The 50719-nt window shown below is 34.9% G+C and carries 34 protein-coding genes and 1 other annotated feature; of the genes, 20 read left to right on the top strand and 14 right to left on the bottom strand.

What is annotated here, in order from left to right; all coding sequences use genetic code 11:
* The 8 genes from ACX5JI_RS13775 to ACX5JI_RS13740 all read left to right on the top strand — a co-directional run.
* Window positions 1-2212, top strand: a 2212-nt coding sequence (locus ACX5JI_RS13775; protein ID WP_459501590.1) for a condensation domain-containing protein, incomplete at its 5' end; no start/stop codon positions are given.
* A gap of 27 nt (window positions 2213-2239) precedes the next feature.
* Window positions 2240-11254, top strand: coding sequence for a non-ribosomal peptide synthetase (locus tag ACX5JI_RS13770; protein WP_459501589.1), 9015 nt, complete (start codon window positions 2240-2242; stop codon window positions 11252-11254).
* A gap of 64 nt (window positions 11255-11318) precedes the next feature.
* Entirely contained in the window at window positions 11319-18848 is a 7530-nt protein-coding gene (locus ACX5JI_RS13765) for a non-ribosomal peptide synthetase (protein WP_459501588.1), read from the top strand.
* A 446-nt stretch (window positions 18849-19294) separates the two neighbouring features.
* On the top strand, window positions 19295-19645 hold the full coding sequence (locus ACX5JI_RS13760; protein ID WP_459501587.1) for a lmo0954 family membrane protein: 351 nt from the start codon (window positions 19295-19297) through the stop codon (window positions 19643-19645).
* 44 nt (window positions 19646-19689) lie between these two features.
* Window positions 19690-20340, top strand: a complete 651-nt coding sequence (locus ACX5JI_RS13755; protein ID WP_459501586.1) for a PspA/IM30 family protein — start codon at window positions 19690-19692, stop codon at window positions 20338-20340.
* 109 nt (window positions 20341-20449) lie between these two features.
* Entirely contained in the window at window positions 20450-21190 is a 741-nt protein-coding gene (gene liaF, locus ACX5JI_RS13750; protein WP_459501585.1) for a cell wall-active antibiotics response protein LiaF, read from the top strand.
* Window positions 21190-22251, top strand: a complete 1062-nt coding sequence (locus ACX5JI_RS13745; protein ID WP_459501584.1) for a sensor histidine kinase — start codon at window positions 21190-21192, stop codon at window positions 22249-22251. The genes liaF and ACX5JI_RS13745 overlap by 1 nt, the downstream gene beginning before the upstream one ends.
* Window positions 22244-22876, top strand: coding sequence for a response regulator (locus tag ACX5JI_RS13740; protein WP_459501583.1), 633 nt, complete (start codon window positions 22244-22246; stop codon window positions 22874-22876). Before ACX5JI_RS13745 ends, ACX5JI_RS13740 begins: the two co-directional genes overlap by 8 nt.
* Window positions 22877-22978: 102 nt before the next feature.
* Here ACX5JI_RS13740 and brnQ3 read toward each other — a convergent pair whose 3' ends face one another.
* Entirely contained in the window at window positions 22979-24334 is a 1356-nt protein-coding gene (gene brnQ3 / locus ACX5JI_RS13735; protein ID WP_459501582.1) for a branched-chain amino acid transport system II carrier protein BrnQ3, read from the bottom strand.
* A 57-nt stretch (window positions 24335-24391) separates the two neighbouring features.
* Window positions 24392-24649, bottom strand: a binding site (T-box leader).
* A gap of 43 nt (window positions 24650-24692) precedes the next feature.
* On the bottom strand, window positions 24693-26228 hold the full coding sequence (locus ACX5JI_RS13730) for a bifunctional metallophosphatase/5'-nucleotidase (protein WP_459501581.1): 1536 nt from the start codon (window positions 26226-26228) through the stop codon (window positions 24693-24695).
* A gap of 222 nt (window positions 26229-26450) precedes the next feature.
* Here ACX5JI_RS13730 and ACX5JI_RS13725 point away from each other — a divergent pair, with 222 nt between their 5' ends.
* On the top strand, window positions 26451-26660 hold the full coding sequence (locus ACX5JI_RS13725; RefSeq protein ID WP_459501580.1) for a hypothetical protein: 210 nt from the start codon (window positions 26451-26453) through the stop codon (window positions 26658-26660).
* A gap of 38 nt (window positions 26661-26698) precedes the next feature.
* Here the strand turns inward: ACX5JI_RS13725 and ACX5JI_RS13720 are convergent, their stop codons facing one another.
* Entirely contained in the window at window positions 26699-27472 is a 774-nt protein-coding gene (locus ACX5JI_RS13720; RefSeq protein WP_459501579.1) for a class I SAM-dependent methyltransferase, read from the bottom strand.
* A 112-nt stretch (window positions 27473-27584) separates the two neighbouring features.
* Between ACX5JI_RS13720 and ACX5JI_RS13715 the strand changes: the two genes are divergently transcribed.
* On the top strand, window positions 27585-28436 hold the full coding sequence (locus ACX5JI_RS13715) for a YhfM domain-containing protein (RefSeq protein WP_459501578.1): 852 nt from the start codon (window positions 27585-27587) through the stop codon (window positions 28434-28436).
* Between the two features lie 53 nt (window positions 28437-28489).
* Here the strand turns inward: ACX5JI_RS13715 and ACX5JI_RS13710 are convergent, their stop codons facing one another.
* Window positions 28490-28684, bottom strand: a complete 195-nt coding sequence (locus ACX5JI_RS13710) for a hypothetical protein (protein WP_459501577.1) — start codon at window positions 28682-28684, stop codon at window positions 28490-28492.
* A 187-nt stretch (window positions 28685-28871) separates the two neighbouring features.
* Here ACX5JI_RS13710 and ACX5JI_RS13705 point away from each other — a divergent pair, with 187 nt between their 5' ends.
* From ACX5JI_RS13705 to hmpA, 3 genes are all read left to right on the top strand, one after another.
* Window positions 28872-29969 carry a site-2 protease family protein gene (locus ACX5JI_RS13705; RefSeq protein ID WP_459501576.1) on the top strand — a complete coding sequence of 366 codons (1098 nt, stop codon included), beginning with the start codon at window positions 28872-28874 and terminating at the stop codon, window positions 29967-29969.
* Window positions 29970-30251: 282 nt separating this feature from the next.
* Window positions 30252-30773: a hypothetical protein gene (locus ACX5JI_RS13700; RefSeq protein ID WP_459501575.1), complete on the top strand. Its 522-nt coding sequence runs from the start codon at window positions 30252-30254 to the stop codon at window positions 30771-30773.
* Window positions 30774-31057: 284 nt separating this feature from the next.
* Window positions 31058-32266: an NO-inducible flavohemoprotein gene (gene hmpA, locus ACX5JI_RS13695; RefSeq protein ID WP_459501574.1), complete on the top strand. Its 1209-nt coding sequence runs from the start codon at window positions 31058-31060 to the stop codon at window positions 32264-32266.
* A gap of 40 nt (window positions 32267-32306) precedes the next feature.
* On the opposite strand, the gene ACX5JI_RS13690 is transcribed toward hmpA, so the two are convergent.
* Window positions 32307-32798 carry a Crp/Fnr family transcriptional regulator gene (locus ACX5JI_RS13690; protein ID WP_459501573.1) on the bottom strand — a complete coding sequence of 164 codons (492 nt, stop codon included), beginning with the start codon at window positions 32796-32798 and terminating at the stop codon, window positions 32307-32309.
* 368 nt (window positions 32799-33166) lie between these two features.
* Between ACX5JI_RS13690 and ACX5JI_RS13685 the strand changes: the two genes are divergently transcribed.
* Entirely contained in the window at window positions 33167-33391 is a 225-nt protein-coding gene (locus tag ACX5JI_RS13685) for a hypothetical protein (protein ID WP_459501572.1), read from the top strand.
* 292 nt (window positions 33392-33683) lie between these two features.
* On the opposite strand, the gene ACX5JI_RS13680 is transcribed toward ACX5JI_RS13685, so the two are convergent.
* The 3 genes from ACX5JI_RS13680 to ACX5JI_RS13670 all read right to left on the bottom strand — a co-directional run bounded on the left by ACX5JI_RS13680 (window position 33684) and on the right by ACX5JI_RS13670 (window position 36232).
* A complete protein-coding gene (locus tag ACX5JI_RS13680; RefSeq protein WP_459501571.1) occupies window positions 33684-34484 on the bottom strand; it encodes a sulfite exporter TauE/SafE family protein in 801 nt (266 codons plus the stop codon).
* A gap of 117 nt (window positions 34485-34601) precedes the next feature.
* Window positions 34602-35600, bottom strand: coding sequence for an inorganic phosphate transporter (locus tag ACX5JI_RS13675; RefSeq protein ID WP_459501570.1), 999 nt, complete (start codon window positions 35598-35600; stop codon window positions 34602-34604).
* 11 nt (window positions 35601-35611) lie between these two features.
* The gene (locus ACX5JI_RS13670; RefSeq protein WP_042982778.1) at window positions 35612-36232 is read right to left on the bottom strand and encodes a DUF47 domain-containing protein; all 621 of its coding nucleotides are present in this window, start codon (window positions 36230-36232) and stop codon (window positions 35612-35614) included.
* 313 nt (window positions 36233-36545) lie between these two features.
* On the opposite strand from ACX5JI_RS13670, the gene ACX5JI_RS13665 reads away from it, so the two are divergent.
* Entirely contained in the window at window positions 36546-38564 is a 2019-nt protein-coding gene (locus ACX5JI_RS13665; RefSeq protein ID WP_459501569.1) for a transglycosylase domain-containing protein, read from the top strand.
* A gap of 68 nt (window positions 38565-38632) precedes the next feature.
* On the opposite strand, the gene ACX5JI_RS13660 is transcribed toward ACX5JI_RS13665, so the two are convergent.
* Complete coding sequence (locus ACX5JI_RS13660) at window positions 38633-39070, bottom strand: hypothetical protein (protein ID WP_459501568.1); 438 nt, start codon at window positions 39068-39070, stop codon at window positions 38633-38635.
* 433 nt (window positions 39071-39503) lie between these two features.
* Here ACX5JI_RS13660 and ACX5JI_RS13655 point away from each other — a divergent pair, with 433 nt between their 5' ends.
* A complete protein-coding gene (locus ACX5JI_RS13655) occupies window positions 39504-40349 on the top strand; it encodes a DUF72 domain-containing protein (RefSeq protein ID WP_459501567.1) in 846 nt (281 codons plus the stop codon).
* Between the two features lie 321 nt (window positions 40350-40670).
* Here ACX5JI_RS13655 and ACX5JI_RS13650 read toward each other — a convergent pair whose 3' ends face one another.
* From ACX5JI_RS13650 to deoD, 4 genes are all read right to left on the bottom strand, one after another.
* On the bottom strand, window positions 40671-40865 hold the full coding sequence (locus tag ACX5JI_RS13650; protein WP_459501566.1) for a DUF3924 family protein: 195 nt from the start codon (window positions 40863-40865) through the stop codon (window positions 40671-40673).
* A 128-nt stretch (window positions 40866-40993) separates the two neighbouring features.
* Entirely contained in the window at window positions 40994-41524 is a 531-nt protein-coding gene (locus ACX5JI_RS13645) for a tyrosine-type recombinase/integrase (protein WP_459501565.1), read from the bottom strand.
* 107 nt (window positions 41525-41631) lie between these two features.
* Window positions 41632-43446 carry a sensor histidine kinase gene (locus ACX5JI_RS13640; RefSeq protein WP_459501564.1) on the bottom strand — a complete coding sequence of 605 codons (1815 nt, stop codon included), beginning with the start codon at window positions 43444-43446 and terminating at the stop codon, window positions 41632-41634.
* 191 nt (window positions 43447-43637) lie between these two features.
* Window positions 43638-44342 (bottom strand): purine-nucleoside phosphorylase, encoded by a 705-nt coding sequence (gene deoD, locus ACX5JI_RS13635; RefSeq protein ID WP_098339167.1) that lies wholly within the window; start codon window positions 44340-44342, stop codon window positions 43638-43640.
* Window positions 44343-44921: 579 nt separating this feature from the next.
* Here deoD and ACX5JI_RS13630 point away from each other — a divergent pair.
* Window positions 44922-45707, top strand: a complete 786-nt coding sequence (locus ACX5JI_RS13630) for a DUF8832 domain-containing protein (RefSeq protein WP_459501563.1) — start codon at window positions 44922-44924, stop codon at window positions 45705-45707.
* Between the two features lie 5 nt (window positions 45708-45712).
* On the opposite strand, the gene mprF is transcribed toward ACX5JI_RS13630, so the two are convergent.
* On the bottom strand, window positions 45713-48295 hold the full coding sequence (gene mprF, locus ACX5JI_RS13625; protein ID WP_459501562.1) for a bifunctional lysylphosphatidylglycerol flippase/synthetase MprF: 2583 nt from the start codon (window positions 48293-48295) through the stop codon (window positions 45713-45715).
* 217 nt (window positions 48296-48512) lie between these two features.
* Between mprF and ACX5JI_RS13620 the strand changes: the two genes are divergently transcribed.
* From ACX5JI_RS13620 to ACX5JI_RS13610, 3 genes are all read left to right on the top strand, one after another.
* Window positions 48513-48902 (top strand): hypothetical protein, encoded by a 390-nt coding sequence (locus ACX5JI_RS13620; RefSeq protein WP_459501561.1) that lies wholly within the window; start codon window positions 48513-48515, stop codon window positions 48900-48902.
* 23 nt (window positions 48903-48925) lie between these two features.
* Window positions 48926-49417 carry a DUF3907 family protein gene (locus ACX5JI_RS13615; RefSeq protein ID WP_459501560.1) on the top strand — a complete coding sequence of 164 codons (492 nt, stop codon included), beginning with the start codon at window positions 48926-48928 and terminating at the stop codon, window positions 49415-49417.
* 314 nt (window positions 49418-49731) lie between these two features.
* Window positions 49732-50646: a superoxide dismutase gene (locus ACX5JI_RS13610; protein ID WP_459501559.1), complete on the top strand. Its 915-nt coding sequence runs from the start codon at window positions 49732-49734 to the stop codon at window positions 50644-50646.
* Window positions 50647-50719 lie beyond the last annotated feature (73 nt).

Here is a 50719-nt window from a genome sequence, read left to right as displayed (position 1 = left end):
AAATCATAATAAAAAGATATATATTGTCAATCGTAATCACCAGCTTCAACCGATCGGAGTGCCGGGTGAGTTATGTATTGGAGGAGAAGGTTTAGCTAGAGGGTACTGGAATCGTGCAGATTTAACGGAAGAAAAATTTGTACCGAATCCATTTGTACGAGGAGAACGGATGTATAAAACAGGCGACCTAGCACGTTGGCTTCCAGATGGATCAATTGATTACATAGGAAGAATAGATGATCAAGTAAAAATTCGTGGACATCGTATTGAACCGGGGGAAGTGACACGTCGCCTCTTAGAGAATGGGGCATTGGAAGAAGTAGTAGTTCTGGCGCATACAGATGAAAAGGGACGGACGGATTTATGTGCGTATTTTGTAGCTAATCAAGAATGGTCTATTCAAGAACTGAGACAATATGTGTTAGAGGAATTACCCGAATATATGGTGCCATCTTATTTTATAGAACTAGATCACATTCCGCTTACACCAAATGGAAAAATAGATAAAAAGGCACTTCCGAAGCCAGATGGAAATATTCAAACAGGAGTGGAATATGCACCTCCAACGAACCAAATCGAAGAAGTATTGGTTGAGATTTGGCAAGAAGTGTTGAATGTGAAGCAAATCGGAATTCATGATAATTATGTTGAACTAGGTGGAGATTCAATTAATGCAATTCAAATTTCAGCTAGACTTTTTCAGCGGAATTTCAAACTAGAGGTAAATGATTTATTTAAACATCCGACCATCTCTGAACTTACTCCTTATATTCACACTGTGCACGTTGTTGTTGAGCAAGGAGATGTGGAAGGAACTGTTTCATGTACCCCTATTCAAGAATGGTTTTTTGAACAGAAATTACAGGAACCTCATCATTGGAATCAAGCAATGATGCTATATAACAAAGAAGGTTGGGAGCCGGAAGGAATTAAACAAGCCTTTAGGAAGTTGACTGAACATCATGATATTTTGCGAGCACAGTATTTACAAAATGGAGAAGAAATTATTCAGACTATCCAAGGTGTAGGAAAAGACTGTTTTACACTTCAAGGTTTCAATTTCAAGCAACATATAGATATCCAACAGCGTGTGGAAGAAGAAGCGAATAAATTACAGAGAAGTATTGATTTAGAGAAAGGACCGTTAGTACGATTAGGACTTTTTCAAACCAATAAAGGAGATTATCTTTTAATCATTGTACACCATTTAATAATAGATGGCGTATCGTGGCGTATTCTTCTTCAAGATTTTGATACAGTGTATGGGCAACTAAAACGTAAAGAGGAGATCAATCTTCCACTAAAAACACATTCTTATCAAGCTTGGAGTCAAAAGTTACAAGAGTATGCGAATAGTAAGGAACTATTGAAGGAATTATCTTATTGGAAAGAAATAGATCATACAGTTATACCGAATCTACCTAAATACATGAATGATTCGAATAGCACCTATTTTTTAAAAGATAATCATCAAATTGCTTTTTCTTTAACAGAAGAACAAACAACAAAACTGTTAACAGATGTTCATCGTGCCTATCATACGGAAGGAAATCAACTATTAATTACAGCTCTAGCACTTACCATTCGCGAATGGACAAATGAGGAACAGATTGCAGTAAGTTTGGAAGGACATGGACGTGAAGAGATAATAGAAGGTGTTAATCTATCACAAACGATAGGATGGTTTACTTCTATCTATCCTGCAGTATTTCGTTTACAATCAGATGAACTTTCTTATGCAATTAAGCTAGTAAAAGAAACCTTGCGTCAAATCCCTAATAAAGGGGTTGGATTCGGAATTCTCAACTATTTAACTGCTCCAGAGAAAAAAGAATTTACAACATTTAAGCTCCGTCCACAAATCAGCTTTAATTATTTAGGAACGTTTGACCAGAAAGACGCACAAGGGTTTGGGCAATCTTCTTTGCCATTAGGAGACTTCTTTAGTCCAAAGACGCGTATGCAACATGCTTTAGAAATTAATGGTGTGGTGATGAATGGAAAATTGCAAATTAGCTTTATTTATAATAAATACGTATATGACGTTGAGATAATAGAGAAATTGGTATCACGTTATAAACATTACTTGTTAGCAATTATGAATCATTGCTTAGAACGTGAAGAGAATGAATTGACACCTAGTGATTTTAGCGCCAAAAAATTATCAATTGAAGAGTTAGATGATATTTTTATGGAATTAGAAGAATTGTAGTAACTAGAATTATTAGGAGGAAAAGAGATGTTTGATAGAAAAAATGTGAAAGATATGTATGAGCTCTCACCGTTGCAAAAAGGGATGCTCTTTCATCATATAAAAGATGGAAGTAGTTTGGCTTATTTTGAACAAATGACTCTTTCGATAGAAGGGTCATTGAACTTGTCTTTTCTAGAGGAGAGCGTAAATGGATTAATTCAAAAATATGATATTTTACGAACTAACTTTCTTTATAAAAATACACGTGAGCCTATGCAAGTTGTATGGAAAGAGAAAAAAACAACCGTTCACTTTGAAGATATTACATTTTTAAGTGAAAATCAAAGGCATACTTATATTGAGGAGTTTAAAGAAAAAGATCGTGAGAGGGGTTTTGATCTTTCTCGCGATTGCTTAATTCGTTTCTCTCTATTCAAAACAGGCCCTAAAAGTTTTCTATTAGTTTGGAGTCATCATCATATTTTAATGGATGGTTGGTGTTTTGGAATTTTGTTTAAAGATCTTTTAGACATGTATAAAGCAAGATTGTATCATCAACCAATCAAGATAGAAACAGTAACTCCTTATAGTGATTATATTAGATGGGTAGGAGAGCAAGATAAAGAGGATGCTTCTAGATACTGGATGGAGTATCTAGAAGGATATGACGAATTAACTAGTTTTTTATATAAAGAGTGTCAAGAAAAAAATGGAGTATATAAGAAAGAGGAATTGACTTTTTCTTTAAATAAAGAGCTAACAGATCGATTGTCAAATTTAGCTAAGAAATATCAAGTAACTTTAAATAATGTTTTTCAAGCTGCATGGGGAATTTTATTGCAAAGATATAATGATACAAAGGATGTAGTATTCGGTACAGTCGTATCAGGGAGACCTTCGAATATTCGGAATGTTGAAAGTATTGTAGGTTTATTTATTAATACGATTCCAGTTAGAGTAAAAAGTACAACGGGTACTTTCAAAGATTTACTCACGGCTATGCACAACAATGCGCTGGAAAGTAAAACATTTGATTATATGTCACTATCTCAAATTCAAAAAGATACAACATTATCTTCCTTATTCGATCATATTGTTGTATTTGAAAATTATCCATTAGACCAAGATATGTTAGATAAAAGTGATGAAATTGGTTTCAAAATCTCAGATGTAACCGTTTTTGAACAGACAAACTATGATTTGAATGTTTTGGTTATTCCTAATAAAGAGTTGGAAATAACGTTTAGTTTTAATGAAAAAGTATTTGATCAGGTGTTTATAAAATCTATTTTTGAACAGTTAGAACAGATTATGAAACAAATAGTAGAGCGACCAGAAATGAAAATAGATGAAATTGAGATTGTTTCAAAAGATACGATGAATCAATTGCTTGAGTTTGGGCATAGAAAAGGAGATTATCCGCGAGATAGAACAATTCATGAACTGTTTGAGTATCAAGTAGAAAAAACACCAAATCATACAGCATTGATACTAGGGAATGATACTGTAACCTATCGGGAACTAAATCACCGTGCCAATCAACTTGCGCACTATCTTTGTAAAAAAGGAATCGATCATGGTGCGTTAGTTGGAATAGCAATGGAACGTTCAATTGACTTGTATGTAGGAATACTGGCAATTTTGAAATCTGGTGGGGCTTATGTACCATTGGATCCGAACTATCCAGAAGAGCGACTCACTTACCTACTTACAGATTCTCAAATTACTGTACTGCTCACACATGAAAAATTTGTATCAAACCTTCCGAATTATAATGGACAAGTTATCTGTGTAGAGCAGGAAAGAGAAAAAATGAAAGCAGAAAAAAACTCAAATCTTTTATTAAATGGATCTGGGGATGACCTTGCTTATGTGATGTATACATCAGGATCTACAGGAAAACCGAAAGGTGTTAGCATTGTTCACCGAGGGGTTGTTCGATTAGTAAAAGAGAATGATTATGTACAATTAGATGAAAGTAAAACGTTATTACAATTGGCTCCAACTGCTTTTGATGCTTCTACATTTGAAATTTGGGGTAGTTTGTTGAATGGTGGCTGCTTAGCTATTATGCCACCAGGAACACCGACGGTAGAACAAATCGCTGACGCATTGACCAAACATCAAGTAACGACATTATGGTTAACGGCGGGATTGTTTAAGTTAGTTGTAGCTCATCAATTGGAAGCATTAGAAGGGGTACAGCAATTGTTAGTAGGTGGAGATGTAGTCTCTGTTCCTCATGTGCAAAAAGTATTGCAATTAGGCAGTGTTCAAGTAATCAATGGGTATGGTCCAACAGAAAGTACTACATTCACTTGTTGTTATTCAGTTCCAGCAGATTGGACTGGAAAAACACTTCCGATTGGACGTCCAATTAAGAATACAGAAGTCTATATTTTAGATTCACGTTTGAAACCTGTACCGTTAGGAGTTCCAGGTGAATTATATATTGGGGGAGATGGCTTAGCGCGTGAGTACTTAAATCGTCCGGATTTAACACAAGAACGGTTTATTCCAAATCCTTTTTGCACTGATTCAAAAGAGCGTCTTTATAAAACTGGGGATCTCGTTCGCTATTTGCCGGATGGTCAAATTGAATTCATTGAACGCATGGACAATCAAGTGAAAATTCGAGGTTTCCGGATTGAATTAGGCGAAATTGAAGCAGTGTTAAGTCAACATCAGTCCGTGAAAGATGTAGTAATGAGTGTAACGAGCGAAAAACAATTGGTTGCATACATTATACCTGAACAAGATATTGAAAATCAGACAAATCAATGGCGTCAATATTTAAGTGGGAAATTACCAGAGTATATGATTCCATCGGCATTTATCGTTATGGAAGCTTTTCCACTTAATCCAAACGGAAAGATTGATCGCAAGGCCTTACCAGAACCGACAGAGCATATAAGAACTGAGACCGAATTTGTTGCACCAACGTCGCAAGTGGAAGAAATATTGGTTGAAATTTGGAAAGAAGTATTGAAATTGAAACAGGTAGGGATTCATGATAATTTCTTTGAATTAGGTGGCGACTCGATTAATGCGATACAGGTAGCGGCGCGATTAAATCGTCAAAAGTTAAAATTAGAATTAAAAGATTTATTTGAATACCCTACGATTGCTAACCTTGCTCCTTATATTGGAGTGATAGAGAGTAAAATAAGTCAAGAAATAGTGAAAGGAGAAGTTCAGCTGACTCCAATTCAGAAATGGTTCTTTAAAAAGAATTTACAGGAGCCACATCATTGGAACCAATCAATGATGCTGTTTAAAAAAGAAGGATGGGAGATTCAAAAAGTTGAACAAGTTTTTCAAACATTAATAGCACACCATGATGTATTAAGGATGGCGTTTGTTCAAGGAGAGGAGAGCATTACTCAGACGAATCATGGATTAGAAAGGAAAAACTTTGCACTACAAGTTTTTGATTTAACGAAAGAAATAGATGTGAAAGCAAGTATGGAGAAAACAGCAAATCAACTGCAACGGAGTCTCCATTTAAGTGAAGGACCGATAATGAAAGCCGGTCTATTTCAAACGATAGAGGGAGAGTATTTGTTAATACTTATCCACCATTTAGTGGTAGATGGCGTATCTTGGCGAATTTTACTAGAAGATTTTGAAACAGCGTATGAGCAAGTGATGATTCATAAAAAGATTGAATTGCCACCGAAAACGACTTCTTATCAAACTTGGGCAAAAAAATTGCAAGAGTATGCAAACAGTGAAGAATTATTTCAAGAGCTCTCTTATTGGAAGGACACGTTGGAAACCAATGTTCCGGTTCTTCCGATTGATAAGGAGGGATCAAGTACCTATTTCTTTAAGGACTACAGTGAAGTTACTTTAACCCTTGATGAGAAAGAAACAAAATCTTTGTTAACTGATGTTCACCGGACCTATCATACTGAAGTAAATGATATGTTATTGGCTGCGCTTGTACTTACTATTAAAGAATGGACAAAAGATAATAAAATCGCCTTAAATTTAGAAGGACATGGGCGAGAAGAGATTATAAACGGAATTGATTTGACACGGACGGTTGGCTGGTTTACATCGATCTATCCAGTAGTTTTTGATATGCCTACTAATGAATTGTCTAAAATAATTAAATCTGTAAAAGAAACAATGCGTTGTATTCCAAATAAGGGAATTGGATTTGGAATTCTAAAATATGTAACACAGGTAGAAAGTAAAAAACTTATGGATGTCAATCTGAAACCTGAAATTAGCTTTAACTATTTAGGAAAATTTGATGAAGAACAAGCAGAAGGATTTGTTCATTCTTCTATGCCAATGGGAGAGACAATTAGTCCGTTAACGTCAAATTCGACTAGTCTGGAAATTAATGGAGCTGTAATGGGAGGGCAATTAAAACTTGCTTTTGGTTATAACCCACATCTATATCACCCAGAGACCATTCAGAACATTGTTAATCGTTATAAGCATTACTTAAGCATGTGCATTGAACATTGTTTAATGGCAGAGGAAGCATGGACACCGAGTGATTTTAGTATGAAGCAGCTTACTTTCGAAGAATTGGATTCTGTTTTTGAAGAATGGAAGCCAAACGAGATTGCTGATATGTATTATTTAGCTCCGATGCAAAAAGGAATGTTTTTTCATCAGTTAAAAGATAAAAATAGTCCTGCGTATTTTGAACAGATAGATTTTCACATCGAAGGGTCAATAGATGCCGTTAATTTAGAAGAAAGTATTAATGGATTGCTTCAGAAGTATGATATCTTCCGGACGGTCTTTCTCTATGAAAAATTAAATCAGCCAATTCAGGTCGTATTGAAGGACAGAAAAACAACAATCCACTTTGAAGATATTTCGCACATAGAGGAAGAAGAACAGGAAAAATATCTTGAAGCATTTAAACAAAAAGATCGCGAACGTGGATTTGACTTATCAAGAGATATTCTGATTCGTTTTTCTTTAATTCAAACAGACTCGGAAAAGTATCATCTGATTTGGAGCTTCCATCATATTTTAATAGATGGATGGTGCCTTGGTTTAGTTCTGGATATATTACTAGAAATGTACCAGTCTCGTTTACAGAAAGAAGAGATATTAGTAGAAAAAGTAACACCTTATGGTAAATTTATGAAGTGGTTAGAAAAACAAAATCAGGAACGGGCTCATGAACATTGGAAGGGCTATTTACAAGATTACAATCAATTAGTAGGTATTCCACGTAAAGAACGGAAGGGGAAACACTCTGATTATGTAGAAAAATCTCTTTTCTTTAAGCTAGATCGCTATTTAACGGATCAACTGGCTAACTTAGCTAAGAAATGTCAAGTAACACAGAACACAGTTTTCCGTACCATTTGGGGTCTTTTATTACAAAGGTATAACAATACGAATGATGTAATATTTGGAGCTGTAGTATCAGGAAGACCATCGGATATTCGAGATGTTGAAAATATTGTCGGCCTATTTATAAATACGATTCCAGTTCGGATACAAAGTGAACCAGAAGAAACATTTGTAAACCTACTCAAAAAGGTACAACATACGTCTTCAGCATCCGAACAGTATACCTATCTGTCCTTAAGTGATATTCAATCCAATACTGAATTATCCAGTGGACTGTTTGATCATATTGTGGCGTTTGAAAACTATCCTTTGGATACTGGAGTGATAGAAAAGAAGAGTGAGGCACTTGGATTTACCATTAAAGATGCACATACGTTCGGACAAACAAACTTTGACTTTAATGTACTAGTTCTACCGGATGATGAGTTAACCGTGAAGCTGAGCTTTAATCAGGAAGTATACGAGGAAGACTTCGTAGAAAATATTTTTAAACATCTAGAACAAACTGTAAAACAAGTTGTGGCGCAACCTGAAACACAATTAAAAGAGATTGAAATTGTGCCAAGTGAAGAAAAACAACAATTGTTAGTTGAATTTAATGATACAAAAGTTGATTATCCACGAGACAAAGTGGTTCACGAGTTATTTGAAGAACAGGTAAAGAAAACACCAAATCATGTTGCGGTTGTATGTGGTGAAAAACAAATCACGTATCAAGAACTAAATGAGTATGCGAATCAATTAGCACGTGTATTAAGAGGAAAAGGCGTAACGAAAGAGAAAATTGTCGGCATTTTAGTACAGCCTTCTCTTGAAATGATTATCGGGGTTTTAGGCGTTCTGAAGGCAGGAGGCGGCTATCTGCCAATAGATCCTACCTATCCGCAGGAGCGAATTCAATACATGTTGACAGACAGCCAAGCTCGTTGGTTGCTCATGCAAGAAGAACTAGAAATTCCTGCCGGTTATACAGGTGAAGTAATTGTATTAGATCAAGAAGAATTGTATCAGGGAGATGGGACAAATCTCACACATATCAATCAGGAACATGACTTAGCGTATGTGATTTATACATCTGGTTCGACAGGTCGTCCAAAAGGCGTCATGGTAGAACATCAGTCATTGATCAATCTAGCTTGCTGGCATAACGAAATGTTTGAAGTAACCGAACGGGATCGGAGTACGAAATTTGCTGGATTTGGTTTTGATGCATCTGTGTGGGAAATATTCCCTTATCTTGTTGCAGGTGCATCGTTATACATGATTCAAGAAGCAATCCGTTACGATGTAGACTTGTTAAACCAGTACTTTGAAGAACAAGGCATTACTATTAGTTTCTTGCCAACTCAATTTGCCGAGCAATTTATGGAAAAAGATAATAAATCCCTTCGAATACTGTTAATTGGTGGAGATCGAGCGAAGCTTACACAAGAAAGAAGTTACCGAATTATTAATAACTATGGGCCAACAGAAAATACAGTTGTAACAACAGCATATGAAATTGAGAAACAAGTAGCGAATATTCCAATTGGTAAACCGATAGCAAATTCACAAATTTATATCGTTGATCGTTTTGGGAACCTTGCTCCAATCGGTGTCGCTGGTGAATTATGTATTGCGGGAGAAAGCTTAGCGAGGGGATATTTGAACCAGCCGGAATTAACAGCGGAAAAATTTGCTGATAATCCATTCGAACCAGGAACGAAGATGTACAAAACGGGAGACTTGGCGAAATGGCTACCGGATGGGAATATAGCATTTATGGGACGGATAGATCATCAAGTAAAAATAAGAGGTTATCGTATTGAACTTGGTGAAATTGAATCGGTATTAAGTCAACATCCATCTGTGAAAGCAGCGGTAGTAAATGTAACGGATGAAGATCAATTAGTTGCGTATATCGTACCTGAACCGGATGTAGAAGATCAGACGGAACAATGGCGTCAATATTTAAGTGGGAAATTACCAGAATATATGATCCCGGCAGCATTTATTACGATGGATGAGATTCCACTTACTTCAAATGGAAAGATAGATAAGAAAGCATTACCGAAGCCAAAAGTACAAAACGCGGTAGAGTATGAAGCATTTACAAATGAAAAGGAAGAAATTCTCACACATGTATGGCAAGAAGTGCTTCGGGTAGATCGAATTGGAATCCATGATAATTTCTTTGGATTAGGTGGAGATTCGATTAAAGCAATTCAAGTAGCTGCTCGATTACACAAATATAATTTGAAATTAGAAGTAAATGATTTGTTCCAAAATCCAACGATTTATGAAGTAGCGCCTTATCTAAAATCTAGAATGACGATTGAACAAGGGACTATAGAAGGTGAAGTGGAATTCACCCCAATTCAAAAATGGTTTATTGAACAAGAATTTGCTGAACCGCATCATTGGAATCAAGAAATGATGTTATTTAGAAAAGAAGGTTTTGAACAGGAAATAGTAGAGCGAGTGTTCAAAAAACTAGTAGAACACCATGATGTACTACGGATGACATATACATTAGAGAAAGATAACTCGCTTCAAACCAATCTTGGCTTGGAAGGGGAATACTTTGCTCTTCATCGCATTGATTTAATAGAAAAAACAGATGTCAAGGCATGTATGAAAGAAGAAGCGAACAAGTTGCAACGAGGTATTGACCTAAGTAGAGGGCCATTAGTGAAATTAGGTTTATTCCATACAATAGAAGGCGATTATTTGTTAATTATCATCCATCATTTAGTGGTAGACGGGATCTCTTGGCGAATTTTACTAGAAGATTTTGAAACAGCTTATCAACAAGCCGTTCAAAAACAAGAAATTAAATTGCCGTTAAAAACGACAGCTTTCCAATCATGGGCACAACAATTACGTCAGTATGCAAATGGTGAGGAGCTACTACGTGAATTACAGTATTGGAAAGAAATAGAGGAATCTAAAATTCCTGCTTTAACGAAGGACATGGATGGTCCGACTACTTACAGTGTTAAAGATAGTGGCATGGTTATAACTACTTTAAATGAAGAGGAAACAAAAAACTTATTAACGAATAGTCACCAAGCATATCAAACAGAAATGAATGATCTCTTACTAACAGCTCTTGCGCTGACAATAGGAGAGTGGACGAAAGAAAATCAAGTAGCTATTGATTTAGAGGGGCACGGTCGAGAAGAAATCATCGATGGGGTTGATTTATCTCGTACTGTTGGCTGGTTCACATCCATGTATCCGGTCATCTTTCATATAGAGTCTAGTGAATTATCAAATATGATTAAATCAGTTAAAGAAATGTTACGTCGAATTCCAAATAAAGGGGTAGGGTATGGTGTCCTTAAATATATAACAGAGCCTGAGAACAAAGATGATATCCAGTTCAACTTGAAACCAGAAATCAGCTTTAACTATTTGGGACAGTTTGATAAAGGACAAGGACTTGGTCAATCTACTATGCCAACTGGAGAATCAGTTAGCTCAGATACAACAAATTCTTATGCCTTACTTATAAATGGAATGGTTGTAGATGGTGAGTTAAAGCTTATCTTTTATTACAATCAACACCTTTATTGCCCTGATACTATAGAAATGTTAGCGAAGCAATATAAAGGAAATCTACTGAAAATTATTACACTTTGTTTGCAACAAGAAGAAGTCGAGCTAACACCAAGTGATTTTTCTATTGAAGAGCTGTCTTTTGAGGAATTAGATGATGTATTTGATGCTTTAAAAGAGAAATTATAAAACCAATGTGAGTTATCACATTGGTTTTCAACCAACTAAACTGTATACATTTGAGGTGATTAAGATGTTTAATAAAAGTGATATAAAAGATTTATATGAATTATCTCCCCTGCAAAAAGGGATGCTATTTCATTATTTACATGATAAGGGGAATCAGGCTTACTTTGAACAAATAGACTTTACGATTGAAGGAACTATTAATCTCTCTAGTTTAGAGGAAAGTTTTAACCAATTGATAAAAAAATATGATATCTTTCGGACTGTCTTTTTATATGAAAAAGTAAATCAACCAATTCAAGTAGTGTTAAAAGAAAGAAAAGCGAAGATTCATTTTGAAAATATTTCCTATTTAGATAGAGATAAAGATAAATATATTGAGGAGTTTAAAGAGGAGGAACGAAGAAAGGGATTTGACCTTTCAAGTGATATTCTAATTCGGCTCTCGTTAATTCAAACAGATTCCCAAAAATACCACTTGATTTGGAGTTTTCACCATATTTTGATGGATGGTTGGTGCCTTGGACTGGTTCTTGGTGATTTATTTCAAATGTACCAACGATATTTAAAGAATGAAGAAATTGTCTTAGAGAGAGTGACTCCATATAGTCAATATATCCGTTGGTTAGCAAAACAAAATAAGGTTACAGCACAAAGTTATTGGAAAGAGTATTTACAAGGCTTTAACCAGGTAACAGAAATCCCATTTAGTCAATCGAAGGAAATGACTTATGATTATGCGAAAAAAGAGCTTTCTTTGAAGATAGATAGTCATGTAACGAGTCAACTAGAAAAATTGGCTAAAAGCTATCAAGTTACACAAAATACGATTTTTCGAGCTATTTGGGGCATCCTATTACAAAGATACAACAACACGAATGATGTAGTATTTGGTACGGTTATATCTGGAAGACCTGCGGAAATTCCGAATGTAGAGAAAATTGTCGGTTTATTTATTAATACTATTCCGGTTCGTGTACAAAGTAAACCTCATGATACGTTTGTTGATTTAATTAAGAGAATACAGCAAGCAGCTTCGGAATCAGAGCGATATAATTACATGTCTTTAGCTGATATTCAAGGGAATACAGAATTAACCGGAGAATTATTTAAGCATTTAGTTGCATTTGAAAATTTCCCTTTAGATACAGAATCGGTGGATAAGAAAGGTGAAGAGCTTGGTTTTACAATTAAGGATGCTCACACCTTTGAACAAACAAATTATGACTTGAATTTGTTGGTATTACCAGGTAGTGAATGGGAGATAAGGGTAAATTTTAATCAAGAAGTTTATGATGTGAACCTTGTTGGAAATATGTTTGAAGATTTAGAAGTGATTATGAGACAAGTCATAGCTCAGCCGGAAATTCAAATAGAAGAAATAGAGGTTGTTTCAGAAAAAGCAATGAAACAATTAATGGAATTCGGTCGTAAAAAAATAGATTATCCACGAGACAAAACAATTCATGAGCTATTCGAACAGCAAGTGGAGAATACGCCAGAACATACGGCATTAGTATTAGGAAATGATTCTGTAACATATCGAGAACTTAACCAACGTGCGAATCAACTTGCACATTATCTTTGTAAAAATGGAATCAAACCTGGTGCATTAGTTGGGATAGCGATGGAACGCTCGATTGATTTATATGTAGGAATGCTGGCAATTTTGAAATCTGGAGGAGCTTATGTACCATTAGATCCTAATTATCCAAAAGAGCGGTTAGCTTACTTGTTTACAGATTCTCAAATTCCCCTGCTTTTGACGCATGAGAAATTACTATCAATGCTTCCTGATTACAGTGGACAAATCATCTGTCTAGATCAAGAAAGAGAACAAATTAGGGAAGAAGAAAAAACAAATCTTTTATTATCTGGATCTGGAGATGACCTTGCTTATGTGATGTATACATCAGGATCTACAGGTAAACCGAAAGGTGTAAGCATTGTTCACCGTGGAGTTGTTCGATTAGTAAAAGAGAATGATTATGCGCAATTAGATGAAAGTAAAACGTTATTACAATTGGCTCCAACGGCTTTCGATGCTTCTACATTTGAAATTTGGGGCAGTTTTTTAAACGGTGGTCGTTTAGCTATTATGCCACCAGGAATATCAACGATGGAACAAATTGCTAAAGAAATAGAAAGAAATCAAGTGACGACCTTATGGTTGACGGCAGGATTATTTAAATTAGTTGTAGATCATCAATTAGAGGCACTAAAAGGAGTGCATCAATTGTTAGTAGGTGGAGATGTGGTCTCTGTCCCGCATGTACAAAAAGTATTACAATTAGGCGGCGTTCAAGTGATTAATGGTTACGGTCCAACAGAAAATACAACATTCACTTGTTGCTATCCGGTTCCAGCAGATTGGAATGGAAAGGCACTTCCAATTGGACGTCCAATCAAAAACACAGAAGTATACATTTTAGATTCGCGTCTGAAACCTGTCCCTGTAGGGGTGCCTGGTGAGTTATATATTGGTGGAGATGGTTTAGCTCGAGAGTATTTAAATCGTCCGGATTTAACACAAGAACGATTTATCCCAAATCTTTTCAGTAATGATTCAAACGAACGCCTTTACAAAACAGGGGATCTTGTTCGTTATTTATCGGATGGTCATATCGAGTTTATCGAACGTATGGATAATCAAGTGAAAATTCGAGGTTTTCGTATTGAGTTAGGTGAAATTGAAGCAGTTCTCAGTCAGCATCCATCCGTGAAGGATATTGTAATGAGTGTAACGGGCGAAAAGCAATTGGTTGCATATATTGTACCGGAGCATCAAGTGATAGGACTGGAAGATCAGTGGCGCGAATATTTGAAAGGGAAATTACCAGATTATATGATTCCATCGGCATTTATTATTATGGAAGCTATTCCACTTACGCCAAATGGAAAAATAGATAAGAAAGCATTGCCAAAATTAGATGAAGGTACTCAAACTGGAATGGAATATGCACCTCCAACTAATCCAACTGAAGACGCCTTAGTTCAAATTTGGCAAGAAGTGTTACAAGTAAAACGAGTGGGGATTTATGATCACTTTTTTGAAATAGGTGGACATTCTTTAAAAGCGATGATGCTTGTGTCACGAATTTTGAAGAATTTACAAGTTCAGGTTCCGATAAAAGAAGTATTTTCACGACCTACTGTAAAAGAAATGGCAGCATATATTAAAGAAGCTGAAGGCAGTTCTTATCCAACTATTGCACCAGTAAAGAAACAGGAATATTATCCAGTATCTTCTATGCAAAAGCGATTGTACACAATTCAGTTATTAGATGGAATTCATACAACTTATAATATGCCACTCGTTTTAAAAATTGAAGGGGCGTTAGATATTGATCAATTAACAAAAGCTTTCCGATTGCTCATCCAAAGACACGAGTCTTTTCGCACAACATTTGAACTGATTGATGGAGAACTTGTTCAAAAAATTCATTCGAAGGTTCCTTTCCAAATTGAGCAATGTATTGCTGAACAGGGAGATCAAGTTAAAGATTTAGTTCAAGCGTTTATTAGACCATTTGATTTAAAAGAAGCTCCTTTATGTCGAGTTAGATTAATTACACTTGCTAAAGAACGATATATTCTATTAATAGATATGCATCATATCATTTCTGATGGAATATCTATGGGAGTTATAATTCGAGAATTGACAGAGTTATATCAAGGAAAAGTACTTCCTGCTCTACATTTACAATATAAAGATTATGCTGTTTGGCAACAAAGTTTCAAAGAAACAAAGTTTTACCAAAAGCAAGAAGAGTATTGGGTCAACGAATTAAAAGGGGATATACCTGTATTAGAGTTACCAACTGATTACCCGCGACCTCCTATACAAAAATTCGATGGGCGTCTATTTTCTTATGAATTAAGTGAAGAATTAACTAAGAAAGTGAAAGAGTTTAATTTTGATCAAGGAACAACGTTGTTCATGACCTTATTCGCTATTTATAATGTTGTTTTATATAAGTATTCAGGACAAGAGGATATCATTGTAGGATCCCCTGTCGCAGGTCGCACTCAATCTGATTTAGAATCTATTGTGGGGATGTTTGTTAATACAATTGCTATTAGGAATAATCCAAAAGAGACTCAAACTTTTCAACAATTTTTAGCTAATGTGAAAAGTAATGTACTTGCTGCATATGAACATGCGGATTATCCATTGGAGGGATTGATTGATAAGCTAGAAATTCGTCGGGATTTAAGTAGAAATCCATTGTTTGATACAATGTTTATCATGCAAAATATGGAAAAATCAGAGCTGCAATTTTCTGGACTTACAATTGAACCAGAAAAGTTTGAGTGGGAAAATACGAAGATGGATATGAGTTGGACAATTGAAGAAAGTGAAAAAATTCATATTTTATTAGAATACAGTACTCAATTATTTAAACCAGAAACAATTCAACGAATGGTGAAACATTTTGTTTCTGTATTAGAACAAATCATTAAGAACCCTAATATTTATTTAGGTGAATTAAAGTTGATAACAGAAAAAGAAAAAGAACAATTGTTAGTTGAATTTAATAATACAAAAGTAGAGTACCCACGAGACAAGGTGGTTCACGAGTTATTTGAAGAACAAGTAGAGAAAACACCAAATCATATTGCAGTTGTATATAATGAGAAGAAACTCACTTATCACGAGTTAAATGAGCGAGCGAATCAATTGGCACATGTGCTTAGAGAAAAGGGAGTAACGAAAGAAAAAATTGTCGGGATTTTAGTAAAACCTTCTTTAGAAATGCTTATTGGAGTGTTAGGCGTTTTAAAGGCGGGTGGAGGATACCTTCCAATTGATCCAACTTATCCATCAGACCGGATTCAATATATGTTGACAGATAGCCAAGCTGAATGGTTGTTAACGCAAGAAAAACTAGAAACACCTGCTAATTATACAGGTGAAACGATTCTACTAGATCAAGAGGAATTATATCAAGGGGAAGGAACGAACCTTACATATCCGACTGATCTTCATGACTTAGCATATGTTATTTATACATCGGGTTCTACTGGGAAACCGAAAGGGGTTCAATTGGAACAAGGATCATTCTTAAATATGTGTTATTGGAATATAGATTATTATCAATTAACGGAAAAAGACCATGTAACAAAGTATGCAGGTTTTGGATTCGACGCATCTGTATGGGAAATATTCCCTTCTCTTATAGCAGGAAGTACGTTGTATATTATTCCGGAAGAGATGCGCCTTGATGTTGAAAAGTTAAATGCATATTTTGAAAAGAATCAAATTACAGTTAGCTTTTTACCAACGCAAATATGTGAACAATTCTTACCTTTAGCAAATCAATCATTACGTACGTTACAAACAGCTGGTGATAAATTAACTCAATCGGTTAAGCACCCGCTAGCTCGGTATACATTAGTAAATAACTATGGTCCGACTGAAAATACAGTTGTAGCAACAGCATATAGAATTGAGGGGCAAGTAGGAAATATTCCGATTGGGAAACCGATCGCAAATTCAAAAATATACATTGTTGATCGTTTGGGGAACCTTGCTCCAATCGGTGTTGCTGGCGAATTATGTATTGCGGGAGAAAGCTTAGCAAGAGGATATTTGAACCAGCCGGAATTAACGGCAGAGAAGTTTGTTGATAATCCATTCGAACCAGGAACGAAGATGTACAAAACAGGAGATTTGGCAAAATGGTTATCGGATGGAAATATAGCATTTATGGGACGGATAGATCATCAAGTGAAAATAAGAGGTTATCGTATTGAACTTGGTGAAATCGAATCGGTATTAAGTCAACATCCATCTGTGAAAACAGCGATAGTAAATGTAACAGATGAGAAGCAATTAGTTACGTACGTTGTACCTGAACCGGATGTAGAAGATCAGACGGATCAATGGCGTCAATATTTAAGTGGGAAATTGCCAGAATATATGATTCCGATAGCATTTATTACGATGGATGAGATTCCGCTTACTTCAAATGGAAAAGTAGATCGAAAAGCGTTACTAGAACTGAAAGACTATATTCAAACTAAAGTGGATTATGTTGCACCAACATCGCAAGTAGAAGAAACAATAGCAGAAATTTGGAAAGAAATATTCAATTTAAATCGAGTGGGGATTTATGATAATTTCTTTGAATTAGGTGGAGATTCGATTAAAGGGATGCAACTCATTGCTAGGTTGTATAAGCATCGTTGGAAATTAGAACTGAAAAACTTATATGTATATCCAACCATTGCTGAAATTATTCCGTATATTGAAATGATTCATGAGAGTAAAGAAGAAATAATTGAAGGAGAAGTACCTTTTACGCCAATTCAAAAATGGATTTTTGAACATACACCTGACCAATTACCAGATATATATATTAATATTATGCTGGAAAATAAAGAAGGGTGGCATATTGAGTCAGTAAAAACGGTTTTCAAAAAATTAGCAGAACACCATGATGCTTTACGGATGGTTTATATGAAAACAGAAGAAATCGTTCAAATCAATCGTGGCTCAGCAGAAGATATTTTTTCTCTCCATGTATTTGATCTGACTAAGGAACAAAATGAATTACAACGAATTGAGCAGGAAGTTCATCAGCTAAATAAAAGAGGGGATTTAATTGAAGGCCCTCTAGTTAAATTATCTATATTCCAAGCAGCTGATCAAAATTATCTTGTGATCTCGATCCACCATTTATTGATGGATGATATGTCAGCTAACATTTTAATAGATGATTTTATTACATCCTATAAGCAAATTGTACAGAAAGAGCCAATCATTCTTCCACCAAGTACGACTTCTTATCAAACATGGAGTAAAAAGCTGCAGGAATATGCTAATAGTGAGAGTTTCTTAAAAGAATTACCTTATTGGATAGCAATGGAAAGCGGAAGTGTAAAGCAGCTTCCAAAAGATATGGAAGGACCAGATACATGCACAGTAGAAGAGTTAGATGTGATTTCGTTGATCTGGACGGAAGAAGAAACGAAGAATGGGTTCGGTATAAATAGTCAAAAGAGACAAGCAAAACCTTTTGAAGTTTTACTGACGGCTTTAGGGATGACAATTAGTGAGTGGAATAACGAGGATAAAGTATTGATCAATTTGGAACGACATGGGCGTGAAGAAATTTTAGACGGGGTAGATGTTACTCGAACTATCGGATGGTTTAATGCACATGCCCCAGTTATTCTTCCAATGCAATCAAAAGAATGGAAATCAGCGATTCACTCTGTGCAAAAAGTCTTGAATTATATGCCAAATAAAGGAGTTGGTTACGGTATTTTGAAATATTTGACTGCTCCTGAAAAGAAAGATTCAATAAGTTTTCAGCTGCGTCCAGAAGTTAGTTTTAATTACCATGGGTATGTTAACCAAGAATTAAAAGAAGGATTTACACAGTCTATTCAACAGACTGGAAGCTCTTTTAGTTCTAAAGTCCAGGTTCCTTTTTCTCTTTATATCAGTGCCATTATTTTAGATGGAAGGTTACAGGTAAGCTTTGGTTATAACAAATATTTGTATACTAGAGATACAATTCAAAAATTAACTGAGCAGTTTAAAGAGAATTTGAACCTCTATATGGTTGCTTCTTTAGAAAGAGTATAAATTGTTAAAAAGGCCAGGAGGAATTTGAATTTTTCTAATTTAGTCAGGTGAATACAACAAACTCTTGAAAAAACTACATGTATTGTAGTTTTTTCAAGAGTTATATTTTGATGAGATGTATAGTGGAATCCTTAATTATATTGAAAAAGGATTCTATATACATCTCTTTTTTTTTCCTCTATTCGCAGGGGATGAAGAATCTCCCTTGATGGAAGTTTTACTTTATTATCACCGTATTAAATAAATAAGTTTTTAGAATTTTTTTATGTATTTTTTCGTTAAATGTCAGTGTGTCTAAGTATTTTGTATGATTTACTCAATGATGCTAAAAAGTCTTAAGGAAACTCAGTCTTAAGTCTGAGTCGAAAACGGTTCTTAAGCTCGTTATGGAAAATAAAAAAAATAGGTAAGATAAGAGTATCAAATCGAAGGGAGGCAAGCACAAGATGAAACAATTTATAGCGTTTATCGCAGCCGGTATTTTGGCTTTAATTGCTCTTGGTAGTCTTGCTGGTATTGTAGGATTAGCGATTGGAGCGGGAATTGTGTATTGGAGCTATAAATCATTTGTGCGAGCACAATCATTTTTTGGAAAGTTAGCTTGGGGTATTGTTGGTTTAGTTGGCTTATCCATCGCTCTTTCCCATTCTCCAGCCTTAATCGGTATCGCAGCATTAGTTGTTTTATACTATGGATACCGTGAATGGAAAAAGGAGAAAGATGTAGTAGGTTCTTCTGAACACTCTACAGCATATAGCAACTTTGAAGATGAATGGAACAAGTTAATGAAAAACTAAGATAAAATAACGGAAATGACAAAGTGGAAGAGAGGAAGATTATAATGAAACAATCTTTATTCGGACGTGTACGTGATGCGATTTTAGCAGATTTTCATAATGTTTTAGATGAGAAAGAAAGAAAAAATCCAATCGCTATGTTAAACCAATATTTACGCGATAGTGAGCGGGAAGTAACAAAAATTGAAAAGTTAATCGAGCGTCATAAAACGTTAAAATCTAACTTTGCCCGTGAACTTGAGCAGGCTCGTTATTTCGTAAATAAGCGATCAAAGCAGGCGATCATTGCACAAGAAGCAGGCGAAATGCAATTGCATGAACGCGCATTAGAAGAAGTAGCATACTATGAAGGGCAAGTATCACGTTTAGAAGAGATGTATGCAGGTGTAGTGGAGCAAATTGATGAGTTAGAACGTCGTCTTTCTGAAATGAAAAATAAACTAAAAGAAATGAATGCAAAGCGTATGGAATTAATGGCACGCGAAAATATGGCCCATGCGAACCGTCGTATGAATACAGCTCTTCATAAAATGGATGAGAATAATCCGTTCTTACGATTTGAAGAAATTGAAGATCATATTCGTGACTTAGAACTGCGCATGAATGGAGAGTACGAACGTGATACATTTGATATGAAAATTGCAAAGCTTGAGCGTGAAAAGAAAGAAAAGAATGAAGTATCTTTAACAAAATAATTGTAGTACATTATAGAACGAGCTTATAATATAGTAGTAGAAGAAAAGGTGTTGGTCAGCAATACCTTTTTCTTCTATTTTATATGTGACAAGAAGGAGGGGAGCTGAAATGAAGAAGCAATTTTCGAAATCACAACTAGTGGGGATGCTCCTCATCATATTTGGATTTGGTCTTTTTCTTGATATGGTTCTTGGACATTTTGAACCGGGTGCTCTTATTTTTGCATTTATTATGATTATGTTTGGAAGGCATTATCGGAAAAAGAATCGTTATGTGAGAGGAAATGTGTTTTTATTTGTCGGAGGCATTATTTTTTTATTTTTCCTCTTTTCATCAGCAGCTTTCGTACTTGTAGTAGTTGCTTGTTTTGCCTTCATCGGTTATCAACTTATTCAAGGGCAGCAGAAGCTAAAAGCTGTACAGGTAGAAATTAAGGAAAAAGGGTATATAGATGAAGAAAAACAAATCTATCGTACAGAACCATATCTTAAAAATATGATGGTAGGCAATGTAAGAATGATGGATCATATTTATGAATTAGAGGATATTAATGTTCAGTACGGAGTCTGTGATGTTGAAATTGATTTAACGACAGCGATGATTCCTGAAGGGGAAACGGTCATTGTTATTCGTGGGGTTATTGGTAACATTCGTTTATATGTTCCATACGATATTGAACTATCTTTAAACCATTCTGTTATCATTGGAAGAGTTTTGCTTCCAGGGCATGAAGAAACAGGCTTTAATCGAAATGTTACGTTTAAGACAGAACAGTATAAAGAAGCTCCTCGTCGTATTAAAATTATTTCTTCGCTTGTCGTAGGCGATACGGAAGTGAGGAAAGTATAATGAAAAAGCAAAACAATATTTCATGGATGTACATTCGCTATTCTATGCTATCTTCTGTTAGTATTGCGCTTATTTGTACGATTGTATATGTATGGAAAAGTGAGCAACATGTATATGATTTGTTGTGGAAAGAATCCATTGCTTCTGTTCCAATTGGCTTGTTCATTATGAGTACAAGTCTTCTTATTGGAGGGATTGTAGGGTATGCAATTGGTTACTATATGCAGCAGCGTATCCAAGGCTTACACACTTTTTTGTTTGAAGTAGAGCGAGGAAATTTTCCAAAGGATGTTTCGTTTACTGCTGAAGATGAATTTCATGAAGTAGAGCGAAAAGTTATTGCACTTGCTAAGCGATTAGAGCAACAAGCTGGATTATTTCAAAAAGTAACGAATGAACGAGCTCATTGGAATGAAGAGATGAGACAGGAAGCGATTTCTCAAGAAAGACATCGACTAGCAAGGGAATTGCATGATTCAGTGAGTCAACAGCTGTTTGCTATGTCGATGATGATGTCAGCAATTAATGAACAGATAGACCAAATTCCAGAAACAACAACAAAACAATTGCAGCTTGTCGAAAATATGGTCGTCAATGCACAATCAGAAATGAGGGCACTGCTTCTTCATTTACGTCCTGTACAACTTGAAGGTAAAAAATTAACAGAGGGTATAGAAGAACTATTAACAGAGCTTTCTAGAAAACAACATATGAAAATTGAATGGTTAATTGAGCCTATCCAATTAAAAAAAGGTGTGGAAGATCATTTGTTTCGTATTGTGCAAGAAGCATTGTCTAACACGCTACGACATGCAAAAGCAAAGAAAACAGAAGTTCGTCTTCGTCAAATTGATCAATATGCAATTTTAAAAATCATTGATGATGGTATTGGGTTCGAAGTAGGTATCAATAAAGCGGGATCATATGGTCTAAGGTCTATTCAAGAGCGTGTTCATGAAATTGGTGGAACATTAAAGGTGTTAAGTTTTCCAAATAAAGGTACGCAAATTGAAGTGAAAGTACCAATTATGATAGAGAGAGAGGGGGAGGAGCATGATTAAAGTGTTGCTTGTTGATGATCATGAAATGGTGCGGATGGGTGTATCAGCATATTTATCAACTCAGCCGGATATTGAAGTAGTTGGGGAAGCTGAAAATGGAAGAAGAGGTTCAGAATTAGCATTGGCGTTAAAACCAGATATTATTTTAATGGACCTTGTTATGGATGAAATGGATGGTGTTGAGGCGACACGTGCAATTATTCAAGAGTGGCCTGAAGCAAAGATAGTTGTCGTGACGAGCTTTTTAGATGATGAAAAACTATATCCTGTCATTGAAGCAGGTGCAACGAGTTATTTATTAAAAACATCAAGAGCGAGCGATATCGCGGATGCGGTACGAGCGACTTATGATGGAGAAACAGTACTTGAGCCGAAAGTGACTGGGAAAATGATGACTCGTATGCGTCAAAAGAAAAAACAGCCACTTCATGAAGATTTAACAGAACGAGAGTTTGAAATCTTATTATTAATTGCAGAAGGAAAAAGCAATCAAGAAATTGCAGATGAGCTATTTATTGCATTAAAAACTGTAAAGACACATGTGAGTAATATATTAAATAAATTGAATGTAAGTGATCGTACACAGGCGGTTATTTATGCATTTAGACATCAATTAACCAAATAGGAGAAAGCCTTCTATATTGTGCTATTTATGAAGAGAAAAATTCACAAAAAGCAAAGAAGTCACTTACTAAATCTAAAAAACTCCCATCAAGGGAGTTTTTTATTAGGATACTTTAGATTGAGAAGGAGTTTTCATTAGTGACACTGGTTTTGCACCTTTTAACTTTGAGATGACAAGTCCAATGACTGCGCCAGTTAGTGCGGGTAAGGCCCAACCAATTCCTTCGTTATATAATGGAATCGATTTAAAGTAAGAAGTAATGAATGTTACCGGCATATCTCCTTGTTTTAATCCATCAAACACGCTTATTATCGCTGCCCCGATTAAAGCGCCCACATAAACAGAACGATAACCACCGAAGTATTTATGAAGTAGTGATAATAGTACGAGTACGATAGCGATTGGATATACAACTAGTAGAATAGGAACAGAGATAGCGATGATCTTTGTTAAGCCTAGGTTTGCAATTAGTAGTCCTAATCCACAAATAATACGGGCCGAAGTTTTGTATGAAAATTTCGTTAATAATGTCGAAAAATACTGGCTACATGCTGCAACAAGTCCAACGCATGTAGTTAAACAAGCAAGTGTAACAATAGCTGCTAATAAGACAAGTCCAGATGAGCCAAATAATTGTTGAACGATCACGGTCAATAATTGACCACCATTTTCAGCATATCCAAGTGAAACGCTAGTTACACCTAGCCAGCCAAGTGCGCCATATACAAGTACTAGTCCCGTAGCTGCGATAAATCCTGCTTTTGTTGTTGCAATTGCAACGGTCTTACGATCTTCCACACCTTTTGAACGGATTGCATTTACAACGATAATTCCAAATGCAAGGGCGGAGATCGTATCCATTGTTAAATACCCTTCCATAAATCCTTTGAAAATTGGGGAAACTTGATACTCTTGCATTGCTGGGCCTGATTGTCCAAGGGGTGTAAAAATGCTTTTTGCGAATAATATGAAAATAGAAAACAATAAAATAGGTGTTAGCACATTTCCAATTCGGTCTACTAATTTAGAAGGGTTTAAGCTGAGCCAATATACGATAGCAAAGAAAATGAAAGTGTAAACAAATAATGTTAACCCATTCGTACGAACATCTGCAGGTAAAAAGGAACTAACTCCCATTTCATAAGCAACGTTTGCAACACGCGGAATTCCCATAGACGGGCCAATTGCGATGTAAACAACTACTGTAAAGAAAACCCCGAATATTGGATGTACATGACTTGCCAGTTGTTGCATTCCATTACCTGAAAGAGAAATTGCAATAACAGTTAATAAGGGTAAACCAACCCCTGTTAGTAAAAATCCGAACATTGCTGGCCAAAAATGTTCACCAGCATTTTGTCCAAGAATTGGAGGGAAAATTAAATTACCTGCTCCGAAAAATAAAGAAAATAGCATAAGACCTGTGGAAAAAATATGTTTTTTTGATACAGTGTTCATTGTTTTTCCTCCTTTTTATCAAATTTCATTAGTAAGAACACAAAAAACTCGCCCCTAAAAAGGGACGAGTTATATTTACCCGCGATACCACCCTAGTTCATACATGCAGAAAATCTATATGTATGCGGCTTTACAACGTACAACATAATACGCGTTCCTTGTAACGGGGGACGGCCGGTAAGAACTTACTACATCATTCGGTTCTACTTCTCGGAGATGATTTTCGGTTATGAGCTGAACGTTGGCTTTCAGCAAGATGCCAACTCTCTGAGGAACAGCTTTATATAACGTACTCGTTCTCGTCAATGAATTTTGTTCAAGTATTCTGAAATTATTTTTGCATGTTTTATTTATAAAGTCAATAGATTTTTTGAATGAAATTTTGAGGAAGTGTATTTATATGAGAAATGGAACGAATATAATTTGCAAAAGCTTCTTGATCTGTTGGGCCTTCTATACGATTTCTTCCTGTTTTGAAAGTTATAAAATTATCTCCTCCGTTTGCTAAAAAAGAGTTAGCCACAACAGAGTATGTTTGATTATCTTGCACGGGCGTTCCATTTTCTAATGAAATAGACTGGATTAAATTATTCTTCCAGCTATAACGAATTCCAGAAACTTGTAGCATGCGGGTTTCTTCTTTCCATTGTTCTTGCAAAACGTTTCGAATTTCTTTTCCTGACAGCTCCATTTTGATTAATGGATTACCGAATGGCTGTATGAGAAAAGTATCTGCCCACGTAATGATTCCTTTCTGTAAATCGTGCCTTATGCTTCCGGGATTTACAAAGGCGATATCAGCTTGCATAGTTTGCCGCTGAGCCATAGCGAGAAGTGTTCCTAATTTCGATTCACCGTGTTCGTTTCGATTACGGGTTAATTCATATTTTGTTATTCCTAATTGTTCTTCTGTTTGAGAATGAATTTTTGATGTATAAGAATCTATCCATTTTCGTGTATGAGAATTAGGAGAAATTGCATGTTGATAGACTGGGATAATGCTTGCATCTTTTTTTATAATATCTTTGGTTCTATGATTTAATGTAACAGTGACGTTTGAAAAAGCCTTTCCGTATGAGTAAGCTTGCACAAGGAGCATTCCATTTACGTTTCCATTTATATAAGAATGGGTATGACCACCAAAGAGGATATCGACATCAGGATCTAGTTCATTTGCTAAATCAGTTAGAGCACCAGTTGTAGTACTCCCGTTTGTATTACCACCAAGGTGAGCAAGAATCACAAATGCATGAATACCTTTTTTTTGTAGTTGATGTACATAAGAATTAATAGAAGCAGCTTCATCCAAAAAGAGGACAGAGGACATATTAGTATGCATCGTTAGAAATGGAGTGTTTTTTGTGACAACGCCAATGAAGGCAATGGGAATATTATCAATCCATTTAATTGTATACGGAGGGAAGAGTGGTTTCTTCGTTTTACTATCTAAAACGTTTGCACATACATAGGGAAATGAACTGCCTGAAAACGAATTTGTTTGAGTAGTAAGTTCGCCGCTAATTAGTTGTTGCAGCGCAATAGGTCCTTTATCAAATTCATGGTTTCCTACTGTGCCAACATCAAATTGAAGATGATTTAAAAATTCCATCGTTGGTTCATCATGAAACAGTGCTGAAATCGGGGGACTTCCGCCAATCATATCTCCGGTATGAACAAGTAAGGTGTTAGGGTTTTTATCGCGGTAGGATTGAATGTAAGCGGATATATAATCGGCGCGTCCTACAGCTTTACCGTGCAATGTTGAAGTGGTATTTAATTGGCCATGAAAATCATTGAGACCAAGAATTTGCACCGATATATTGGTAGGTGGAGAAGGAGAGAATAGTGTGGGGAAAATCAGTTTGATAAGAAAAAATAATAAGAAATAGTTCATAATGACACTCCTCTATAAAACGTATTTTAAGGTGTGGAAGTTTCACTTTATTGTATGAGAAGTGAAAGAGAATATTTTGTAAAAATTACGTAAAAGTATAGTACAAATGAATTTTTTGATAAATATGACAATTTAACAAGAAAGGCAGGAATCTTTTTTAGTAATAGAGAATATTACTACAATCCACTTGCGGAAAAAACAAACCAAAAAGAGGTGACGGAAATGCTTGCGATCGGTGTAGTGTTTGGAATTATAGTAATTTGTGGTTTCATATGGATATATTATTCGCGTTCGTTTAAACAAGCAGAAGTGTTACTCTTTCAAAAAGGTAGTTTGTTAACAAGTCAATCTAGATATTTAGTATGTTCGAAGTGTGGAAGTGCACAAGCCCGAAGTGGAGGATATCAAGAGTGTTGCAAAATTAGGTTATGAAGTAAGAAAGCCTCACAAAATTACGTGAGGCTTTCTTACTATTTTGTAGCACTCCAAATGGTCCAACGATCTTGTTCGACGATTGGAGCTATATTATGTAGTTGAGAGTGAATATAGTGGAGTAATTGAGAAAGTTCAATGTCTGTTAATTCGTATAAAATAGATCGGCCTGTTCGTGGTGATAAATCTTGTAGTAATGTTTCAATGGAATCATGGATTTTTCGAACTTCCCACATTGTTTGAAGGGGAAGTGAATGCATACCGGTTTGTTCTATTAATTGTTGTATGTGCATTGCTTTTGGTCTACGTTTTTCCTCTATTTGAATGAGTTTAGGATAGACCGAAAAGAAATATCCCCGAACATGTTCTATGCTTCCTGGAATTGTACAATCTTCAATGGTGCGATCTTGAAGAATAAGTATCCCATCTTTCTTTAAGATACGTGAGGCTTCGCATAAAAACTTTGGGATGTCGTGTAAATGATGGATAACAGCACGAGAAATTACAATATCAAAAGTTTCATTAGCAAATGGGGTTTTGTGGGCATCACCGTGAATGAATGAAATATTTTGGATGGAAGTACAATTTTCTGCAGCTGCTTGTAGCATTTTTTTTGAGAAATCAAAGCCCACGACTTTGTTAGCTCCCATAAGAGCCAATTCTTTCGTATAAATACCACCACCACAGCCAATATCAATTATGTTTTTACCGTTCACATCAATTATATTTTGGATCATTTCTCGCCAAGAAGAATCTGCTTTTCGTGAGGCATAGGTGTATTTATTATTAGCATCATGAAAATTAATAGACATATGAAAAACCCCCTTCTTGTATAGTATATCTCATTTCATCATACATAACGTTTTTGTTTCATTTTCAAGGACAATAAGCTTTTCTTATTGTTTGTAGATAGGAGGATTAGGTGTGAATAGAAAATCCTTGTTAATTATATTCATTCTTTTATTAGCATCTTGTAGCCAAGTTGAGCAAAAAAAAGAGGGAAAACAAGTAGAAGAGACGGTGAATCCTATGCAAGAAAGTATGAAAGTAACAATTATACAAAAAGGAAAACCTGAAAAGGTTTTAAAGAAAGAAGAAGCAAATAAAGTAGTAGATATTATGAATAAGGCAGAGAAGCAACAAATAACAGGAAGTTTTGGAGAACCAGAGTATGAAATTAAAATTGAGAAGAATGGAAAGGTAAAAGCATATCGTGCATGGTTAAGAGGAGAAGATCGCCAAGGGTGGTTACAAGATGAGGAGGGAACATATATGCTCACAAAATCTGATACAGAACAACTTTTATCTATCCTTCCAATTGTTTCTGAATCAACGAGTGATGATACGAAAGTGAATGCATTAACAGAGGTGACCAAAAAGGATTTACAAATTACCGCTTTTCACATTAAAAAAAATGAAAAGGCCATAAATTATACAGTATTTTATACGATTTCGGATTCTTTATATAAACTATTAGAAAAAGAAGAAGGATACTACTTTCAATTGACCTTTCCGTCTAAAGTCCAACAAGTAATTGGAAAGAAAACAAGTGAAATAGTGGAAGGTGAGAAAGTAAGAGAGGGGTATAAACAATATGAAGTGAGCATTGTTGTACCAATAGAGCATGTATCAGCTTCTCAAATAAAAGCGTTAGAAACGTATTATGATCATTATGATTTACAAGTATTAAATCATAAAAAAGAAAAAGTGGGAGCATTTCAGAATATTATTCAAATTGTAAAAGATTACGGTGAAAAAATGAATTTGCAAAGATAGAAAGATTCTTTCCTAGGAAATGAAAAATAGAGTGAACTGAAAAGCTCACTCTGTTATTTTGTTTTTGCAGATGGTTCGTTCATTGCTTTTCTTGTAATAAGAAAGGAAATCATAAGGGCAGAAAGGATAATAAGAGTAATAAATAAATGATTTGGTAACCAATCTAATAATAAGTAGCCAATTGTATAAAAAATCAATGTTGAAGCTAAAAAGGATAAAGTACCAATCATGAAAAATTGTAAGGACATTTCTTGTTTACCTCCTTTCGGTATTTTACTATTCTTAAGTGATTCATCATACTTTTCATTGATAGGAAAAGTATGATGAAAGTGCTCCTTTCTTATTTTTGGCTAATTATGGATGATATAAACGTCATTTTCAATAAAATAAAAAAATATAGCATACTAGAGAAAATGAATGAGGGAGGAGAAGGGTATGAAAAATAATACAAAGGGATTATGGGGAATTGTAGCTGCTGTAGGGATATTTTTACTTTCTAAGTTGAAATGGGTATTTGCAATTTTAAAATTAGCCAAATTTTCAACGGTATTTAGCATGTTATTGTCGCTCGGTGCATATGCCGTTATATATGGGTGGAAATTTGGTGTGGCACTAATTTATTTACTTTTTGTTCATGAAATGGGGCATTTGTGGGCAGCGAAACGAAAAGGTATACCGACTTCTCCAGCGATTTTTATCCCATTTATGGGTGCACTCATTGGAATGAAAGAGATGCCAAAAAACGCAAAGGATGAAGCTTATCTTGCTTATATGGGGCCTCTTTTTGGACTGTTGTCATTTCTACCGGCGATTCCGCTTTATATGATAACAAAAGAACCGTTTTGGGCTCTTGTTATTTTGCTTGGAAGTATGTTGAATTTTTTTAACTTAATTCCCGTTTCTCCGCTAGACGGAGGACGAATCATTTCAGCTGTTAGTACAAAGATTTGGGGAGTAGGTCTTGCTATATTACTAGGATATTCTATTTTCTTTAAGAGCATTATGGGTGGATTTATCTTTATAATTGGTTGTATGGAGCTATATAGAGTAATAAAGAGAAATAAACCAATAGAAGAACTTGGTTATAAAGTAGATGTCATGAAAACATATCTTACTAAATTTCAAGAGGAATTTCAGGAAACAGCAGCGGTTCATCGAGCAATTTATATGATTCATCATGAAATGAATGTATTAAGACAAAAGGAAAAAGAGAATCAGTTAGAAAAGGGAGAACGTCAAAAGATTGAAGCATTGGAGTACTTACTACCAAAATTTGAACCGCTTGATTATGTACCATATGAAGAAGAAAAAGAAGATCATTTCATTCGAATAAGAGAAGCTTTAGAAGTGTCAGAAAGAAAGATGAGTGCATGGGAAAAACAGAAGCAACAAGAAGAAGACTATTATAAAATTGATACAAAAACAAAATGGGCAGTGTTTGCTTGTTATATTGGCTTGCTGGTAATACTTGGTTACACTGCTTATGAAGGGTATGCAATTTTACAAGAGCATTTGCCGCAGCGAAATGTATAGAAAAACAGTGTCGAAATGATTAGAAGAATGTATACAGGAATTCTGTTTCTACAAGAGAATGTTACAAATATAACAGTGTATATAAGTATAAATTGAAAAAACAACATAAAAATCTAAGTTCAGGTGAGAGAGTATCCTGCCAGGCACAGAAGCAGTTAGATCTTTTTTCTATGCCAAGTGAAAACAAGGAAGAAGGTTATCTTTTGCATGATATGTTGAAAAGTCAAAATGGATTTATATAGACATAAATGTAATATTCATAGTAGAAAAGGAGTTTGGTGTATGAAGAGAGTGTGGATGATACTGGGAATGGTTATTGTAATAGGAATTACAAGTTATAGTTTAATGAGAGTATTGTTACATTATGCAAGTAAACCCGTTGGAGTATCGACACTGCCTCAAGTAGAAGAAGTAAGAGAACAGAAAAAAGTATTACAATTCATCCGCTCGAAGCATGAAGAGTATAACAATCTCTTAAATTATGGTAAAGCTGAGAGATATACAGAAGGGGATTGGCAACATCTAATGCAGTGGTTTCAAGAACAAGAACCGTCTTTAAAAGATATACATAAAGAAGTAAAAGATGAGAAGATAAAGCGGGATGTAAGGCGGAGTTATGAAATATTAAAAAAGGGCATAGAGGTTCAGAAGATTGAATATGTAATTTATGCTCATCGTGTTTATCATGATTTAGACATTCTTGTAAATAAATATACAGGTGAAACAAATATATGGGGATACACAGAGTTTGGAGATGGAAAAGATGTACAAGTAATCGAACAAGCTCTACAAGCTCAGCACTAAGCTAGCCTATTTTGGTTAGCTTATTTTCTTTTAGGAAAGATATGCTAGAATAGGGAAACTATGGTTGGTTTGTTTAGTAGCAACGAACAAGATAAAGTGAAACCTTAATCAGTGGAGGGTTGCTCTATCTCCCGCTGACTAGTAGCTCTCACGAATCGGGATAAATATAAAGTGTTCATACATTTTTCACAAAAACACCATGTTTATAGTGATTAAAATCACACCTTTTCGTTTTAGCTTCGTTTACAATAACAATAGATAAGGAAATAGAGGAGTGGAATACAATGTTAAGTGAAAAAACAATTGAAATTGTAAAATCAACAGTACCATTATTACAAGAAAAAGGCGTTGAAATTACGACACGATTTTATCAAATTATGTTCTCTGAGCATCCAGAGTTATTAAATATTTTTAATCATACAAATCAGAAAAAAGGAAGACAGCAACAGGCGTTAGCAAGTGCAGTGTATGCAGCTGCAACGTATATTGATAATTTAGAAGTTATTGTTCCTGTAGTAAAACAAATTGCGCATAAGCATAGAAGTTTAGGGATTAAAGCTGAACATTATCCAATCGTAGGAACATGTTTATTACAAGCAATTAAAGAGGTGGCAGGAGCGCCAGACGAAGTATTAAATGCATGGGGAGAAGCATATGGTGTAATTGCTGATGTATTTATTAGTGTAGAAGCAGGAATGTATGAAGAGGCAGCGAAAAAAGAAGGTGGATGGAAAGATTTCCGCAACTTTGTTGTTGTGAAAAAAGAGAAAGAGAGCGACGTAATTACATCGTTTTATTTAAAACCAGAAGATGGTGGAGAACTATCCGCATTTTTACCTGGTCAATATGTAACAGTTCAATTAAATATAGAAGGTGAAACATATACACATAATCGTCAATATAGCTTATCAGACGCTTCTGGAAAAGATTATTATCGTATTAGTGTAAAACGAGAAATGGCTATAGAGACACCGGATGGAAAGGTATCTAATTATTTACATGATCACATCCAAGAGGGAGATACTTTACCATTAAGCGCACCAGCAGGAGATTTCGTATTAAATATGGATTCAAACGTACCGGTTGTGTTAATTAGTGGCGGTGTTGGTATTACGCCGATGATGAGTATGTTAAATACATTAATTGAACAAGATTCAAATCGTAAAGTATACTTTATTCACGCAGCACTAAATAGCAACGTGCATGCGATGAAAGAGCATGTGCAGCAAGTAAAGAGCAACTATGAACAAGTAGAAGTGTACACTTGCTATTCTTCACCAACAGCACAAGATTTACAAGCAAAAAACTTTGATAAAGAAGGTTTTGTTGATTTAGAGTGGTTACAATCGATCATTCCTACAGCTGAAGCAGAATTTTATTTCTGCGGCCCGGTACCATTTATGAAGCATATTAATACGGCTTTAGTAGAATGGGGCGTTTCACCTGAACATATTCATTATGAATTTTTCGGTCCAGCAGCAAGTTTATCATAAGATAAACAAAAACGAGGTGTTAGTTCACCTCGTTTTTTGTTTATTCTCGTAACAAGCGATTTACTGTTTCACGACGTATACCGATCAGTTGTCCAATCTCTGTTTGTGTTAATATTTCATAGATGGGAATTCCGCCTAAATATAGTGAGAACCACTCTTGTAAACGGTGGAGGCGTTCTTTGGGAGAAACGGTTGTTAATTGATCGATTCGCTGCTGCATCATTCGTAATTTTGTTTGTAGCTGCATGGCGATATCAGCATATAATTCGGGGTTTTCCTGTAGTTTTTCGTACCATGTATGACATGCAACGGGCTGAACTTCTGTTTTAATTAAAGCAATTGCTGTACCATGATACTCTTTTGGAGAAATTAAAGAATGATGAGGGATTGTCTCACCTGGAACAATAATATTAAATAAAAATGGTGTCCCGTCTTCTTGTAGTCGAATAACTTTTAATAGTCCCGTTTTAATAAAGTATAAGGATCCTTCTTCACCTTGACGAAATAATATATCCCCTTTATGTAGAATCAATGTTAGCACCTCATTTAAGCATTCCTGTTTATTCATTGTACCTGATTTATAGTGTGTTTGGATTAAAAATAGGCAGATAAAAGAAATTAAGATTATCAAACATATATCTCTGTTACTTTTCTAACATATAAGTCACGGCTGGCATTTGTTTTCTCTTTTTGCTTCACATAGCACATAGGACTAAAAAGCACTGACTGTTTCTATACATGTCCGGATGCTCTTTTCCGCCTAAAAAGAAAGGCTGTATGTCGTTTTTTTATTTTGTATCTATATAGCAATTTAATTGACGAAATATATGCTATTACAGTAGTATACTATTTAGTGTGTAATAGTACTAGCAATAAATATGCTGTAGGGGGTTTAGTATATTGTTAGATGCGAAAATGACTGATATGAAAATTCCAGCTAATGCTGTGATACATGTGGAAGAGATGAAAGGCGGAGTTGTTCTATCAGTTGAAATAGATGGACAAATTATCTATACAATGGCTTATGATGAAGAAACGGACAGCTATGCGGAACTGTATGATAGAAATGATAAACGAGCATGTCAAGTACATGAAGATTTTATGGGGTGGTCACTCCTTCACTAAAAAGATGTCAAATATGACATCTTTTTTTGTTGAATCGATCTATTATACAATGTGATGCAATAAAGAGATAAAATTTGTAATAATTGCTTTTACATTGTTAGCGCTTTGTAACAGCATATCTTCTATTTTTTCGCTATCATAAAGGTAATAGTCACAGCGATAGGGGTGAACAACTTGAAAAAATTACATATTTCAAACTTGATGTTGTTGTGTGTGTGTACGGTATTATTTTTTATTTTAGGGGTGTTTTTGTATTCCTGCGTATAAAAAAACGCATTCTAAAAAGAACGCGTTATAGGAAAGAACTGATAATGAGTCTAGTTCCAAGTATAATTAGTGTAATACGTAATAAATGAATGATGGCATTACCGCTTAATTTTGTATTAATATAAGCTCCGATTCTTCCGCCAATCCAAGCACCTGGAATAAGAATTAATGCATAAATCCAGCCGACATTACCAAGAGAAATATGAGTTACAGAACTTACAATTGCCGATAAAAAGACAATAAACATTGAAGTTGCGACCGCAATCTGTGCAGGGAATGCAAAAAGGAGCATCATCGCTGGAACGAGTAAGGCACCACCACCAATTCCAAATAACCCCGATATAAAACCAACTACAAATGCAATCATAATTGAAAGCAACGGTGGGAATTGATAATGAACGGTTTTCCCTTCAGCATCTGTAAAAGAACGTTTAATAACAGCTAAATTTGATAGGGAAAGAGGTTTTAATTTATCGCGTAACATGAGAAGAAGAGATACAAAAATAAGGAAAACACCAAAGTATAAAGAGAAAGTATCCTGATTCAGAAATTTGTTTGCCCACGATCCGACAATGCCTCCAGGACCGCTTCCGATAAATAAAATAAGTCCACTTTTATAATCTACTCGCTTATGTTTCATATAAGTAAGAGTAGAGGAGAGACCAGTGAAAACCACAGTTACAATTGATGTCCCAACTGCTAATTGTGGTGATAAACTATGCAGCCCAATTAGCAAAGGAACAATGATAATTCCTCCTCCAAGCCCGACTAGACTTCCAATTGTTCCTGCAATTAACCCAATGAAAAGTAACATGATGTATTCCAAAATTGCCAACTCCTCTATATAACTAATCCAACATCCATTATACACACTTTTTGAAAAGATATTGGATTGTTCACAAAAAAGTCGTCTTCCTAGAAAAATAAGGAAGACGACTTTTGATTAAAAGATTAAGTGTAATAAGTAGTAAAATAATGCAGCTAAAGAAGCTGAAATAGGAAGTGTAATAACCCATGTAATTAACATGCGTTTTGCAGTTCCCCATTTTACACCTTTCACACGATGAGAAGCACCAACCCCTAAAATAGAAGAAGAAATAACGTGCGTCGTACTAACTGGTAAGTGAATGAATGTTGCACCGAAAATAACAAGTGATGATGATAAATCGGCAGCTACACCATTTACAGGACGAATCTTCATAATTTGTCCACCGACAGTTTTGATAATTTTCCATCCACCGATAGAAGTACCAAGCCCCATTGCAACTGCACAAGATAATTGTACCCAGAACGGGATGTCGTCAGAAGTATGATAGTTATTGGCCATAAGAGCCATCGTAATGATTCCCATTGCTTTTTGTGCATCATTCGTACCGTGTGTATAAGCTTGTAATGCTGCAGTGAAGATCTGGAATATACGGAAGTTTTTGTTCGTTTTCGTTAAGTTAAAGTTTTTAAAGACCACTTTAAAAATACTGTATACGATATAACCAACAACAAAAGCGATAATCGGTGAAATGATTAAAGCTTCAATAATTTTTATGAACCCTTTAAAGTTTAATGAGCTAAAACCAGCAGCAGCAATTGCCGCACCTGCGATTGCACCAATGATTGCATGCGAAGAACTACTTGGAATACCGTAGTACCAAGTGATTAAATTCCAAACTATTGCCGCAAGTAAAGCAGCTAAAATTACAAGGGAACCATTTTGCAAAGCAAATGGGTCAACAATATCTTTTGTAATCGTTTTTGCTACACCTGTAAATGTCATTGCACCTAAAAAGTTCATAATAGCTGCCATAATAATTGCATGTCTAGGCTTTAGAGCTTTCGTTGAAACAGCCGTTGCAATAGCGTTTGCTGTGTCGTGAAATCCATTGATAAAGTCAAAAGCTAAAGCGCAAATGACTACTAAAACGGTCAGTATCAAGAGTGTATCCATGATCAAACTCCTTACGCGTTCTTCATAATAATTGTTTCTAATACATTTGCAACGCTTTGACAGCTATCAGCTACTTCTTCAAGCTCTTCGTAAATCTCTTTAAATTGAATAATCTTAATTGGATCTTTCTCACGAGAGAATAAGTGCTTAATCGCATGACGGCGAATATCATCACATTGTGACTCGTAATCCTTAATTTTAATTGCGTTTGTACGAATGTCTACTAATTTTTTATTCGACATCAGTTCAACGGAATGTGCAATTTCAATTGCACATTGATTGATTGCTTCTACAAATTTAATCATGTATTCATCTGCCTCTGTAATAGAATACATTTCGAATAAACCTGCACTGTGATCTAATCCGTCAAGTACATCATCCATGCTCATTGCAAGTTGCAGGATGTCTTCACGTTCAATAGGAGTAATAAACGCTTTATTTAGCTCCATAATGATTTCGTGAATAAATGAGTCACCTTTTGACTCGTATTCTTTCATGCGCATAGAAAATTCTTTTAAATCGCTAGCATTTTTAATTTTATACTCCACGAAAAACTGCGCGCCTTCTTTTAAATTTTCGGAAACATTCATTAACATTTCAGAAAATTTATCTTTTTTAGATTTAAAAACCATTCTTGTTACCCCCACAAAAAGTAATATATGTACAAATATATTGGCTAGTCAATTCTAACAAAAAACTGTCGTTTTTTAAAACATTTTATCGAAAAGTTTACAAAAACTTAACATAACTCGCGTTGATGTATTAATAATATTAATAAACAATAATGAATATCTTACTTGTAGAATGTCCTTTTCTTGTAAAAAGTATGAATGTAAAAGTAATACTTTACACCTAAGGAACTGTTACGTTATCATAGTAAATTTAAAAGGAGGATGTTTTTATTTTTTTTTATCAAAAGTGTAAACTAATGGAGGAAGTGAATAAATGAAATTGAACAACACTCATTTTAAGAAAATGCTTGAGTGGTTCAACAAGAGGAAGAAACTACGGAATATATTAGTTGTTTTAGGTGGTTTTTTCATTACTCTATTTATTGCCATAAATATAATGATTTCCATTCAAGACATATCAGCATTAAAACAGGCCGTTCCGCAACCAACACTTATTTATGATGCGAATAAAGAAGTAGCAGCAAAGTTATCTTCTTCTAAAGCAGAAGGTATTAAAAGAAAAGATATCCCTGATAGTATGATTCAAGCGGTTGTGGCAGTTGAGGATAAAGAGTTTTTTAGCCATCATGGTATCGACTATAGTGGGATTATAAGTGCACTATTAAAGAATATTACTGCGGGAAAGGTGGTCGCGGGTGGTAGTACGATTACACAACAATTGGCCAAAAATGTATTTTTAACGCAAGAACGCACATTTTCACGGAAGTTTAAAGAATATTTTTTAACAAAAAAAATAGAGCGTACGTATACAAAAGATGAAATTATTGAAATGTATATGAATCAAATTTATTTTGGTGAAGGAGCTTGGGGTGTAAAAAAAGCTGCTAAAACATATTTCGATAAAGAAGTAAAGAATGTAACAATAGCAGAAGCTGCAACGATAGCAGGCTTAATTAAGGCACCGTCAACGTATTCACCATATAAAAATTTTAATAAATCAATTGAAAGGCGAAATGTTGTTTTAGCCTTAATGAAAGAACAAGGGTATATTACAGAACAACAGTACAAGCAAGAGAAAGAAGCAGGTCTTGTATTACGCCGAGGTGTAGAGGATAACTACAAAGGGCAATATTCACAATATGTGGATTATATTGTACGAGAAGCAATGGAGAAATATGAGCTAACACAAAATGAAATTTTAGCTGGTGGATATCGCATTTATACGGAGCTCGATCCTAAGAAGCAACAAGCAGTAGAAGATGTTGCAAATAATGAGAATTATTTTAAAGGGAGTAGTTCGGATCAATTGATGCAAACGGGTATTGTTTTGATGGATCCGAAAACTGGTGGTGTTCCGGCGTTAGTTGGTGGGAGGGGCACGTACCAATTTTTGCAATTTAATCATGCAACACAATTAAAAAGACAGCCTGGTTCGACATTAAAGCCTTTTGCAGTATATGTCCCTGCACTGGAACAAGGGTATGAAGTATATGATGTTTTAAAGGATGAGCCACTTCAGATAAAAGAATATAAGCCTCAAAACAGTGATCATACTTTTCATGGCGATGTTACAATGTATGAGGCAATCGCTAGGTCTTATAATGTTTCAGCAGTTTGGTTGTTAGAACAAATTGGAGTAGAAAAAGGTGTGAAGTCATTAGAGCGTTTTGGTATTCCATTACAAGAGGAAGATCGTACGCTTCCTATTGCTTTAGGAGGGATGCATACCGGAACGTCTCCATTTGTAATGGCTCAAGCTTATGCAACACTCGCAAATGATGGGGTGCAAATTGAAGGACATGCAATTCGTGAAATACAGAATGCAGAAGGAGAAATCGTAGGGAAATGGTATAAAAAAGAAACACGGGTAATAAGTGAAGAGATTGCTCAAAAAATGACGTATTTATTAAAGGGGGTTGTTGAAAAAGGTACGGGTGAAAAAGCAAAGGTGAACAATATTGATACGGCTGGTAAAACAGGAACTACTCAGCTTGTAGGTGGTCCGAGTAGCGGAGCGAAAGATTCATGGTTTGTTGGGTATACGCCTGATCTTGTTGGTGCCATTTGGGTAGGGTATGATAAAACGGATAGTGAGCATTATGTTTTAGGTGGTAGTCAAATTACAACAACAATGTTTCGAGAGATTATGACGACGGCTGCTGGGAATCCAGCTCAAAAAGCATTTCAGTTATCACTTATATCAGAGGCTGACTATACAAAACAATTAAAGACAATTGAAGAAGAAAAAAGGAGAAAAGAAGAAGAGAAACAGAGAAAAGAACAACAAAAAGAGTGGATGGATAAAGTAAAGGAATGGATTCCATTCTTTTAAAAACCAAAAGAGGCGAATTTATATTCGTCTCTTTTTTATATAAAGTAAAATTTTTTTCAGCTGGTGTATTATTGTAGGGTGAGACGAATGATTGCGTTCGAGTGGGATGGTGAATGATAAATAATCGAAATTGTTCCTTTACTAATTGGCTCATAAGGTAAGTCTTCTTCGTATTTACCAGTATTTTTACTATGAATGGATAGTGTAATTTCATCGATTTTTTTGTTGTTATATTGTTCTTTAATTTTTTTTGCAATTTGATTCAACTCATTACGTGAAGAAGCTTCTGTGATGAGCATTCCTTTGATAACTTTTTTTTCTTTAGCTAAGGAAGATGAGAGAGGTATTGTATTTTGTTTTGTATATAGAAGTTCATAGGGAGCTGTGTTACTGTTTTCTGCTGCTTTTGATGCAGTAGTGTATTCTAAAGTCAAAAAGAGTCCTGAGCATAAAATTACACACGATATAAGGGTGACCCAAAAGCGTATTGACAGTAAGACTTTCATTTTTATCCCTCTTTCATATTGACGTCTTCGTTATCTATCATACAAAAAAAGCATTAAGCTAGGGTAAATTTGAAGTAAAGAAACGTAAAGAAGGAGAGTCTCTAGTTATTCCTTACTAAGTGTGTTGAATTTGGAATGGAGAAAGAGGAAAAGGAAGGCGAAATAGATGTTGACTAAAGGATCAGAGTAATGAAAAAATTGAAACATATGTTTACAGTTATAAAGTTGCATTTTCTTTTCTAATTTTTTTATTTGATTTTCGTGAGATAAAGTAGTATTCTCTTGAATCATAAATAAATAACTCCTCAATTTGAAAATTATTCCATCTAATGCATCATACTTTTCTAAGATCGCTCTTAAAGAAGGTTGAAGTATTTGGTTTTGTGGATTAGGTACGTATGAATTGATAGAAATGAGATAAGGGGGTATAAGGTTGATTTCTATTGGATTAACAGGATGGGGAGATCATGATTCTTTATATACAGATTCCTATGAAAATAGAAACAAATTGCGAACATATAGTGAGTATTTTCCTATCGTTGAAGTAGACAGTTCGTTTTATGCGATGCAACCAGTTCGGAATTATAGGAAGTGGGCTGGAGAAACACCAAAAGATTTTTCATTTGTTGTTAAAGCCTATCAAGGAATGACGGGACATATGCAGGGAGAGATTCCATTTTCCAATTCCGATGAGATGTTTGAAATCTTTAAACAATCGATTATTCCGCTTCAAGAGGAACATAAATTAAAGGCGATATTATTTCAATACCCACCTTGGTTTGATTGTCAAAAGAAAAATGTCGATTTACTTCGTTATACAAAAGAGAAAATGAAAGGATTACCGTGTGCCATAGAGTTTCGGAATCAAACGTGGTTTAATCCAAATATGCATGATAAGACATTACAATTTTTAGAACAGGAAAAATGGATTCATACGATTTGCGATGAACCACAAGCTGGAATTGGTTCTGTCCCACTTGTATTAGAGGCAACGCATTCTGAAATGACGCTCGTCCGTTTTCATGGTCGCAATATTCACGGATGGCTTGATAAAGGCGAAAATTGGCGGGCTGTACGATGCTTGTATCGTTATAATAGGAAAGAGCTTGAGGAATGGGTAGAAAGGCTACAAGTATTGCAGAAAAAGACAAAGAACATATACGTATTATTTAATAATAATTCAGGCGGAGATGCTGCTGATAATGCAAAGCAACTTATGACGATGATGCATATTACATACGGCGAACCTAAACCAGAACAACTCAATTTATTTGAATAAATATAGAAACGAAAAACACTGTACAAACAGGGGGAATGTACAGTGTTTTTCTTTATGAAAAAGAGGGGTAACAATGTTACTGAGCGTTTGGTTGATTCATCAATTGTTGGCTTCGTATTAAATGATAATGGTTATCATTATCATTGTCAATAGTTTTTTAGAAATAAAATAAAAAATTTCCTTAATTCTACGAAATATAAAATGAAACTTTAGTCAATAGGGGGCTTCATCCCCGCTGATTATTAGCCCTCACTAATCGGGCTTTTGTGGGATAAATAAAATAAGAAGCTAGGGAAGGGGACAATTGAAAAAGAACAGCTGTTAGCGCTGTTCTTTCTCAGTTACATATTGTTGTAAATCAAATGGAGTTATTTCTTGAATAAACTCTCTTGAGATAAGAGATTGAACGAGTGTACTTTCTGAAATTATAGTACCTGTTTTCTTTTGATAGGCTTGTTGTAATAATTCAAGCTTTTCTGCCGTTTCTTTTGGTAATTCAATTGTTAATGTGTTCATAATTTCTCCCCCTTATTACTAGAGTACCACTACAAAATAGGAGAAACAAGAAAAGAGAATATGAAATATAAAAAAGGTTGCCAAGTTTAAACTTGGTAACCTTTTTTATGTATAAGCTTATGTTTTTGTTATGCGATCCCGATATATTTTAAAGTTTTTGATGGGGTGCTATGATCAAAGAAGTGTTGTAAAAATGCAATATCAACACCGGATTTGTATGCACAGTATCCCCAAGTTTTTCGAAGTGTATGTGAGCTAATCCCTTCTAAACCAACTTCTTTTGCAGCTTTGTTTAAAATATACCATGCATGCTGCCTTGTAATAGATTTTGTTCCTTTTTGTGACTTTAATAATGGTTCATTTCGTTTCCATGTTTTACGTTCTTTCATGTAATCTTCGATTGCATGCTGTAAGTCTTCGTTTACAGCAAACCATTTATGTTTTTTTACTTTTTCATTGTAAAATAAAATGGAGTGACGAACATTTTCATCTTCATCGATGACATCACCGACTTTTAGTTGTAAAATTTCGCTTACTTTGAGACCGGAATTTACAGCTAGTACGAATAATAAACCATCACGTTTGGAAGATTGTAAAAGTATATTTTTGATTTTTTCTAATTGGTTTTCATTTTGAATAGGTTGTCCTGCTTGTTTCATTTCACGCACTCTCCTCTTTTGTGTTTGTAAAGGAAAGGATTAACTTAGTTCCTACTATAAAGGGGGAGTGTGAAATTCATGTGAACTCCTAGTGAAATTAAGACAAATTATTTGACTTCTTTTACTTTTTGTAAATCAAAATAAAAAACGACGCTATCGTTGGTGTTATATACACCGTATTCGGCATGATGAAGTTCCAAAATATTTTTTACAATTGATAGACCAAGTCCAGTTCCTCCGGTATGACGGCTACGTGAAGCATCTAGACGATAGAAGCGGTCCCATATTTTCTGTAAACTTTCATCTGGAATTGGATTACCGGTGTTCTCAATTTCTACTTTTACTTTTTCCTCATTTTCTATGACGCGAATATAAATTTCTTTCCCATCAGGTGTGTAACGAATTGCATTGCTGAGTAAATTGACAACAACTTGCTCAATGCGGTTACGATTCGCTTCAACGTATATAGCGGGATTTGCATCAATTTCTACTTGTAATTTTTTTTCTTCCATACTAAATAATAATTTTGTATAGACTTGGTGGACTAGTTCCCCAAGTGAAAAAGGGTTCATTTCGAGTTTATACGTGCCAGATTCTAATTTTGCTAATTCTAGCATTTCGACGATGAGTCGATTCATATTTTCGGTTTCGTCCAAAATAACGTCTGTATAGTAAGTGGTATCTTTGCTGACGCCATCTTTAATCCCTTCGGCAAAGCTTCTAATAACACTTAGTGGTGTTTTTAATTCATGAGATACGCCAGAAATAAATTCTTTCCTAGTTTTCTCCAATTGACGTTCACGTTCGATATCTTGTTGTAATTTTGTATTCGCAACGTTTAATCGATCTATTCGATCTTTTAAGTTTACGGATAGTGTATTAATACTACTAGATAAACCACCAATTTCATCATCTGCTGAAATTGGTAATTTTTCAGTGAAATCAAAATTAGCCATTTTTTTTGTCACTCGATTCATTTTAATAAGCGGTTTAACAATAATTTTTGAATAATAAAAAGATAATAAAATAATAACGAGAAATACGATAATTAAGGCATAGACGTAATAATCTTTTAAAACGAGCATAGCCTCATTAACAGGCTGTAAAGAAGTCATTGCAAAAGCAAACTCTTTAATTTTCCCGTTTTCTAGGACCGGTTTGACAAAAATCTGGCTTTTTCCATTCTCTTCTTCTCCAATTGTGAATGTTGTTAATTCGTTTGAATTTGTTTTCCCTAATACTACAGATAATTCCCAATGCTGAATTCCTTGTAACGTCTCCAAATTATTTGCGAGGCGAAGGTCATTTTTGGAAGGAAGGTGTATTTTAGATACAGTCCCTTCAAAAGTATGAATGCCCAACCTTGTATCCTTTGCGTATTTATTTTTCTTAGCGTTTGTCCAATCGATATCGAATAATTTAAAGTCAGAAATGATATTATCATTTTTCCATGAATTATAGCGAGTTGTAATAGTAACAGGTATAATCACATCTTGTTTTAAAATTCCATCGACAAGAATGACATCGTTAGCTTTCAACTGTAAATTTGTAAATTTAGTATATTCATCGATGGTTAAAATATTGTTGAGTGGAATCGAATATGTTTTATTAGATTTATCCACAATTTCAATATAGTAATTATTTTCATCTTTTATAATTCCATTTGGATCTAATAAAACAACGTCAGCATTTGTTTTTTCATGAAATTCTTGTTTGAGTTTTCTGATGTCCTCAAATGTTCCATCGCTCTTTTCATAACTTGATAAAAATTTTTCAAAAGCAGTCTGGACGGTTTGGATTTTTTTATTGATATAAAATTTTTCTAAAAATAATGATTGTCCAAGGAAAAAAAGGAGGAAGGTAACAGTAAATAATGTTGATGTTAATAAAAATAGTTTAAAGACAATACTTCTTTTTTTCACTTCTTCACCTCACAAAAATAATTGCGTAAATATTTTCTTATTATAACAAACGATAATAGAAAGTAGGAGTTGAAAATTTGTCTCTATGTAGAGCAGTTTTTTATAAAAAGTCATATAAAGTCAACAATTCACTTTAGAAAAGCAATAAAAAAGAACTCGTCAGACGTAGGACAAGTTCTTTTTTTGCATGATTATTGAATTGCCGCGTCTAAAGCAATTTCAATCATTTCGTTAAATGTAGTTTGACGCTCTTCAGATGTTGTTTCTTCTCCAGTGAAAATATGATCACTTACTGTTAATACAGATAATGCATTTACACCGTATTTAGCTGCTAATGTATAAAGAGCAGTTGTTTCCATTTCTACAGCTAATACACCGTATTCACCCAGTTTTTTCACCATATCCATGCTTTCACGATAGAATACATCTGCAGTTAAAACATTACCAACGCGAACGTGCAGCCCTTTTTCTGTTCCTGCATCATATGCTTTCTTTAAAAGATCGAAGTTTGCAGCTGGTGCAAAATCAAATCCAGGGAATGTTAAACGGTTCATGTTAGAGTCTGTACAAGCTGTCATTGCAATAATTACGTCACGTACTTTTACATCTTTTTGAATCGCGCCACATGTTCCAACACGAATTAAATTTTTCACTCCATAGCTTTGGATAAGTTCGTTAACGTAAATAGAGATAGATGGAACACCCATACCTGTACCTTGAACAGAGACACGTTTTCCTTTATAAGTTCCAGTAAACCCTAACATACCGCGTACGTTGTTATAGCAAGTTACATCCTCTAAAAATGTTTCTGCAATATATTTTGCACGTAGTGGGTCACCAGGTAGTAAAATAGATTCAGCAATTTCACCTTGTTTTGCTTCAATATGAACGCTCATAAAAATCCTCCTTGTTATGTATGGATATAAATCGACATCATTTGCATTATACACTAGGAATTCTATCAAGTGAACTGCTTGCCATAATAATGCGTAAAACAGAGAATTTCTCAGTTCTCATAACGAAAATAACCTTTCACCTTCACAAGCATTATTTTTCGTAATCCCTTGCGATAGATGACTTGCAAATAGGAATGCTTTCAGGTAGCTTGTTAATTTTATGAGTGGAAGGGAAGTGCTTTGTTTTCGCATTTTATTTGTCCGCTCAACTAATCACTTGTTAAAAAACATAATTAGAGTATAACAATGAAACGTACGTTTCGTTGCACGAAAAGTTGATACATATCGAGGTCTATTTGTTGATGCGTTACACTTGCAGATAAGTTTCGAGGGATGCCTTTTAGTTTTGTAATATATATAAGACAAACTTTTTTTAATAATTTGGCGTTATTTTCTTTTAGTTGGAGGATTTCACTTTATTTTTTAGAGGATTTTTATAAAAAAAATAGAATGAATTTTTAAACAATATCCCGAGCGTTGTTGTAATTATCTGGATGATTTTGTAACTTATAAAATAGTATGGCAGGTGATGGTTTGAAAAATCTTGTCATGGGGTTAATCGCTTTATTACTTATTGTAGCCGGTGGAATCTACATGCAAAAGTATAAAGGAACGAAAGAAACAGCCGGGGACATTCAAGAAGTAAAGTGGGATATGGAAAATAGAAAGGGAAATGAAAAAGTAGCTATTACATTTCAATTGTTTAATAAAGATAACAATGAAATTCGTGGAGTGAACGATCATATTCGGGCTATTATTGTGGACGAACAGTTAAAGGGGATTCAACAAATCACTCCTGCGTTTGCTGGAAGTGGTTCGTATCAGTTATCGGCAAGCGGAATGAAGGAAGGGAAAGGTTATACGATTTTCTTATATGAGGATTATGATAAAACAGAACAGTTCTTTTCTAAGAAAGACTTTGGAGGAGAGGGAAAAGCGCAGAAACAAAAGGGATTAACAAAAGATACAGTGTTGACAAAAAAAATAGGTGAGTATGAAATGTCACTTTTATTTGAAACGTTATACCCTAATGAAGCGGCTACATTGACATTTCAGTTGCAAATGAAAAAAGGAGAACGGGTGCAATTTAGCTCAAGGACTAAAGAACATGCCACACTTTATATTGTAGATGAGAAACGAGAACATTTTTTATATGCAGTCCCTGTAAATGAAGAAGAACAATTGCAATATCGTATTACATTCCCGGAGGAAGGAACTTATAAAATGTGGGGCACATTTTATATAAACGGAAAAAAGTATGAAAAGGAATTTATTCTCCAAGTTCAGAAACGAAAAAGCAACTAGTGATGCTAGTTGCTTTTTCGTTTTCCTATTAACTTTGTTACGGCAAGCATTGTAATTGGTAAGGAATGATTTTTTCGGAATGCTAAATATTTTCCGCCCCAAGTTGGTTTATATTTTTCTTTAAAATGTCGTAATCCACTAAAACTATACGTGTAACGAACATTGTTGAAAATTGCTGCAGCAACTCGTTCAGACCAAAAAGATTGTGCTGATAGACCTACATTAGAGAGCGGAGCCATACCGATATTAAAGGAATGATAATTGTTTTCTTTTGACCATTGGAATAAATGAATGAAAATTGCATCCATAATTCCGCCAGGTGCATCTGGATAATAGCGCATTAAATCAACAGAAATTGTACCACTTTGGTAAACAGGCATAAATGTTGTAAAGGCAATAATTTTCCCTTGAGAATCAGATAAGGTTGCAACAGGCGCACGATTTATATAGGCACGATCAAAGTATCCAAGAGAAAAGCTTTTTTCTTTTTTTCCACCAAGCCAAGCGTCTGAGACTGTTTTTAATTCCGCATACAGTTCATCTGAAAAAGGTGGTTGATGGATAGAGAAAGTATAGCCTTCTCGTTCGAAACGGTTAAAAGTTGCACGTAACCCAGCACGTTTTTTACCTGATATAGTAAATGTATTTAAATCAACAACAGCCTCTTCACCAAGTTTAAAGAAATTATAGCCAAAATCATGATATAAGCTCATCCATTTACTTTCAATTTGATAGAAGACACAAATACATCCAAATCGATCTGCCTCGGCTAAAAATTCTTCCAGCACCTTACGGAAGGAAGAAGGATCTCCGATTGGATCGCCTAGTACAACGAGGCGTTTTCCAGCTGGTGAAAATAAAAGAAGTGCTTTACCATCACTACTAAAAAAGAATTGTTTATCTCCAAGAAATCCTAAATGACTTAGCACATTTCCGCCGTATTCATCTAAGAAGTTTTGCAGACGTTTATCGTTTGCGGGTTGCCCAGGAAATACACTACGATAGCGATTGGCAATAAGAGAACCAATGAGTAAAAAGGTTGGAACAAAGAAAGCGGCTGCAAGTGCACTTCGCTTCACTTGTGTAATATTACGAACAACAAAATCTGGCTTAAAAACTTCTTTTGCTCCAGCAAATAGAATACCTAAGTTTTTATACAAATATAATGTTAGTAGTAAAAAGATAAAAAATTTCACTACATCTGAAAATGAAATTTCTATTTTCTCACGTACAAATCGCTTGCGCAGCATATATAATACCGCAAGTACGATTAGCAAAATAAAAGTCTCTTCAATATCAATTCCTTTTAACGTATTAAAAATGGCTGCTCCAATTAAAGAAACAATCGTCATATAGTAGGAACGTTTTGTTCCATGATAAATACCTTTTGATAGAATAAGGAGTAGAATTCCAAATGTTAATGATAAGCTAAACGAAAATTGAATGAGATGTTTTGGAGCTAAAATATGTAATGCATGAGCACGATTTATACTTGTCGGTAAAATAGTTGATAAAATGACCATTAGGCCGGCAAAGACCGTTAAAGCTGCTGATGCCCATGAACCTAGTTTGCCTAAAAAATCACGTTGTAATGTCCAAATGACACCTGTTGTTTCTAAGGCAGGTGCAATAAATGGTTTATCTTCAATCTTTTTTAGAGCAGCTCCAGTCATTTCAAAAGCTGCGAAGATTAAACCAAGGCAAAATGGTAAAATGTAGTATACAAGTCGGTATAACAACATGGCAGGTAATAGCACACCCGTATCAATACCGTATTGTCCCATGCCAGTTAAAAAGACAAGATCAAATGAACCGAGACCACCTGGTACAAGACTAACAACACCTGCTAATGCAGCAATAACATAGACACCTAAAAACTTTTGGAAATCAATATGAATTCCAAATAAAAGTAAAATGACATACATAACGATTCCAGCAGAAACCCATTCCATTAAAGAAACAAGTGAATATAGAACAGTGGGATTTTTCTCCTTTTTTTCTTCTTGCCCTTCTATATGTTGCCTTTTTCGATTTTTAATCTTGGAGAATCCAATATAAAGTGGTACAAAAAGGGCAAAAAAGATGAGGACAGGCCATAGCCAAGGTTTTTCATGTAAAATAAAACTTGTATCTAGTATTCCTATTAGACCGAGGAATGAGAGAAGGGATAACCCATTTATAAAAGCAGTTGTCATCCAAGCGATGCTTTTGATAAGATCACCGTTCTCTTTTACATGAGGCCGATATAACATTGTCCGTATACCTGCTCCAACAAGTCCACCAAAACCGATAAATCCATTTAAGGTGTTAGCAATCCAAGAAACACGGAAGATTTTTTGAATAGGTATATCTGCTTTTAAATAGCGGAGCATCACAAAGTCATAAAAGAACATTGTTGAAACAGCAAATGCACCGAGTGTAATTGCTAAAAAGACTCCTCCAGTTGGTATGTTTTTAATTGTTTCAATTGCTTCTCGAAATGAAATGCCAGACAATTCTTTCCGAGCTTGGACAAATACAATTGCCAAGATAACAAATGGGAAAATGATTTTTCCAATTTGTAAGAAACGCTTCCACGAAAACGACATAAATACAACTCTCCTTGCATAAGAAAACTGAGACAATATTCTTATTATGACAAACTTCATGAAAAATAAAAAGGTAAATTGCAGGATATGAAGACTATTTTTCATATAGATGTGAATCTATTATACATTTTCATAAAGAATGTATAATAGATTTGTGTTTTGTTTATTTAGAAAATTAAGTTAAAATAGAGCGAAATAAGGAAGAGAGGGAAAGCGTATGATGATAATAGGTTACAAAGGCTATGAGCTAGAAAAGGCACAGCCTAATACATCAGAGGATTTCTTTAATCGATCTGAAGTAACTTATATTTTGGGAGAACAAGAAAAAACGTTTTCTGTATTATACTTGCGTTATTTTGAAGAAATTTCACAAGAAATTACTCCGTTTGAAGGAAATCCAGTTTTTAAAATAGAAGAACAAGACATATATTTACGTGATATTGTTGCTCTAGCTTGTTTTATTAAAAATAAAGAACTTCGTGGGCAAAAGCGAGTATATATTAATACAATAGAAGATTTTCAAAAATATTTCGATGATAAAACAGTGATAAAAGTACAAGACATAATGGCTACGTTACATAAAAATAAAAAAGTAGAAATAGCGTAAAATCACAAAGGGGAGAAAAGGATATGTCTAATTCAATGGTTGAAAATCAAACGCATCAAATATCTGAATTTTTAGAAGAAGCTATTGGTTTAATGAAGGATTTTGTTAATTATCATACACTGCCTTCTTTATTAGAAGAATCACCAGATGGGAATAAACATTATTATGAAGGACTATTATCATCACTAAGACGACTCCTTGTGTTTTGTGAAGAAGGATTGGATGCGTGCCTTGTTTTGCTGAATAGTCAACCATTTCGAAAAACGGCTGCCGAGAAGACATTATATAAAATTTATCATCAAGTAATTGCTGAGTTTTTTTCACCAAAAAGTGATCAGTGGTATGAAAATAGTCGCTCGGCATATACAGGGAAAAATTCTATTGTTTTTCAACAAATTCCACCTGCCTCAGTTGAAAAAGTAATGCAGAAATTAGAAGGTAAGTTCCAAACGATGCGTGAGGAGCTGGAGTATTATGAAACCGATTATCAAACGAAGATGTTACACAAGTATTAATAAGACTATTGAGGGGGCAAGAAGAGAAGTGTTTAGGTTCTTTTGTAGTCTCATGCAAAGTAAGAATCAAAATAGAATGTGAGTGGAAAGCAGTCTATTTCATAGCTGTGATTTATATGTTGGGAATTTAAATTGGATATATACAATAAGGCGATGGAGAATCGACTGTCCTGCATTGTAAGGATGAATAGGGAAATAGAAAATATGTAAAGAAGCTAGCGAAGGGCTAGCTTCTTTTGCTGTTTTGAACGGTATATACGATGCGGACGCTGAATATAGTTAAAGTGGATAGCATCAAGGAGGTGTCGCGCTATATGAACCAACAAAGTGTATTAACAGATTACTTTCATGAAGTAGAAAGTTGGTGTGAAAGTGTTCTTCATGTATTAGATAGTCGTGCAACTGAAGTGTATGACGTCCATATGCTTGCCTATAAAATTCAAATGCTATTAGACCGTATGAAAGAAAATAAGGATGAAACAGACGCTGAATTATTGTATGAGATAAGTGATGATGTGGAACATATTCAGAGTCATTTACAAGAGGTATTCATGCAAGAAAATGAACAATATGAGTTGTATGAAAGAGCATATACGGAGCGATCTGTTCCAATTGGGGGCCACACGCTTCCTCCACTACCCTATCCATACAATGCGCTAGAACCATATATTTCTCGAGACATTATGATATTGCATCATGATAAGCATCATCGTAGTTATGTAGAAGGACTGAATAAAGCAGAAAAAATGATGGAAGAAGCAAGAAAAACAAACAAATTTGACTTGATAAAGCATTGGGAAAGGGAAGCGGCTTTTCACGGTTCAGGTCATTATTTACACACGATATTTTGGAATAATATGAAAAAAGATGGGGGTGGAAGTCCAAGAGGTACATTATCTCGACAAATTGAGAAAGATTTTGGAAGCTTTTTACGCTTTCAAAAGCATTTTACAGAAGCTGCATCGAAAGTAGAAGGATCTGGATGGGCGATTCTTGTGTGGGTACCTCGTTCAGGAAGATTAGAAATTTTACAAAGTACCCTTCATCAATTATTCACACAGTGGGATACAATACCGTTACTTGTGCTTGATGTATGGGAACATGCATATTATTTGCAGTACCAAAATCGAAAAGATGAGTACATTAAAAATTGGTGGAATGTTGTAAATTGGTCGGATGTTGAAAAGCGATTTGAAAGTGCGAAACAGTTGGAATGGACACCGTATTAGACGCATATTTGTGCGTCTTTTTTGCGGGTATAGAAAAGAATATTTCGTTCATATTTTAAAGGGCCAAGCATAC

The sequence above is a fragment of the Bacillus sp. C1 genome (assembly GCF_054570475.1).
This window is presented reverse-complemented; position numbering and strand designations above follow the sequence as displayed.

Coding starts and splice junctions, on each gene's coding strand:
- ACX5JI_RS13770 (WP_459501589.1), top strand. CDS start 2,240: ATGTTTGATAGAAAAAATGTGAAAGATATGTATGAGCTCTCACCGTTG.
- ACX5JI_RS13765 (WP_459501588.1), top strand. CDS start 11,319: ATGTTTAATAAAAGTGATATAAAAGATTTATATGAATTATCTCCCCTG.
- ACX5JI_RS13760 (WP_459501587.1), top strand. CDS start 19,295: ATGAAACAATTTATAGCGTTTATCGCAGCCGGTATTTTGGCTTTAATT.
- ACX5JI_RS13755 (WP_459501586.1), top strand. CDS start 19,690: ATGAAACAATCTTTATTCGGACGTGTACGTGATGCGATTTTAGCAGAT.
- liaF (WP_459501585.1), top strand. CDS start 20,450: ATGAAGAAGCAATTTTCGAAATCACAACTAGTGGGGATGCTCCTCATC.
- ACX5JI_RS13745 (WP_459501584.1), top strand. CDS start 21,190: ATGAAAAAGCAAAACAATATTTCATGGATGTACATTCGCTATTCTATG.
- ACX5JI_RS13740 (WP_459501583.1), top strand. CDS start 22,244: ATGATTAAAGTGTTGCTTGTTGATGATCATGAAATGGTGCGGATGGGT.
- brnQ3 (WP_459501582.1), bottom strand. CDS start 24,334: ATGAACACTGTATCAAAAAAACATATTTTTTCCACAGGTCTTATGCTA.
- ACX5JI_RS13730 (WP_459501581.1), bottom strand. CDS start 26,228: ATGAACTATTTCTTATTATTTTTTCTTATCAAACTGATTTTCCCCACA.
- ACX5JI_RS13725 (WP_459501580.1), top strand. CDS start 26,451: ATGCTTGCGATCGGTGTAGTGTTTGGAATTATAGTAATTTGTGGTTTC.
- ACX5JI_RS13720 (WP_459501579.1), bottom strand. CDS start 27,472: ATGTCTATTAATTTTCATGATGCTAATAATAAATACACCTATGCCTCA.
- ACX5JI_RS13710 (WP_459501577.1), bottom strand. CDS start 28,684: ATGTCCTTACAATTTTTCATGATTGGTACTTTATCCTTTTTAGCTTCA.
- ACX5JI_RS13705 (WP_459501576.1), top strand. CDS start 28,872: ATGAAAAATAATACAAAGGGATTATGGGGAATTGTAGCTGCTGTAGGG.
- ACX5JI_RS13700 (WP_459501575.1), top strand. CDS start 30,252: ATGAAGAGAGTGTGGATGATACTGGGAATGGTTATTGTAATAGGAATT.
- hmpA (WP_459501574.1), top strand. CDS start 31,058: ATGTTAAGTGAAAAAACAATTGAAATTGTAAAATCAACAGTACCATTA.
- ACX5JI_RS13675 (WP_459501570.1), bottom strand. CDS start 35,600: ATGGATACACTCTTGATACTGACCGTTTTAGTAGTCATTTGCGCTTTA.
- ACX5JI_RS13670 (WP_042982778.1), bottom strand. CDS start 36,232: ATGGTTTTTAAATCTAAAAAAGATAAATTTTCTGAAATGTTAATGAAT.
- ACX5JI_RS13665 (WP_459501569.1), top strand. CDS start 36,546: ATGAAATTGAACAACACTCATTTTAAGAAAATGCTTGAGTGGTTCAAC.
- ACX5JI_RS13660 (WP_459501568.1), bottom strand. CDS start 39,070: ATGAAAGTCTTACTGTCAATACGCTTTTGGGTCACCCTTATATCGTGT.
- ACX5JI_RS13650 (WP_459501566.1), bottom strand. CDS start 40,865: ATGAACACATTAACAATTGAATTACCAAAAGAAACGGCAGAAAAGCTT.
- ACX5JI_RS13645 (WP_459501565.1), bottom strand. CDS start 41,524: ATGAAACAAGCAGGACAACCTATTCAAAATGAAAACCAATTAGAAAAA.
- deoD (WP_098339167.1), bottom strand. CDS start 44,342: ATGAGCGTTCATATTGAAGCAAAACAAGGTGAAATTGCTGAATCTATT.
- ACX5JI_RS13630 (WP_459501563.1), top strand. CDS start 44,922: ATGGCAGGTGATGGTTTGAAAAATCTTGTCATGGGGTTAATCGCTTTA.
- mprF (WP_459501562.1), bottom strand. CDS start 48,295: ATGTCGTTTTCGTGGAAGCGTTTCTTACAAATTGGAAAAATCATTTTC.
- ACX5JI_RS13620 (WP_459501561.1), top strand. CDS start 48,513: ATGATGATAATAGGTTACAAAGGCTATGAGCTAGAAAAGGCACAGCCT.
- ACX5JI_RS13615 (WP_459501560.1), top strand. CDS start 48,926: ATGTCTAATTCAATGGTTGAAAATCAAACGCATCAAATATCTGAATTT.
- ACX5JI_RS13610 (WP_459501559.1), top strand. CDS start 49,732: ATGAACCAACAAAGTGTATTAACAGATTACTTTCATGAAGTAGAAAGT.